A 57,671-nucleotide genomic window follows, 5' to 3' on the forward strand; every position below is an offset into this window, starting at 1 on the left:
GTTCAGGACGGCCTGACTAAACAGGCCAAAGCGCTGCAAAGCTCAGCGTCGACGCTCTTTAATCAGCGCCTGAACGAAGCTTTTCTGCAACGGCACATAGCGCTATGGATGAGCCTGCTGGTGCTGCTGCTCAGCCTGTTAATTATTTTCTGAGGTATTTTTCAGTAACCATTTTACCAGGCACCGCTAACCACCAGCACCACCGCGGAAGAAATAAAGGCGAGCATGACATTAAGCACCACACCTTCACGGGTCATTTGCTTGATAGTGACCATGTTCGATGCAAAGACAATCGAATTGGGCGCCGTCGCCACCGGCAGACAAAAGGCACAGGTGCAGGCTACCACCGCAGGTATCATTAAGATCTCAAGCGGTAAACCAGCCGCAATGGCGGTAGACGCCAGGATCGGCATCAACAAAGTCGCCGTCGCCGTATTAGAGGTTATCTCGGTCAAGAACGACACCGACAACGACAGCAACAAGACCAGTAACCAGAGCGGTAACACCGTCAGCGCCGACAAAGTATTACCAATAATTTCACTGAGCCCGCTGGCCATAAAACCCGCCGCCAGGCAAATACCGCCAGCAAATAGCAGTAGCACACCCCAGGGAATACTTACCGCACGTTCCCAGGTTAACAAACGCCCACCTTTACCATTAGGCACCAGGAACATCGCCACGGCCCCGGCCAGAGCTACCGGCGCATCGCCCATCATGGGTAAATTGAACCAGTTCATCCAGCCACCGAAAGGTTCACCACGGGTCACCCACAGCGCAACCACAGTACCAAACACCATCAACGCGCGTTTTTCATGCACCGTGAAAGCGCCCACTTCTTTGAGTTCGATAGGTTTTTCCAGTTTCAGCCCCCGGGTTAACCATAGTGCCATGAGTGGCAGACCAATTAAGGTAATGGGCAGTCCATATTGCATCCAGCGCAGAAAACCAAATTCCTCGCCGCTATAGGTTTCATAAACGGAGGCAAAAATAAGATTCGGTGGTGTACCTATAAGCGTAGCGACCCCACCCAGCGAAGCGGCATAGGCAAGGCCCAGTAAAAGCGCGATCTGGAATCTGTGATTGCCCGTTGCTGCGGCTATCGCGGTTGCTACCGGCAACAATGCCAGCACTGAAGCCGTATTCGATATCCACATCGACAAAAAAGCTACCGCCAGCATAAAAGCAAATACAATCAGACGGCCATTGCTGCCACCAATACGGCCCACCAGGCCCAGCGCCAGTCGTTCATGTACACCCGAGGCTTCAATGCCCCGCGCCAGCATAAAAGCCCCCATAAAGAGCACTATGACGTGGTTACCAATCGAAAGAGTGGCTTCCTGGTACTCCAGCACCCCACCCAGAGGCAACAGTACAAAAGGCAGAAAAGAGGTTGCTGGTATGGGAATGGCTTCACTGATCCACCACCAGGCCACCCACACCGTTACGCCCAGTGTCCAGGCCGCTGGTTGCGGCATGCCGAAATAAAAGGCGAACCCATAACTTAAAACCGCGACCACAGGGCCGAGCATCTGATGCGTTGTTTTAGTCATTATATCCCTATTTTTCTTATGCTTTTATCCCCGCAGTATAAACGATAACGATGAGATAACGACGGGGTCAGGGCTAAACCCTCGGGGTCAGGGCTAAAATTCACCATCCGTAGGTGGTGAATTTTAGCCCTGACCCCATGGGTTTTTCCAGCCCTGACCCCGTTTTCCTCCACTTCACCCGGCTAGTTTCTCTCACAAATTTGCAACATTCATCATATAAATACACAATGGAGGGCTGGCTTATTAAGAGCTGGCGGATAAATGCCTCCCGGTAAAAATGCGTGAACCTTGCATATCCATGCAAGTCTGATTATCGTGAAGGGCTCACTTCGGAGAAATAACTATGACCTTATATCAAGCCAACACACGTGCCAACGACGTACGTGACAATTGCGGTTTTGGCCTGATTGCTCAGCTTGACGGCGAACCAAGCCATCGACTGGTACGCCGGGCTATTGGAGCCCTGGACCGAATGACCCACCGTGGTGCTATTGGCGCTGATGGTAAAACCGGTGACGGCTGCGGCATTCAGATGCAGCTGCCGGATTCGTTCTTTCGCGCGATCGCTGAAGAGAACAATTGGAACCTGGGGCGCAAATACGCCATTGGGCAAATATTCCTTAGCCATGATCCGGAACGCCAGGCGCAACAGCGTGAAATTATCGAGCAGGAGCTAACCCAGGAAACCTTAAGCCTGGTCGGTTGGCGGCTCACCCCGAACGATCCCAGTGTGCTGGGTAAAGTCGCGGCGGAAACACAGCCTCATTTAGAACAGGTGTTTGTCAGTGCACAACCTGGCTGGCGTAAAAAAGATCTGGAGCGGCGCCTGTATATGGCGCGCCGTCGCATTGAGAAACGCTTAGCTGAACACGATGATTTTTATATCGTTTCTTTATCCTGCCTGGTGATTGTCTATAAAGGCCTGATGATGCCGGCTGATCTACCGGGTTTTTATCCGGATCTGGCAGATATTCGTATGCAAACGGCAATCTGCGTCTTTCATCAGCGTTTTTCTACCAATACACAACCGCGCTGGCCGCTGGCGCAACCGTTCCGTTTTCTGGCTCACAATGGCGAAATCAATACCATTCAGGGCAACCGACAGTGGGCACTGGCGCGTAGTTATAAAATAAATTCGCCGTTGCTACCCGACTTAAAAGACGCACAGCCTTTTGTCAGTGCCACAGGTTCAGACTCAGCGGGTCTGGATAATATGCTGGATATGCTGCTGGCCGGTGGTATGGATTTATTCCGCGCCATGCGTTTGCTGATCCCGCCTGCCTGGCAGGGCAATCCCACCATGGATGACGATCTGCGCGCTTTCTACGAATTTAATTCTATGCACATGGAGCCCTGGGACGGACCTGCCGGGGTGGTGATGACCAACGGCCGCCATGTGGCCTGCAGTCTGGACCGTAATGGTTTGCGCCCGGCCCGTTATGTATTAACCCGGGATCGTACTATCACTGTGGCATCTGAAGTGGGCACCTGGGACTACGGTTCTGATGAAGTGCTGGAAAAGGGGCGTCTGGGACCTGGCGAAATGCTGGCCGTGGATACTTATAACGGTACCCTTTGGCGCAGCAATGAAATTGATGACGATTTAAAAAGCCGTCACCCCTACCGGGAGTGGCTGGATAAACATATCCGTCGCCTGACGCCGTTTGAAGACTACAGCGACACTGAAATTGGCGATCGCCTGTTTGATGACGCCACTATGGCGATTTATCACAAACAGTTTTTCTACAGCAATGAAGAAATCGAACAGGTCATTCGGGTGCTGGCTAAAGATGCCCAGGAAGCAACAGGCTCTATGGGCGACGACACCCCCATCGCGGTGCTTTCGACCCAGCCACGGCTGCTGTATGACTATTTTCGTCAGCAGTTCGCCCAGGTCACCAACCCGGCCATCGATCCTATTCGTGAACGCCACGTGATGTCACTGGCAACCTGCATTGGCCGCGAACAGAATCTGTTTAATGAGACCTCAGGCTACGCTGACCGTGTGTTATTTGAATCACCGGTATTGATGTACACGGATTTGGACCAGCTCAAGGAATTTGACGATACCCACTACCCCTGGCGCAATTTTGATTTGCACTATGATCCCACCCAGCAGTCGCTGGCAGAGGCCCTGAATGCCTTATGCAACCGGGTCGAAAATGCAGTGCGGGACGACAAAATAGCTATTGTCATTCTCAGCGACCGTGAGATTAAAAAAGGCCTGCTACCTATCCCTGCCGCCATGGCCACAGGTGCGGTGCAGACCCGCCTGGTGCATCAGCAACTGCGCTGCGATTCCAACATAGTAGTGGAAACCGCCTCAGCCCGTGACTCGCACCACTTCGCGGTATTACTGGGACTGGGCGCTACGGCGATCTACCCCTTTCTGGCGTACGAGACAGTAGAACAACTGGTGGCTAAAGAACGCCTGCCCTTAACCGCTCATCAGGCGGTGCTGAATTATCGTAATGGCATTAATAAAGGTCTGCTTAAAATTATGTCTAAAATGGGTATCTCGACGGTATCCAGTTATCGCGCAGCCGGGCTGTTTGAAGTAGTAGGCATTGCCCGCGACGTGCATGAAGAATGTTTCCCGACCTGCAATCTGCGTCTGGCCGGTGCTACCTACGAAGATTTTGCTAAGGATATTCAGCAACTGCACAAACTGGCCTGGCTGGTGCGCAAGCAGGTACCGCATGGCGGCCTGCTCAAATACGTACACGGAGGCGAATACCACGCCTATAACCCGGATGTTGTCACTAGCCTGCAACAAGCGGTGGAAACCCGTGATGTAGCAGCGTATCAGCGTTACTGCGACCATGTTAATAAACGCCCGGTAGCCACCTTGCGTGATCTGTGGCAGCTTAATTACCCGCAGGAACTGCAGGCAGTGGACGTCGAGGACGCGCCGCATTTATTCAAGCGCTTTGACACCGCAGCCATGTCGATTGGTGCCTTAAGCCCGGAAGCTCATGAGTCGTTAGCCATTGCTATGAACCGACTAGGCGGCCATTCCAATTCCGGTGAAGGCGGCGAAGATCCGGCGCGCTTTGGCAATGAACGCAACTCGCGCATTAAACAGGTAGCGTCCGGTCGTTTTGGTGTCACGCCGCATTATTTGATCAATGCGGATATCATTCAGATTAAAGTCGCTCAGGGCGCTAAGCCCGGCGAAGGCGGTCAGTTGCCTGGCGAAAAAGTCACTGCAGAAATTGCCAAACTGCGTTTTTCAGTGCCTGGGGTGACCTTAATTTCACCGCCACCGCACCATGATATTTATTCGATTGAAGATCTGGCCCAGCTTATTTTTGACTTAAAGCAAATCAATCCGTCTGCGTTGATCTCAGTGAAGCTGGTTTCAGCACCCGGCATAGGCACCATAGCCACAGGCGTGGCCAAAGCTTATGCGGATTTGATTACAGTGTCCGGCTATGACGGTGGCACCGGGGCCAGCCCGCTGACCTCGGTTAAATACGCCGGTTCGCCCTGGGAACTGGGTCTGGCTGAAGTTCACGAAGCGCTGGTGGTCAACGGCCTGCGCCATAAAGTACGGCTACAGGTGGACGGTGGTCTGAAAACCGGCTTGGATGTGATTAAAGCCGCTATTCTGGGCGCTGAAAGTTTTGGTTTTGGCACTGCGCCTATGGTGGCTTTAGGCTGCAAATACCTGCGTATCTGCCACCTGAATAACTGCGCAACAGGCGTGGCCACTCAGGATCAGACCCTGCGCCAACAGTATTTCAGCGGCTTGCCGGAAAAAGTAGAAAACTACTTCCACCTGCTGGCTGATGAAGTGCGCGACTACCTGCAAAAGCTAGGTGTCGAGAAACTGGTCGACTTAATTGGCCGTACCGATCTGCTGACCTCGATTGACAACATTGCCACCGAACGCCAGCAACGGCTGGACCTGGGTGCTATTTTAGGCGCCGCGGCTATTCAGTCAGATAAGTCCCTGCACTGTACGGAGAAAAACCCGCCGCATGATCAGGGCAAATTGAATAAAACACTAATGGAAAGCTGCGCCGACAGAGTCGAACATAAACGCGGTGGCGAATTTAATTTCAGTATTCGTAACGACGACCGCTCGGTAGGCGCCAGCTTGTCCGGCCTGATTGCCCGTTACCATGGCAACCAGGGCATGGCAGGCAAACCTATAGTGATTAATTTTGAGGGCACTGCAGGCCAGAGTTTTGGTGTCTGGAACGCTGGCGGACTGCGCCTCAATCTGGTCGGCGATGCCAACGACTATGTCGGTAAAGGCATGGCCGGTGGGCGTATTAGCCTGCGCCCTGCTCAGGGTGTCGCTTTTCAGTCTCACGAAGCCATTATCATGGGCAACACCTGCCTTTATGGTGCCACTGGTGGTCGTTTATATGCGGCAGGTTGTGCCGGTGAGCGTTTCGCGGTGCGCAACGGGGGTGCTATTGCGGTGGTTGAAGGCATTGGCGATCACGGTTGCGAATACATGACCGGCGGTGTTGTGGTGGTGTTAGGCCAGACTGGCATTAACTTTGGTGCCGGCATGACCGGGGGTCTGGCCTATGTGCTGGACGAAGATGGTGATTTTGAGCAACGCCTGAACCCGGAACTGACCGAAGCCCTGGATGTAGATAAAGCTATTCTGGCTGAACATCTGCGCGGTTTTATCCACGACCACCAGGAAGCCACGGGCAGTCAACGGGCCCTGCATATACTGACCCACTTTGACGACTACCTGCCCCGCTTCCGTCTGGTGAAACCTAAGGCCAGTGATATTTCGACTTTAATCGGCCGCCGTGCTCAATCAGCGGACGAATTACGCATACAGGTGATGTAATGACGCGCAATATATACCAGTTTGTAGATGTACGCCGCGTTGACCCGCCTAAGCGCCCGTTAACCGAGCGACGCATCGAATTTGTAGAAATTCAGCACCCGATGGAGCAGTCCCAGGTCAGTGGCCAGGCAGACCGTTGCATCGACTGTGGCAATCCGTATTGCGAATGGAAATGCCCGGTGCATAACTATATCCCTCAGTGGCTGGAACTTGCTGCTGAAGGTCGCATTATTGAAGCGGCCGAGCTGTCGCACCAGACCAACAGCCTGCCTGAGGTCTGTGGCCGGGTTTGTCCGCAGGATCGCCTCTGTGAAGGCGCCTGTACATTGAATGATGATTTTGGTGCTGTGACCATAGGTGCCATTGAAAAATACATCAATGACAAAGCCTTTGAAATGGGCTGGCGCCCGGACTTAAGTGCCGTGCAGCCCACTGGTAAAAAAGTCGCTGTCATAGGCGCCGGTCCTGCCGGTCTGGCCTGTGCCGATGTGCTTACCCGCCAGGGCGTGGCGGTGGTGGTTTATGATCGCCATCCGGAAATCGGCGGCTTATTAACCTTTGGCATTCCATCATTTAAGCTGGAAAAAAGCGTGATGACCCAGCGCCGTGAAATCTTTACTGAAATGGGCATGCAATTTGAGCTCAATACAGAAGTCGGTCGTGACGTGGAGTTTGATCAGTTAGTCAGTGACTATGATGCCGTCTTTATGGCACTAGGTACTTACAAAGCCGTCGATGGCGGTTTGCCCGGGCTCGATTCCACTGGTGTCTACCCTGCCCTTAAATACCTGATTGGCAATACCAGTTCGATCATGCAATGGGAGATGCCCGACTACCCTAAAATCGACCTCGCTGAACAGCGTGTGGTGGTACTGGGTGGTGGGGATACGGCGATGGACTGTGTACGTACGGCTATTCGCCAGCAAGCCACCTCGGTGGTCTGTGCTTACCGACGTGACGCGGAAAACATGCCAGGGTCCCGCAAAGAAGTACAGAATGCGAGAGAAGAAGGGGTGCAGTTTGAATACAATCTGCAACCCACAGAGATTCTGCGTGATGAGAAAAACCAGGTCACGGCGGTGCGCTTTACCCGCACTGAACTGGGCCCGCCGGATGAAGCGGGACGGCGCCGCCCACAGGCGGTCGCCGGCTCGGAATTTGAAATGCCTGCCGATGCGGTAATTCTGGCCTTTGGTTACCAGGCCGAACCACCACAATGGCTGCAAAAACATAAAGTCGACATGAATGAATGGCACCTGATCAGCGCCCATGAAGACAGCGAGTGCGCAATGCAGACTTCGAACCCTAAGATATTCGCCGGTGGCGATATGGTGTTAGGTGCAGATCTGGTGGTCACGGCTATTGCTCAGGGACGTAAAGCCGCCGACGGCATCATGGATTACCTGGAACTTTGATCCCGGTCATAACAAGGGATCGCGGACTGACATAGAATTATCTCAAAGCGTACATGATGAGGTGATTTATGAGTCTATGGCAGGAGTTCTTCCGCGATCCGGTTATCTTCTTTTCGTTTACCGGTTTAGCCATTGTGGTGGGCATGTGTATTTTCTATGCCATTTATTTCTATGTGAAAATGATTAAGTCTGAAAAAAATTGAAACCTGGAATAAATAATAGTTTTGCTCAACTTTTGAAAGGATTATGATTGAGTTAGTGTCTAAAAAAGATACTAACTCTAACTATTATATTCAATTTAAAGGACTAAAAATGCGTAAAATATGCCTCACAGGTATCTCCGCCTTATTGTTTTTATTCCCTTCTTTAGCCGCTGCTTCAGATAACCTGAACCAATGGTATGCTGGGGCCAATGTAAGTCAGATTGACTACGATGAGAGCGGTTTTGATTCTTTCAACCCCATTACCCTGAACGCAGTAGTTGGCCGTAATATAACCCCTTACTACGGCTTTGAAGCCAGAGCTGGTTTCGGCGTTAACGATGACTCTGTGAGCGACGTTTTTGAAGGGTACAACATAAGCTTAGACCTCTCAGTTGATTACATCCTTGGCGTCTACGCGCGCGGCAACCTGCCGGTAAACGAGCGGTTTTCAGTCTATGGACTACTGGGTGTTTCACAAGCAAAAATAACCGCGAAAGCCTCTGTTTCCGGAACGGGTCAATCAGCAAGTGGAAGTTTCAGCGAGAGTGAAACTGATATTTCTTATGGAGTCGGTGCCAGCTTCTCGGTTAACGAAAGAGTGTCTCTGCAGCTGGAATATCTTAATGTGGTAAGTCCTTCTGAATTTGATATAAGCGCTTTATCGCTGGGCTTCTCTTACCGGTTTTGATGTAATCGGTCTGTAGGCCTAAGCTTAATTACCCCAATGCCGGACAGCCAGCATTGGGGTGTTAATAGCAGACTTTGCTAATGCGGTTCCACCCTGCCGTTTTGTCGAACGAAGGGTTCTTATCAAGTCCCCTCTCTCCGCCACATACAAAAAACCCCGCTTGCGCGGGGTTGATTGAAAATAATGTTTGGAGACAATGTCCGCAGCGCTTTGCGCTGCTGAGAGAGGGATTGACTCGGCCCATCCATGGGCCTCGCCCCTTCGGGGTCGCTCCACGTTGTGGAGCGGTCCAAAACGGCTGTCCTGCCGTTTTGTGACATCGTGCCTCCCTGCCGCTCGCCCTGCGGGCGTTACCTACGGTAACGTCCCAAACGGCGTCCTGCCGTTTGGTCGAACGAAGGGTTCTTATCAAGTCCCCTCTCTCCGCCACATACAAAAAACCCCGCTTGCGCGGGGTTGATTGAAAATGATGTTTGGAGACAATGTCCGCAGCGCTTTGCGCTGCTGAGAAAGGGATTGACTCGGCCCCTCCATGGGCCTCGCCCCTTCGGGGTCGCTCCACGTTGTGGAGTGGTCCAAAACGGCTGTCCTGCCGTTTTGTGACATCGTGCCTCCCTGCCGCTCGCCCTGCGGGCGTTACCTACGGTAACGTCCCAAACGGCGTCCTGCCGTTTGGTCGAACGAAGGGCTCTTATCAAGTCCCCTCTCGCCAACAAACAAAAAGAAAGGCCCCACGCTTTCGCGCGGGGCCTTTCTTTTTGTTTGGCGGAGAGAGAGGGATTCGAACCCTCGATACGTTGCCGTATACACACTTTCCAGGCGTGCGCCTTCAGCCGCTCGGCCACCTCTCCATAAGCCGCGTATGGTAGGGAATTCAGTGGCTTTAATCAAGAAAAATCAGTATTAAACGGGCTTTTCGGTGCTATTTTAACCAGTTGACTATTTTCTCACTGCTCCGACGAATAGGGGCGGCGCCGAGGAATACGAGCAGGAAAGCGATGGGCCAGGCTATGTAGAAGGCTCGCCACCACAAAGCGATAAAGTTCTCCACCCAGCCGACGTTGACAAAAGTGATAAGCCCGGTCATTAAAAATGACATATACACTGACATCAATAGTGGAAAAATAAGCTTTTTTATTAGGTTAGAGATCGCCGTACCCTTCTTTGTAGCTTGGGAAAATAAAATGAAAACCGGTTTCACGTAAACGGGTGTTATTGCAGCGCTTACTGCCACGAGGCCCTACTTCGGAGCTTTCGGCCAAGTCCTGAGTATCGAGCCCTAAATGCTGGGCTAACCAGAGTACGAAGTCGCGTTGTTTCACGGGTTCGTTGTCGCTGGCTAAATACAAATCGTCGAGTGACAGCTGCATGTCATAACGTCCAATCAGGTGCGAGAGAACACTGGCGACATCGCGGGAATGGATACGGTTGGTCCAGCTGGGTCGTAAGGTAATGTCACCACTGTATAGACTGGCTACCATGCGTTCGCGGCCTGGGCCGTAAATACCACTTAATCGCACTATCAAAGGCTGACAGGCGCTTTCGCGTAACAGTTGTTCAGCTTCTAATAAGCGCTTGCCGGTGAATTTTTCAGGTTCGGTGGGCGACTCTTCATCCACTTCTTCGCCTTCTTTCTGGCCGTAAACGCTGGTACTCGAAACGAAAACGACCAGTGGTTTATAATCATCCGGTTGTTCGGCGAGGCTTTCTTTTAACGCGCGCAACGGCTGCACGTAACCCTCTTCATAACCCTGGTCACTGAATTGCGTGGGGGTTAAGGTCAACACTATCACTTCAGGGGTGCGCTGTAACAACGCGTCCCAGTTGGCTTTAACTTTAGCGTCACCAGCTACCACTGGCCAGTCGCCGTGGTGTTTATCCGGGTTGCGCCTGACGCCAAGAACACTGAAGTCCTGCTGTTGCAATAAAGGTTGTAACTGAGAGGCGATATCGCCGGCCCCCATCAATAACGCAACTTTAGCCATAGTGGTTCCTTATTTGAAACTTATTATTTTAGGTTTCGAGCAAACTCCAGCATACGATTCAACGGCTTCATAGCTTCTTTACCCAGTTCAGGGTCGACATGAATTTCATGTACTTTGCCACCGGTGCTGAGGGCGTTCTCAATGGCTTCTAAGCCGTTCATTGCCATCCATGGACAATGTGCACAGCTACGGCACGTTGCGCCGTTACCGCCGGTTGGAGCTTCAATGAAGGTCTTCTCCGGAGCCTGTTGCTGCATCTTATAAAAAATACCTTTGTCTGTAGCCACTATAAACATCGAATTAGGCAGGGTCTGGCTAGCCTTGATCAGTTGCGACGTGGAGCCTACAGCATCTGCCAAATCCACCACAGCAGCGGGTGATTCAGGATGCACTAAAACCGCGGCTTCTGGATATTGCTCTTTAAGCGCTATCAAAGCCTGCGACTTAAATTCGTCATGCACCACACAGGCGCCCTGCCACATGACCATCTCGGCACCGGTCTGCTTAGCAATATAACCGCCAAGGTGTTTGTCCGGGCCCCATAAAATTTTCTTACCCTGACTATCCAGGTGCTCGACCAGCTCCAGCGCCATGCTGGAAGTCACCACCCAGTCAGCGCGGGCTTTCACTGCGGCAGAAGTGTTTGCGTAGACAACTACGGTATGGTCCGGGTGTGCGTCACAGAACTCACTGAATTTATCTGCCGGACAACCTAAATCCAGCGAGCAGGTCGCTTCCAGCGTAGGCATGAGCACGCGTTTTTGCGGCGTCAGAATTTTGGCTGTTTCGCCCATAAATTTAACGCCGGCAACGATTAACGTTTGCGCTTCGTGCTCCGCACCGAAGCGGGCCATCTCCAGCGAGTCAGAAACGCAGCCGCCGGTCTCTTCCGCCAGCGCCTGAATATCGGGATCGGTATAATAGTGAGCCACCAGCACAGCATTTTCCCGTTCAAGCAGAGTCTTGATACGGCTGATATGCTGAGCTTTCTGCGCATCCGTTAATGGCTTGGGTTTCGCCGGAAAACTATAATTCAGGTCATCCAGAGTCTGTACTTCTATCATAGTGCCTTCGCTTTGCTTGCGTGATACGCATAAATTCAGGTTACCCATTCATTATACGTAAATTTGCTATAACGATCACTTGGGGGCGGATCTTTATTTTTTCAAGGTTGAAAAAATGCTGAGGGGCACAAACAAAAAAGCGCCGGCAGGTGCCAGCGCTTTCAAAATAAGTGGTGGGTCGTGCTGGATTCGAACCAGCGACCAATTGATTAAAAGTCAACTGCTCTACCAACTGAGCTAACGACCCACACAAAAGGTGGTAGCTACAAGGAAGAAAGTGGTGGGTCGTGCTGGATTCGAACCAGCGACCAATTGATTAAAAGTCAACTGCTCTACCAACTGAGCTAACGACCCACATTGTTCCTGTGCAACGGCGGCATAGTTTACTAAAATCGCGCCTGCTTGCAACTATAAATAGTAAAAAAATTGCTGTTCGCTTATTTTTGCAACGAATCGGCTGTTTTTAGTACTTAATTTAACTTTATATTAACCAGCGGGCCGCTTCTGACTTACAAATCTTCTAAACGGGATCTGGCCAGCGTAGCCTCGGTGCTGTCCGGATATTCATTAAGCACCTGCTCAAAACGGCTCTCGGCTCGGCCATCGTCGCCTTCGTTCTGTGCGATAATGCCTAGTTTTAACAGACAGTCTGCCCGTTTACCGGAATCACGATGATTATTTACTACTTCTTCAAAATGCTGACGCGCCTGAGAGTAGTCGTTCCGTGCATAGAGTAGCTGACCTAACCAGTAATGAGCATTACCTAAATACTCAGAATCAGGAAAGGTATCGATAAACGCACGAAATTCAGGAATAGCCTGCTCATACTGACGATCTTCAAGTACCAGCGCTATTGCTCTGTCATAAGCCTGGTTTTCACTGAGATCATCGGAATAAGCCATAGATAATTGAGTATCACCCTCTGTAGACAGGGTGGGAGCGGCAGCAGCGCGTTCGCTACGCACTTCGCTTACCCGGCGTTCGATTTCCTGGTACAGGTCGCGTTGACGCTCCAGTACCTGTTCAAGCTGATGGGCGTGTTCTTCGGTAACACCGCGTAACTCACTGACTTCACGCTGTAATGCGCCTAATTGCTGCATCATACGAGCCTGGGATTGACCACGAGACTCCAGCAGACGCTCCAGGCGTTCAATTCGATTTTCCAGTGAGTCCTGCGCGTGAGCAGCACTGATAACGGGTGCGGGGCTTTGGGCCAAGGCTACGCCAGTAAAGGCGAGCGCTATTAATACACTGGTTATTCTCATGCTGTTTAATCCAACTTAGATCAAGATCAAAGTCGCCGGTACCAGCCTGAGACTGATACCGGCGTGAAGCCCGATTAGTATACTAAAACCGCACGGCGGTTTTGTGCCCAGGCGTTTTCATTGCTTTCACGTACCAGTGGCTTTTCTTCGCCATAAGAAACGCTTGAGATTTGTGAAGATAACACGCCCAGATTTTGCAGGTAGTCTCTTACAGAGTTCGCACGACGCTCACCCAGAGCAATGTTGTACTCTGGTGTACCGCGCTCATCAGTATGGCCTTCAATCACCACGTTGACTGATGGGTTGCTGACCAGGTAATCCGCGTGAGCAGCCAGCATCTCTGAGTATTCACCGTCAATAGTGGAGTCATCAAAGGCAAAGCTAACCGTATGTTCCTGACGTAACTCGGCATAGCGCTCCTGACGCTGTTCTTCAGGAGTCTGAGCACGGTCAGCAGCACCTGTTTCCACGCCACGGCGTTGTTCTTCACGAGCCTGTTCGCGGGTTTCACGTTCCGCTTCTGTCTCAGCAGTCGTGTCTTGAGTCGAGCTACATGCTGCCAATGCTAATACTGGCAGGATGAAAGCGAAACTTTTTAATAGTTTTGTAATTTGCATTCCGATTTCCTTTTATACTTTCAATGTAACACTTAAAGCAAAGTGCTGACTTATTTTACGACTTACAAAAACGGTGACCATGCTGGAGCCTTAACTTCGCCTTCACGGGAAGGCAGCCGAGCCCGGAAACGTCCGTCTACAGATACTAACGCCAGTACTTGTTGATTACGATAGGTTGTACTATAAATAATCATACTTCCGTTAGGTGCCAGGCTAGGAGATTCATCCAGGCGTGTTTCCGTTAGAACCTGAAAATTACGACCCGATGGAAAATCCTGCTTAGCGATATGATAACGACCGTTGCTACGGTTTACCATAATTAAATTGCGTCCATCCGGGGTAACCGAAGCTCCCAGATTAGACTCTCCGTTAAAGGTCAGGCGACTAATATCATTTGAAGCTATATCAACCTGATACACCTGTGCTCGCCCTCCTCTCTCTGATGTGAAAACCAGTTTATTTCCATCTGGTGTCCAGCTCGGTTCGGTATCTATCCGCCAATGATTGGTTATCCGACGCAGGTTTTCCGTTTCTACATCAATTACATAAATATCAGGTGCGCCGTCTTTAGACAAGACCATAGCAATTTTCGAACCATCTGGCGACCAGGCTGGTGAGCCGTTAATTCCCGCGAAAGACGTTAACCGCGTACGCTCCGTGCTGTAAATATCCTGTATAAATATTTCAGCCGTGCGGTTCTCAAAACTCACATAGGCAAGTTTGGTACCATCCGGCGACCAGCTGGGTGACATTAAAGGTTCTGGTGAGCGTAGGAGTACGCGTTCATTGTATCCATCATAATCTGCCACAATCAGCTGGTACGGCAGGTCCGCATCATGATCTACATAGACATAAGCAATGCGTGTCATAAAGGCGCCCGGTTCACCCGTCAGGGCTTCATACACGACATCGGAAACCCGGTGCGCATACTGGCGAAACTGACCGTCGTTTACCACTGACGAGCGACCTTCAATGATGTGATCATTACTGGCAACCAGCTGACCTTCGCGTAACGATTGCGCTTCGCCACCTGTGATCTGACCACGGAGCACATCGATTAATTCATAACTGACCTGGTAACGACCTATTGAGTACTCACTAACACGACCAATCAGTACCGCTTCCACACCCAGTTGTGACCATTGCGCATAGTCAATTTCCGCATCTCGGGAAGGTGTGCCTGGCATGTCATCAATGGAAATCGGATTAAAACGACCACTACGCATTAAATCAGCGGTGATAATTTCAGTCAGGTCCCCTGGTTTTGCACCGGGACCTTCCCATTCAAAAGGCACAACCGCTATCGGCCGGGCACTGTCGATACCTTCAGTAATGACAATTTCCAAGGCAGCTTCGGCCTTGCTGGCGATCAGCAAGAATAGCGAACTGAACACCACGACCAGGGTTAAGCTTAATTGTTTCATTGGAGTATTATCACCTCTGTATTAAAATTCCGGTTCAATGCGTAACCGAACCTGGCTCATCTGCTCATACACGGCCGGGTCTTCAGACACTGGTAAAGTACCAGCACGTAAAGCCGCCGCGCGACCTGCTTCGCAAACCGCTCTGTCACCCTCACCGATCTGCACGTTGGTTACAAACCCCGTACGTGACAGACTTATCAATAACACACAGGATTGATTGCGCATTGACGAATCAACGATTAAGTTGCGTTGAATTGCTTGACGAATCAAGGCCTGATAGCGTTCAACTTCGGTTTGCACTCGTTGCGAACGGGCCTGTTCGCGACGTGCCCGTTCCTGCGCTAATTCTTCTTCTAACTGTTGCTCGCGTTCAGCACGTTCGCGGGCTTCAGCTTCGCGCCGTTCCTGTTCCTGGCGCTGACGTTCCTCTTCCTCACGACGCCGCTCTTCCTCTTCCCGACGGCGTTGTTCTTCTTCCTGGCGTCTTTGCTCAGCGGCTTCTTCTTCCTGTCGGCGTCGTTCTGCCGCCGCTTCGGTTTCACGTTCAGCCTGCTCGGCTTCTTCGCGTATGCGCTGCTGTCGGGCCTCGGCTTCCGCCTGTTCCTGCTCGCGCTGCTCTCGTTCGCGTTGAGCCTGCTGTTGCTCTTGCTGCCGACGTTGCTCAGCTTCCTGCGCACGGCGTTCTAATTCAGCTACCCGTTCTTCTTCCGCCCGCCGCGCATCTTCCTCGCGCTGGCGAATTCGCTGCGCCTGCGCTTCAACCTGAGAGGCATCTACTGCAGAGGCACGCACAATCTCGACCTCTCCGGCAACCTCAACAGGCCGATCTGAATCCGAGTCAAACTCAAAGCTGATCAAAAAAATCAAAGCAATGGCCAGATGAATGGCAATCGCTTTAATAATAGGTATTTTGATACCTGTTTTTATGTTCGGTTCCTGACTGGCCACGTTAAGACTCCGGAGATCTCGTCATCAGGCCTACAGAAGGAACGCCTGCCCGTTGTAACAATACCATGAGTTGCACAACCTCGTTATAAGGCACTGCACCGTCTCCTTTTACTACTACCGGCGTATTCGGCTCATTCTGCAAATGGGCCGCCACCAAAGTAGCTAAGTCCACAGCTGACATGGCTTCATCCGGGTCATCACCCTGATTCAGGTAGTAGCGCCCTTCCGCATCAATAGACGCAATCAGCGGTGGTCTGTCATCTTCATCCAGCGCTTCCGCCTGAGCACGGGGCAAATCGACATCCACCCCCTGCGTAATCAGCGGTGCGGTAATCATAAAAATGATCAGTAGTACCAGCATGACATCGATATATGGCACGACGTTAATCTCCGCCATCGGACGACGCTTGCGTCTCTTCGGCATCACCCCTTCCATCAGGCTACTCCCTCTCCGGCTTTAACCTGCTCATTTGCATTCGCAGTACCGGAGGTCAGCGTCTGACGCTGCAAAATACCGGAAAACTCTTCCATAAAGTTAATGTAGTTGTTGTCCAGTAGTTCAACTTTATAACTGTACCGGTTAAAAGCGATAACCGCAGGAATAGCAGCAAACAGACCCAGTGCGGTAGCAATCAATGCCTCGGCAATGTCTGGAGCGACTACAGCCAGCGTTGCCTGCTGCACACCACTTAAGGAGATAAAGGCATTCATAATGCCCCATACCGTACCAAACAGGCCGATATAGGGACTGATAGAACCTACAGTCGCTAACACCGTCAGGTGGGTTTCCAGTCTGTCCAGTTCCCGTGAGTGCGCAACCCGCATCGCACGCTGTGCACCGGCAACTACTATAGGGCCATCTGCATTCGGGTTTGCACGTAACCGTGCAAATTCACGAAAGCCCGCATGAAAAATACGTTCCATGCCGGTCAGGTTGGCACCTTTAGCAGACAGCTCTTTATACAAACGGGCCAAATCAACCCCAGACCAGAAACGATCTTCAAATTTCAGCGACTGCTCCTGACTTAGCTTCAACACTTTTTTGCGCTGGAAAATAATAGCCCAGGATCCTATCGACATCAGTACCAGCAAAACCATCACCGCCTGTACTAATAAACTGGCCTGAAGAAAGAGACTCCAAAACGACAATTCAGCTTCCACGTGCTATTACCTCTGCAATTGGTGCCGGTATCGCAACCGGCTTCATTTCTTGAATACTGACACAGGCGGCTTTGACTTCCGCCGTGCATAAAAGTTGCCCGGCCTGATTACGAATAGTTTGCCAGAATGACATCGACGCTTTACGTTGTTGCGTAACTTCACAGGTAACGGTCAGCAAATCATTAAAGCGAGCCGGTGATTTTAAATCTAACACTACATGACGCACCACAAAAGCAGTACCGGCATGCAGCCAGCCATCCTGTTCCACACCCAGGTAACGCAACCATTCCGTACGCGCTCGCTCAAAAAACTTTAAGTAGTTGGCATAATATACAATGCCACCAGCATCGGTGTCTTCGTAGTAGACCCGTACCGGAAAAGAGAATTCACTCACCATCACCTCTGGATTACCTGCAGCCGCTACTATAACGCAAGGCTTTACACAATTTAAAGCGGCTTTTTTAACTGTTAAATGGAATGTAAAAACAGAGTAAACATGTCAATTTTGTAAATAAACACCTGAAATATGCAGTGTTCATTTTTTACGCAGACATTTATTAATCCATGCTTTTTTACATTAAAATAAATAAATCAATTAAAAACAGAGGGTTAACATAAAAACCCATTGTTTAGTGGTGGTTTGAAAATATCTACAAATATCCAACGGATTAATTTAATTAATGCGACTTCCCATAAAATCTCGTTTGAAAGTAAACTCATCAGACCTATAATAGCGCTTGTGTTTAGGGACTGGTGTACAGACCGCCCGAAAGCCGGAATTTATTAAGGATCTGTTGTCGCACTTCCTTATTATTTCCCTGGATTGTAATTCCTCCTTGTTGTTGTTTTGCCCACTCTTCTGAGTGGGCTTTTTTTTGCCTGCTAGATGGTGAAAAAGACGGGGTCAGAGCTAAAAATAACCACTAAAGATGGGGTCAAAGATGGGGTCAGAGCTAAAATTCACCACCCTACCTCCCCGAAGAAAAGTGGTGAAAAAGACGGGATCAGAGCTAAAAATAACCACTGCGGATAATCTCGACTAGCTCCCCATGCCCCATATTTATTAGCTTACAACACTTTTCAACGCTTTTTCTAAATGGTGAATTTTAGCTCTGACCCCATTTGGTTTTTTGGGTTTAAGTGGTGAGTTTTAGCTCTGACCCCGGGTTTGCTTGACCCCGGGTTTGCTTAATCTTTACTTAATCCGAAGTGGCGGTAGGCGTGGTTGGTGGCGACTCGGCCTCGGGGAGTGCGCTGGATGAAACCCTGTTGGATGAGAAAGGGTTCTAATACATCTTCAATGGTGTCTTTCTCTTCGCCGATAGCGGCAGCGAGGTTGTCCAGACCAACTGGCCCGCCCATGAACTTTTCCATGATGGCCAGCATGAGCTTGCGGTCCATGTAATCAAAACCGGCTTTATCTACATCTACCATATCCAGCGCCAGCGAGGCGACTTCGACGGTAATATTGCCATCGGCGCGCACTTCCGCATAATCGCGTACCCGGCGTAACAGACGGTTTGCTATTCGTGGTGTGCCACGGGAACGGGCAGCGACTTCATAGGCGCCTTCTTCGCTCATCTGCAGATTCAGAAAGTCAGCCGAACGTTTCACAATAGTGGTTAATTCACTGACTGAATAGAATTCCAGCCGCTGCACTATGCCAAAACGATCGCGCAAGGGCGAGGTCAAAGCGCCGGCGCGAGTGGTGGCACCAACCAGAGTGAAAGGCGGTAAATCAAGTTTAATAGAACGTGCAGCAGGACCTTCGCCGATCATAATATCCAGCTGATAGTCCTCCATGGCGGGATAAAGGATTTCTTCCACTACAGGGCTTAAGCGATGAATTTCATCGATAAAAAGCACATCATTTTCTTCCAGATTAGTCAGTAAAGCAGCCAGATCGCCGGCTTTTTCCAGCACCGGCCCGGAAGTAGTTTTAATGCTGACATCCATCTCGTTGGCAATAATGTTCGCCAAAGTGGTTTTTCCTAAACCCGGGGGACCAAAAATAAGCACGTGATCAAGCGCATCCTCGCGAGCGCGAGCGGCTTCTATATAAATGCTCATCTGCTCTACCACATGTTTCTGTCCGGTATAGTCAGCAAGCATTTTGGGCCGGATAGCGCGGTCAATGACTTCATCTTCCTTGCTGGCCGTGGCCTGTATCATGCGGTCTGCTTCAATCATTTTTTGCCACTTTTACTGAGTAAGGGGTTACACCATAGTTTTAAGAGCATGCCGAATAATGGCTTCAGAGTCCATCTCTGGGGTTGCTACTTTATGCACCGCTTTTTCTGCCTGGGCTGGTTTATAACCCAGTGCCAGCAGTGCGCTCAAAGCATCGTCTCTTGGACTCGCTACAGCTGGCACAGGACTGTCACCGAGCGCATTACCCGGCAATCCGGTATCCGGATTATCCTGACCGAAGTCTTTCAGTCGATCACGCATTTCAACCACCAGTCGTTCGGCGGTTTTCTTGCCCACCCCTGGTATTTTAACCAGCGTGCTGATATCACCTTGCTGTACGGAAGAGACAAACTGCGATGCCGACATACCGGACATAATAGCCAGTGCCATTTTAGGCCCCACACCCTGAGCTTTAATGAGCTGACGAAACAAAGCCCGCTCATGCAACTGATTAAAGCCGTATAGCAGCTGTGCGTCTTCACGCACTACAAAGTGGGTCCACAGGGTGGCTGGCTGGCCAACCGCGGGAAGCTCAAAAAAACAGGTCATAGGTAACTGAATCTCATAACCTACCCCGCCAACGTCAATCAGCAGATCCGGGGCCTGTTTCGCAATAATGCTACCTGAAATACGACCTATCACATTGTTACCTTTTTAATAAAATACGAACTATTAACGCAGTCGGCGGCGCACTGTCTTGCGAGCTGCACCGGCCATGCTAACCATGCTTTGCCGGGTATGGCAGTGACAAATAGCCACCGCCAGAGCATCAGCGGCATCTGCCTGCGGTGTGGCGGGCAGCTTTAAAATTTGCACCACCATATGCTGTACCTGGGTTTTATCCGCGCCACCGCCGCCAACAACCGCCTGCTTGATCTGTCGTGCAGAATACTCAGCCACCAGCAGGTCCTGTCGTGCGGCAGCTACGATTGCAGCGCCCCGGGCCTGGCCTAACTTTAGCGCTGAATCCGGGTTTTTCGCCATAAACACCTGTTCAATGGCAAATTCGTCGGGTTGAAACTGGGCAATTAATTCGCTCACGCCATCATGGATACGACGCAGACGACTGGCAAGAGGCACTTCTTCGTTATTGCCCACCACACGGATGCAACCACTGCCAAGATAGGTCAGGGTGCGGCCCTGCTGTTGCACAATGCCATAACCGGTAATACGTGACCCTGGGTCAATACCCAGTATGATGCTCATTCCTGCCAGGCACTGTCAGGGATATCGGCGTTATGATAGACATCCTGTACATCATCAAGATCTTCTAACGCGTCTATTAAACGGATACAGCTGCGCCCAGTGTCTTCATCCAGCTCGGCTTTGGTTGCTGGCACCTGTGTTACTTCAGCGTCGTCGGCTGTTAGCCCTAATGCCTGCAAGGCGTCTTTGACTGCACCAAAATTCTCAGGCGTAGTAAAGACATCAATAGCGCCGTCGGCATAGGTCAAAATATCTTCAGCACCACCTTCGAGGGCGGCTTCCATAACCTTATCTTCGCTCTGACCTGGGGCAAAACTGATAACCCCGCGCTTACTGAATAAATAAGCCACCGAACCGTCGGTACCCAGATTGCCACCGCTTTTACTAAACGCGTGGCGTACTTCTGATACGGTGCGATTCCTATTATCGGTCATGCACTGCACCATCACCGCCACGCCACCGGGCCCGTAACCTTCATAGGTGATTTCTTCAACGTTATCACCGTCGAGCTCTCCGGCACCGCGTTTAGTGGCGGTATCAATGGTATCGCGCTTCATATTATTCGACAGCGCTTTGTCTATAGCGGCACGCAGGCGCGGGTTAGTTTCCGCATCGGCTCCGCCTTCCCGCGCGGCAACGGTAATTTCACGGATAAGTTTGTTAAATACCTTACCGCGCTTCGCGTCCTGAGCCGCTTTCCGGTGTTTAATGTTGGCCCATTTAGAATGACCTGCCATTATTAAACCTCCTTATCTCTTAACCTTTTAGCCTTTCTCTTTCAGTGCCTTCACGGCTATGCCCAGCTCATCAAGCGCCTGAGTATTGGCGTAGCCCGGAGCATCGGTCAGCACACAGGCTGCCGTGGTAGTTTTCGGGAAGGCAATCACATCACGAATGGACTGCGCACCCACCATCAACATGACCAGGCGATCCAGACCAAAAGCCAGGCCAGCATGCGGTGGTGTGCCATATTTCAAAGCTTCCAGCAGGAAACCAAATTTCTCGTTGGCTTCTTCATCACTGATGCCCAGAATACGGAACACTGCAGACTGCAGGGCACTGTCATGAATACGCACCGAACCACCGCCGACTTCACAGCCATTAAGCACCATGTCATAGGCATTAGATATCGCCGCTTCCGGATTGGCTTCCAGCTCGTCGGCTGTAACACCTACCGGCGCAGTGAACGGATGATGCAGGGCAAATAAGCCTTCATCGGTAGCTTCAAACATTGGGAAATCAACCACCCACAATGGACGCCAGCCGTTTTCGTTCAGTTCAAGATCTTCACCCAGCTTAAGGCGCAGCGCACCCAAGGCTTCAGTCACTACAATGGCGGAGTCCGCACCAAAGAAAAGAATATCGCCGTCTTCTGCAGCTACCCGCTCTAATAAAGGAGTCAGTGCCTCGTCTGGTAAGAACTTCAGAATAGGTGACTGCAGGCCATCACGGCCCTGGGCTATATCGTTCACTTTCAGCCAGGCCAGACCTTTTGCACCATAAATTTCGACGAACTTGGCGTAGTCGTCAATATTTTTACGGCTCAGTTTAGCAGCACCGCCGGGGACTTTAATCGCCGCTACGCGACCTTTGGCATCATTAGCAGGGCCGGCAAAAACTTTAAATTCAACGTCTTTTAAAATATCAGCCACATCGACCAGTTCCAGCGGATTACGTAAATCCGGTTTGTCGCTACCATAACGGCTCATGGCTTCACTGTATGGCATACTGGGGAAATCGCCCAGATCCACATTCAGCAGCTCCTGAAACAGCTCACGGACCAGTTTTTCAGTAACTTCGCGCACCTGTTCGGCGCTCATAAATGAGGTTTCAATATCAATCTGGGTAAATTCTGGCTGGCGATCAGCGCGCAAGTCTTCATCACGAAAACACTTCACGATCTGATAATAACGGTCAAAACCTGACATCATCAGCAATTGCTTAAACAACTGCGGTGACTGGGGCAGTGCGAAGAACTTACCCTTGTGGGTACGGCTGGGCACCAGGTAGTCACGAGCTCCCTCAGGAGTGGCCCGGGTGAGCATCGGAGTTTCAATATCAAGAAAGTCCTGACCATCCAGGAAACGACGCACAAAGCTGGTGACTTTGGCACGAAAACGAATTTTGTCATTCATGACTGGGCGACGCAGGTCCAGGTAACGAAAACGCAGCCGTTGTTCTTCGCTGACTTCACTATTGAAATCAATAGGCAGGGCATTGGAGCGGTTCAGAATAGTCAACTGCTGCGCCAGCACTTCGATTTTTCCGGTCTTCATATCGCTGTTGATCTGACCCTCGGGTCTGGCCAGCACCTTGCCTTCGATCTGAATGCAGAATTCCTGACGCAGGCTGTCGGCTTTATCAATAGCCGCACTCTGTTCAGGGTCAAATACGACCTGCACTATGCCGTCACGATCGCGCATATCAATGAAAATCACCCCGCCTAAGTCGCGGCGACGGTTGACCCAGCCCGCTAAGGTTACAGTTTCTCCGACCAGGGTTTCATTGACTTGTCCACAATAATGACTGCGCATGCTCTCTAATTCCTGTTTGTTGTGCTTGCAAAGCCGCCCAAAACAAAGCAGGTGGAAAGCACCTGAGGCGACCAGTTAACGTAAGGCGCCATAGTATATCGGACTGACAGCTAATGTCATCTTTCCGGCGTCATCGAAGCGGCCAGCTGAACATCATTTTTGCCTTCCCGTTTGACCTGATACATCGCCTTATCTGCCAGGCGCAATAAAACATCGGCCTGATCCGCGTCATCCGGATACATTGCGATGCCAATGCTTACGGTCACTTCGGCGGTAACGCCATCCAGATCATAGGGTTCAGTCACTTCGGCGATCAGTTTTCCGGCCACGGCCAGGGCTTGTTCGACATCATCCAGCTCCGTCAGAACAACGACAAATTCATCACCACCAAAACGGCTGACAGTGTCGTTTTTACGCAGTGCTCCTTGCAGCCGCTGCGCGATTTCAACCAACAAGCGATCGCCCGCATCATGCCCCTCCCGGTCATTTACTTCTTTAAAGCCATCTAAATCAAGGAACATGACAGCAAACCTGAGTTTATGCCGATGATGCAAATGCACCGCCTGCTGCAACCGATCTGTTAACAAACTACGATTGGGCAACTGCGTCAAATCATCATGTTTTGCCAGATATTTTATTTTCTCCTCGACCTCTTTGCGGCGCTCAATTTCACGTCGCAAACGGCTATTCCAGACAAGGAATACCAGAATGACAAAAAATACCGCAATACCAGCGCGAAGTGACCACTTACGTACCTGCTCTGCACTAATTCCCTCATCAAACTGATAATCGAACCAACGCTCGTTAATAGCGGAGCGTTCAGCTTCGGTAATAGTCTCTATCGCCCTGTTAAGTACAGGAACCAATTGCGGCCAGTCTGAGCGCACTCCAAACGTCACCTGATCCCCAGGTTCGTCGCGTAGTAAAGATATCGCTATATTTCCGGTGCGCTGCTCGCGAATACGCTCGATCAAAAGCGGTAGACTATCAATATAACCATCAGCCGCCCCTTCCAGCACAACGGTCAGTCCCTCTTCCGGCGTATCTACCGCAACCACATCAATATCTTCCACCTGCTTCAGTTGCGCCATCAGGCTATAACTGGCCACCATAGCAATACGATAACCACTTAATTCACTGAGTGAATCTACCGACAAAGCCGCATTTTCACGGGAAGCTATAGCCCAGGGGGTTTCCCAATAAACATCACTAAAGTTGACATATTCACGGCGTTCTTCAGTATCACTTAAAAAAGGCAATACATCTATTTCGCGGTCACGTAATGCATCCAGGCAGCGTTGCCAGTCTCCACAAGGCTTCCAATCGATTAGCAACGGTGTTCGCTGTTCTATTAAACGCATAATGTCAGAGTCCAGACCCACTACACGCCCTTGTTCATCCTGCATAATAATCGGGGCGGAATCCGCTGGCAGGCCAACTCGTAAGGCACCTAGTCCTTCTAACCATTGCCGCTCGCCACTTTGCAGGACAACACGACGCGGCAGGTAAGGGTAATACTGCAGGTTTTCGTCGCCCACCCAACGCTCTTCAATACGCACTTTCTGCTGCCAGGGAATCATCGCAAAACCATCTTCAATACGTTCCGCCAGCGCAGCATCTCCCATAGTCGCAACGTATACGGGCAGTGGCAGCTGAGGCGTAGCAAAAGTCCGCAAATTATCGATAACACTGCTGCTTTGCCGTTTCCGCGCAGTTATCAAAGCAGGACCTACAAACCCCTGAATCTGTCGTTCAAGAATCGCCTCTTCAACATCTTGCAAACTGTTAAAAGGAAGAATGCTTATTTGCGGTGCAAGCTGTTGTAAAATATCACGTTGACGCTGATGCGAGGCCACCATGCCCAAGGTAACTGAATCTGCCAGTTCACTCAGTCTCTCTGCCGAAGTTTGTTCTGGATCTGCATATACCAGCAAAGGTGTATTGTAATATTCAATGACAGAGGTTAATCCAAACTCATCCATGCCCATTTCAGTAGCTGCCAGCATAACGTCGGATTCTCCGTCCTTCACATTCAGGTAGCCTAAGCGGTTGTTCATGGGCACAAACTGAATTGGGATGTCTGTCACTTCAGACCAGGCTCGCCATAGATCGATCAGAAGCCCCTCCGGCTCCCCTTCGTTGTTAGTCGCCGACAAGGGCCAGGCATCATCAGGGGCGCTCAGTCGAAGCACAGAGTCATCTTTCAGATCCCGAGCGACCATACCTTTTTTAAGAGCCTCAGTTTCCATCAACGGCAGGCGGCTCAATCTGTCCAATAAATCTTCGCGCGCCGGCTGCAAAGCTACTGTAATACGGTTCTCGCCAGCTTCTACGCGTCGATAAATAGGGTATTGCCGCATAAGTTGGGAGACATTCGCAAAGCGAGGGTCGAGATATTCATTAAACAAAAAAACCCGGATCTGGTTGTTCAACGCCGCGTCAAAAAGCGCATGCACATTGTCATAAGTACGCAGGCGAAGATTCGGATAGTGTAGTTCCAGCCAGCGCTGGTCAGGAGAGTCAGCAACCACACCGATAACCCAGGCAGTCGCTTGATCTGGCGTGGGAAATAAAGGCACACTTTGATGCAGCCACAGATAATACTTATATTCGGCAAGAGTCGGCCCGGTGGCTAATGAGTTGGTCAGCCCGGCAGTCACACCGCCGTAAACATCCGCTTCACCTTGCGCTACCAGCGCTAACGCCTGCTCATGAGACTGAAATATGAACTCGACATCAATATCTTCCGCTTCGCCAAAGGCGCGCCAGAGATCCACCAGAAAACCATTGGCTTCATGCTCTATACTACCGGCATAGGCTAGCGGTGGCTGCTGATCATTCAACACCACTTTTAATACCGCCGCATCCGTGGCTTCAGATATAGCATGCCGGTCACTGTTTGCCTGTACTGCCAGACTCATCACCAGCAAAGTACAAAGCAGCAATCCGGGCAACAGTTTTTGCATCATTAAAACTCAACTGGTTGCGCTGCGAGGCTTCGGTTACAATTCTACTATGAATCCAGTACCTAAGCGATGTTGAATTAAAATGACTGTGCCGCGCGACGCAATTTACGCTCAGCCTTATTCTGAATTGGGTGACTTTGCCTTTGATGAGAAAGTAGCTGAAGTTTTTCCGGATATGATCAACAGATCAGTACCAGGCTATGCAACCATGGTACATACTATTGGTCGCCTGGCCGGTCGCTTCGCTCAGCCAGACAGCGTTTTATATGACTTAGGTTGCTCGCTGGGTGCTTCGACTCTGGCACTGAAACAAAATAATAAAGCACCGGGTTGCAGCATTATCGGCATCGACAGTTCAGCAGCCATGGTCGAGCGCTGCCAGGCCCATGTTGATGCTTTTCGTGGCGATACGCCGGTGCATATTGAACAGGGCGATATTTTGCAAACCAAGTACAAGCCCTGCTCCGTCGTTATACTTAACTTCACGCTGCAATTTATTGCGCCGGAAAAACGTCAGCAACTGTTGCAACAAATTAGCGACGCCATGCTGCCTGGCGGACTGTTGGTGTTGTCTGAGAAAGTACGTGAACCTGAAACTGTATGTGACCAGGTGCTGGTTGACTTACATCATGATTTTAAACGCGATAATGGTTATAGTGAGCTGGAAATCAGTCAGAAAAGAGCGGCGCTGGAAAACGTTATGCGGCTGGATACCCTACAGCAACATCAGCAACGCTTGCAGGAAACCGGTTTCAGCCAGGTACAGAACTGGTACCGCTGTTTTAATTTCACCTCCACATTCGCCATTAAATAAATACTGAGGCTATTGTGATCGATTACCACCCTTTTCTTGCTCGCCTGGCCCTTAGTCCTGCACGTCACTGGCTGCGTAGTTTGCCCGCGGATCTGCACCAGTGGCAACAAAGTAACCTGCATGGTGACTTCGCAGATTGGATGAAAGTACTGAAATTATTACCCGATGTTAAAAGCACAGCCTGTGATATCGAAAATAAGGTTCAGTTTGGTCAGGCTAGTGACATCGACAGCGGGCAAAAAGCTCGCCTCGAAGCTCTGCTCAAAAAATTCAAACCCTGGCGCAAAGGCCCGTTTGAGCTTTTTGGCACCCACATTGATACCGAATGGCGCTCCGACTGGAAATGGCAACGGGTATTACCTCACCTGGATGACCTGAGCGGCCGTCAGGTGTTGGATATTGGCTGTGGTAGCGGTTACCACCTGTGGCGTATGAAAGGTGCCGGCGCCGATCTGGTGGTTGGCATTGACCCCAGCCAGCTTTTTGTTGTGCAATTCAAAGCGCTGCAGAAATACGCTCCACCCGATATTGCAAAAGATGTTGAACTACTTCCGATTGGCGTAGATCAGCTACCTGAACTAGGCTGTTTTGACACGGTGTTCAGTATGGGTGTACTTTATCACCGTCGCTCCCCAATAGATTTCCTGCATCAGTGCCGCGCTCAGTTACGATCTGGCGGGCAACTGGTACTTGAAACCCTGGTCGTGGACGGCGACGAACAACAAGTGCTGATGCCTGAAGGCCGTTACGCGCAAATGCGTAACGTCTGGTATTTACCCAGTATTCCCGCTCTGTCATTATGGATGCGGCGCTGCGGCTTTATTGATATAAAAATAGTAGATATAAATGCTACTACCACCGCAGAACAAAGAACAACAGAATGGATGGAGAATAAATCTTTAGAGGATTTTCTTGATCCAAATGATAACAATAAGACTATTGAAGGGTACCAGGCACCAAAACGTGCCGTACTTACCGCTCGACGACCTTAACTGATGATCTGGTATCAGTGTTCTTATGGACGTTCGATATATTTCCAAAGTGAAGGATATCAATTGTGAGCATTTACAGACCGAAAACCACGGTAGAACAGTGGCGCATACTACAGGCCGTTGTCGATCACGGCGGTTACGCTCATGCAGCAGACAAATTAAGTAAAAGTCAGTCATCACTTAACCATGCCGTTGCTAAACTGCAACAGGTTCTGGGTGTGCAGCTGCTTGAGGTACGCGGGCGTAAGGCTTATTTGACGGATATTGGCGAAGTCATGCTGCGCCGGTCACGGCAACTGACGCAGACAATAACTGAGTTGGAACAACTGGCAGACAATCTTCATTTTGGTTGGGAACCAGAAGTCCGGCTGGCTATTGAAATGGCTTGTGACCGCGCTCCGCTGATGCCTGTGTTGCAGAAATTCAATGATGAAAGCCGCGGTAGTCGTCTCATCATTGATGACACTGTCCTTACCGGCACGCTGGAACAGATTCTGGAACAAACTGCAGATGTGGTAATTTCCCACCACCTGCCAAAAGGTATTTTAGGCGAACCTTTCAGCGAATTCAGAATGGAGCTGGTTTGCAAACCAGACCACCCTCTTGCCCAAATGGAACAACCCATAAAACAAGGTGACCTCATGCATCACCTGCAAGTTGTCATTCGCGATACCGCGACTAAACCCTCAGAAACTTCGGGTTGGCTAAAGGCAGAGCAACGCTGGACCGTGAGTCATTTTGATGAGGCCCTGAGACTGATAAAGAGTGGTCTGGGTTTCTGCTGGTTACCGACCTACTTAACCGATCAAGCGGTAGCGAAAGGCGAGTTAACCCGCCTGCAACTCGATGGCAGTTCTCACCGCAGTGGTTTGCTTTACCTGGTATTACCTAAAGGCGAAAAAACAGGACCCTGTGCCCGCTTGCTGGCCGATAAGTTACTTCAGCATCGCTCAGTAGAAAGCATAGATCAGGCTGCAGCCAATGATCAGCCTGCAGCCAATGATAAAGCATCACCGAACAGTAAAACCGCGCATAGCATTGCCTGAGTCCATGATATAAGGCAAAAGCCTGGCTATTTGAGCCAGGCTCTTACCTCGCTTCCCAATTCCGGATGCCGCTTGGCATATTCAATAAAAGCTTTGACATAACCGAGCTTGTTACCGCAGTCGTGGCTTTTACCTTTCATATAATAAGCATTCACCTGTTGTTGTTCGAGTAACATTGCCATGGCGTCGGTCAGTTGTATCTCGTCGCCAGCCCCTACTGGGGTGACTTTCAGCAGTGGCCATAACTCGCGCGTGAAAACATAACGCCCGACTACGGCTAAATCCGATGGAGCACTGTCAACCGATGGTTTTTCCACCAACTGACTGATAGGCGCTTGTTCGCCAGCAGCCAGTTTGGCACCACCTATATCGGCGATACCATAGTTGCTTACCATTTCATGCGGAACTTTCTCAACCATGACCTGGCTCACCTGGTTCTCGCTGAAACTACGTACCATCTCAGCCAGGTTGTCTTTAGTTAGATCAGCAGTCTCCTCATCCAGTAAGACGTCAGGCAAAACCACCGCAAACGGCTCGTCGCCGACCAAAGGTCGTGCGGTTAGAATCGCGTGGCCTAAGCCTTTAGCTACGCCCTGACGTACATGCATAATAGTCACCCCAGGCGGGCAAATAGACTGCACTTCATCAAGTATCTGGCGTTTAACCCGTTTCTCCAGCGTGGCTTCCAATTCAAAACTGGTATCAAAATGGTTCTCAATTGAATTTTTACTGGAATGAGTGACCAGTATAATTTCCGTCAAACCGGCAGCGGCGCATTCATTAACGATATACTGAATCAAAGGTTTATCTACTAACGGCAACATTTCTTTCGGTATTGCTTTAGTAGCGGGTAGCATACGGGTACCAAGACCCGCGACAGGGATTATGACTTTACTAACGGCCATCTTTTGCTTCCTTGTTGTTCGACTTAAACTTCAGATTCTTACTTCTAATTGGCCCAAGTTTACCACCAGCAGAAGCTAAAATGATATGATCGGCCTGTGATTTACGTACCCACAGGAAGTTTATGAAAATTTACTGGAGCGCCCGTCGTATCCCTGAGCTGAAAGCATTTAAAGCCACTGACCGGGCCTTGATCATCCAACTTGCTGCACGTTCAATGCCGCTGCCACGTCGTTTCCTGACCAAGACATTGCAACTCGTTGTACTAATAGCTCTGTTCTGGCAACTGATCAGCGTAGAGAGCTGGTTATGGCGTATTCTGGCATTACTGGCCGCTGGTTTGTTCTATCCGTTACTGTTGCACCCGCTAACACTTAACCTGAGCCGCCCTTACCTGCCCCAGGCAGCCCGGGATTATCGCGCTATGCAAGAGGAGAAGCAGGATTCCGCCGACTGATATTGAGCCAGGCCAGGTCATCACCAATGCGCAGGCTCTCCTGTGCAGTGAGCTTGCCCTGATGAAAACTATAACTTGCATGCGACCATATACCCACAGCTAAGTCCGGCTTACTTTCGACGCTTAGCTTCAAGCTATCCCCCGCGTGTCCCCAGTGAATAGCGCCACTATCACCATCTATCCATACAACAATCAGATCAAATGCGGTTTTTATTTTAGAGTGGCAAAGTTCTGCATTGAGATGCTCAAGAACTTTATGTGGGTATTTCAGCAGGTCTTCATCGCCGCCTGCAGACAGGCGTAGCAAAGGGTTAAATAAGGTTTTTAAGACTAATAAGGAGATCAGAGTCTGGCCAGCTACTGCCTGGGCACTTGCGATCACAGCCATCGCCTGGTTACCTGGCAGCTTATAATAGTCCAGCCAATAATTCTCATGGCTTAGCTCAGATAAATGATGCGATATAACAAACGAGCCAACCGCTAAATCACCTTGGGGTATCAGGTCTTTAGTTAAACGTTGAGTCACGGCCTGATTGTCGAATAATACGTCGATATGGTCATCCAGCTCCCAACGCTCGCGTTCCCAGCTATCTTCCAGGCTCGAGCGGGTCAGACAGTTCTGGATGGCGAGATCAATGGTTTCGAGCTGCCCTACTGGTTTGACTAGATAATCCCAGGCACCCAGACGCACTGCTTCGCGAATATCAGACATTCGTTCAGAACCGGAAATTACTATAACAGGTACCTGACTGCAGTCTTCTACCAGCTTTTGCAGAATCTGCAGACCTGACATCTGCGGCAAATTTAAATCGCACAACACAATATCAGGATCGTCGTTTTGACAGGCTTCTAATCCACTTTCTCCATCCGCTGCCAAGGTCACTTTATAACCACGATTCTGCAAAAAACGGGTCATTAGATCGGCGAAAACATTATCATCTTCTATCAAAAGCACTCGCGTACTTTTCATCGCTGACTCCGCATTAATTACAACTTAGAACTGTAAGCATTGTTCAGCATTGCTGGTTAGTCAATACAGTACTTGTAGGTCGCGCTTAATTAGCTGCCAGGCAAAGGCGTCTTCCCCGCTTTCCCAGCCATCATCGTCCCAATCGTCCCAGTCATCGTCATAGTCCTGGTCCCAGCGGTCTTCACGGGGCGGATCGCCATCATATACCTTATCCTGCCAGTAAGAGAAATAGGTCTCGCGCACAAAAGAATATTCATCCAATGAATTCTCCAGAATGCCTTCTACTTCCTGTAACTGAATTCGCTGTTCCAGTCCCCGCAATGCAAAGCGGGCGACGTTCACGTAAAAATTAAGATACATAGTGGGTGAATAAAGCTCATCCACAAAGTCGCCACCACGGTCTATCACCACAGTCGGGCCAAGGCCGGGCAGCATCACATAAGGACCATCCGGGGTTCCGTAGACCGCTAGCGTCTCGCCAAAGGTCTCCCGATCCTGTTCCAGCCCCATATGGGTGGCTACATCAAAAAAACCTAACAAACCTACCGTGCTGTTGACCACAAAACGGCCCACGCTGACCACCGCCGACTTAGGTTTTCCCTGCAGCAGGTTATTTACTACCGAGGGTGGTTCGGTCAGGTTTTCGGTCATATTATAAATACCCCGACGCACCGGTTGAGGTGTTTTGGAATAAACATTGGCTGCAGGAGTAATGAAAAACGGGTCTAATATATTGCGGTTTAAGCTCCACATCCGGCGGTTGAATTCTTCGAAGGGGTCGCGCTCATCGCCAAATTCAAATTCCTGGCCGGCTTCTTCCTGCTCATTATTGTCTGGGGTACTGGAACACCCCGCGACAAAGAATATCCCTATCAGGCAAAAAATTAACCGCCAGCTTTTCATCAACGCAGCTCACTTATGATTATATTAACCTGCTGCCCCGACTCCCTGGACAGCATACGGGGACGCGCTTCCATAACACCTGGACGCACTTCAATAGTATCTTCGGTGGTCAGACGCGCACTCAAAAGCCAGTTATCTATAGTAGCCAAAGTATGTTCAGGCATCATCGCGTCTTCTTCGCTAAGCGTGACCGTGATCGGAAAGTCACTAACCCGTTGACGGACTACAGCCGCTGGCGCTCGCTCACCATCAGGATCACGAATAAAAACAAATAAATTAGCATTGAACGGCATCTCATTGCGCAGCTCATCGGTTATATCCACAGTCACTGTGACATAGATAAGATCGCCGGACAAACGTTCCTGGGCCTGCTCGAGTGACTGCTCTATAGCTGTGTAACGAGGGTCGCTCTGGTCCAGAAGCGGTAAGGTTATTTCCCAGGCCTGCACAGCCTGCTCATAATCACCCCGTTCAAAGGCAATCACACCTAATAAGCCCAACGCCTCAGCATTCATTGGCTGCACTTCAATCACCCGGCGAATATTACGCGCCGCCTGACCCAGTTCGCTGTCGCTGCCGGACATAATCAACGCCTGCGAATAGGTAATCAGCGTACTGGTACTATCGGGTTCTAGCGATAACGAACGCTCAAAAGCTTCCAGTGCCTCATCCAGCATGCGTAGCTGCATCATCAGGCGCCCGTAGATAGCCCAGATATTACCGTCAGGGCGATCTTCCAGTCGTTGCCGCAGACCTAGCGCGAGTGTCTGCACATCCTCTGTACTGGCGCTCTGGTCACGCTCAACTAGTATCTTTTGACTCAACTCCGGCAATTTCTGCAACGCAGAATCTGCATAGCGCTGTTGTTGCCAGCTATCACCATACAAATACACACCAACGGCAATCAGCACCAATAAAATAATAGGAATCAGAATACCGGCAGGTTTTTCCTGAATAGGTTCTTCATCGTCCGCATTGTCACTGACAAAGCTTTTTTTCAACTCCAGTTCCGCTTGCGCATGTTCCTCTTCAGACAGCGAGCCTTCTTCCATCTCAAGCTTCATTTCGCGCATACGGGCTTCATACAGTTCCCGGTTCGATTCCTGAATCGTATACGCGTGATCTTGTTTGCGCCGCACGAACACCATCAGTGCAACCGCCGCCACGAGTAAAATAACGAGCGCCAGATACCACATCATTCGCGTCGCTCCTTGTCTGATTGCTGTTTTTCTTCTGCCATTAATTCATCCAGGCGCTGTTGCTCGATAGCAGACAGTTGGTCGGGTTCACGGCGCTGCTGACGGACGCGGTAAATAATAGTGCCAATGCCCAGTAGTAATACCAGCCCAGGTCCCCACCAAAGCACCATAGTGGTTGCATTCATCGGCGGTTTGTAATGCACAAAATCGCCATAACGTACGCGCATGAAATCGATAATTTCATCACGGCTGGCACCATCTTTGGTCATCTGATACACCCGCTCACGCAAATCCAGCGCCAGTGGCGCATCGGAATCGGCAATGCTCTGGTTCTGACATTTAGGACAGCGTAGTTCATTAATAAGCTGCCGGAACTGACGTTCCTGTGCTTCAGTTTCAAAGGTATAATTAGCGTTTTCAGCGGCTGCCGGCAAACTAAAACCGCTCAGCAATAAAACGCCCATTATGGTTAATATCTGGCTCATCAGTCGCATTATTTCACCTCCGCCTGACGTTCATCAGGAACTGGCAGCCCCACATCACGACGCGCCTGGTAATACAAAGGCGCCACTTTATCGTCCCACACGCGCTGGTTCATATCCCCGACATGCCGATAAAGCACCACGCCGTCAGCATCCAATACAAAAGTCTCAGGCGCACCATAAACACCTAAATCCAGCGCCAGCATGCCGCTTTGGTCAAACAGATTGATTTGGTACGGGTCACCCAGATCCTGCAACCAATTTACCGCGGCCGCGCGCGAATCATCTTTATAGTTAAGGCCGATAATATAGACGTCTTTCTCACGTAATTTATTTAAAAAGGTATGCTCGGCATAACAAGTCGGGCACCAGGTTGCCCAGACATTAAGCAACATCGGACGACCGCCAACAATGCTCTGGTCATGAGTTCGGTCTGGATTATATAAATCCGGTAACTCAAAGGACGGGATTTCTCGTCCCACCAACACTGATTCAAGCTTGCTCGGGTCGGAAAATAAGCCGCTGTATAAAAAACCAGCCAGGCCAACAAAGCCCAGCAACGGCAATAAAAATATTAAAGTGCGTACACGCTGACTCATACTTTAGCTCCTGTGTTGGCCTTAGCCATCACTTTGCTGCGTCGTCTGCCCAGTCGATAGCGCTTATCACTAATGGAGAGCGCACCGCCAATCGACATCAACAAGGCGCCCGCCCAGATCCAGCGTACAAAAGGTTTAATATGAATACGCACAGCCCAGCTACCATCATCAAGTTTGTCGCCCAGGGCAATATATAAGTCACGGAACAGGCCTACCTGCAAACCAGTTTGAGTCATCACCTGACGCCGTACATGATAAAAACGTTTCTCAGTTTTCATGGTGTCTATATAACGGCCATCTTTAGTCACTTCAAACCAGGCCGCATCGCTTACATAATTGGGCCCTTCCAGCTGCTCTTCGCGCTCAAAACGGAAAGTGTAACCACGCTCAGTGAACGTATCACCTGGCGTCATTCGTACATCCCGTTCTATGTCATAGTTCTGCACCATGCTGATACCTATCACCATCACAGCGAAACCGACATGCCCAAGCACCATACCCCAGTGACTGCGGCCAAGTTTGGTTAGTCCCTGCCATTTATTGTCGCGTTTCGCCACACTTAAATGCAGTTCAGTAATAGCACCCAATAACACCCAGAATGCCAGAATCAGACCAAGGACTGCTAGTCCACTAATGTGGCCGGCGAAAATAGCTGGCAAAGCCCAGCCAAGGGCTACCGAAAGAACCGCCATCAGCAACAGCGACTTCTGCAATTCCGGCCATTTCTGACGTCGCCAGCGCACCATAGGCCCAATACCTAACATCAAGGCAAAAGGCACCGTCAGCCACATAAAGACTTCGTCAAAGAAGGGTTCACCAATAGAAATGGTGCCCAGGCCCAATTCCTGATGAACCAGCGGCAGCAAAGTACCTATCATGACGACCACTGTGGCTGTTACCAGTAAGATATTATTACCCAGCAACATGACTTCACGAGAGAAGAGTTCATAGCGCGAATGACTGACCACTTTACTGGCGCGCAAAGCGTACAGCAGCAAAGAGCCGCCAATAACTACGCCAAGGAACGCAAGCAGGAAAGTTCCCCGGGTGGGATCGGTGGCAAAGGCATGCACCGACACCAATACCCCCGAGCGCACCAGGAAAGTGCCCATCAGGCTTAAACTGAAAGCGGCAATCGCCAGTAGCACAGTCCATGACTTGAAAGTGCCGCGTTTCTCCGAGACCGCCAGCGAGTGAATTAAAGCGGTACCGGCGAGCCATGGCATAAAGCTGGCATTTTCAACCGGATCCCAGAACCACCAGCCACCCCAGCCGAGTTCGTAATACGCCCACCAACTGCCTAAAGCAATGCCTAAAGTCAGGAAGATCCAGGCTGCCAGCGTCCAGGGTCTGGACCAGCGCGCCCAGGAGGCGTCGAGCCGGCCACCCAGCAGAGCTGCAATAGCAAAAGCAAAGGCGACCGAAAACCCGACATAGCCCATGTACAGGAGCGGCGGATGAATAATCATGCCCGGGTCCTGTAACAAAGGATTCAGATCCCGGCCATCGACCGGAATCAGTGGAATGGTGCGATCAAAAGGATTTGAGGTCATCAGCATAAAGAGATAAAAACCGACCCCTATCATGCCCATAACCGCCAGAACCCGAGCTGCAAAGACCAGCGGCAGGCGTTTTGAGAATACCGCCAGCGCGGCCGCCCAGCTTGCCTGTACCAGCATCCATAGCAGGAAAGAGCCCTCGTGCGAGCCCCAGACTGCAGTGATTTTATAAATCAAAGGAAGCTGGGTGTTTGAATTCTGAGCAACGTTCTCAATGCTAAAATCGCTGACCATAAAGCCCCAGACCAGAGCAATAAAGGAGATCAGCGTAAATACAAACATGCCATAGGTCAGCGGACGGGCCATTTCCATTTGGCCACCGTGGCGGCGCTGCACGCCGACCAGGGGAATAATAGTCAGCAATACCGAAAAGGCAAAAGCTATGGAAAGTGAAAAGTGACCGACTTCAGCGATCATATTCACCTCCGTTCTCTTGTTGTTGCCATTCGGACGCTGGGATGTGCTCGATACCTTTCAGCGCTTTTGCCAGCTCAGGTGGCATGTATTCTTCGTCATGCTTAGCCAGTACTTCCGACGCCAGAACCCGATTCGGGGCAATTAATTCCCCCTGCGCGACAATACCCTGCCCTTCGCGAAACAGATCCGGCAAAATGCCGTTGAATTCAACGGTTACCTGCGATGGCCCCTGATCGACAAGGTCAAAGGCAATAGTTAAACCGTCATCAAGCCGGGTCACTGAACCCGGCACGACCAGCCCGCCAATGCGCAAACGTTGACCAATCTGAGGCTTCACCTGTTGGGCACCTTTACCCTCGACTATCTCAGTCGGAGTGTAAAACAAGTCTATGTTCTGAGATAACGCATAAAGCACCAGCGCTGTAGCGGCGGCAATGGACATTAAAATAATACTGACGACGGCCAGGCGTCGTTTACGTCTTGGGTTCATAGTGATACATCTTGTTTAGCGTGTTGAATACGTTGTGCACGGGCTGCCTGTTTAAGCGCTTCTTTGCGCAGTAGCCGACGCGTGAATGCGGTGTGCCAGGTTAGTACCCCTAAACACAAAAAAGTTGCCGCAAATGAAAGCCAGACATAAAAGCCATAGCCTCCCATCAGGATAAATTCCTGCCAACTCTCAAACTGCATTACTTACCTCGCTGCAAAAGTTCAAGTGCCCAGGGCCGGCGGATTTCACGACGCAGAATTTCATTGTTCAGTCGCAAAATAACCAGTGCTGCTGAAATACCTAAAAAGCCCGCCAGGCACATTAGCAAAGGCCAGAGCATTTCATTTGCAATAGCGGGCGCTTCAAGCCGGGTTACCACACGGGTGATAGTAGAGCCCTGATGCAGGGTGTTCCACCAGTATACCGAGTAATGGATTATGGGAATATTAATGACCCCCACCATAGCCAGAATACCGGCGGCTTTAGCGCCGGTACGCTGATCTTCAAAAGCCACATACAGGGCCATGACACCTAAATACAAAAAGAGCAGAATAAGCTGCGAAGTCAGTCGCGCGTCCCATATCCACCAGGTTCCCCACATCGGCTGGCCCCAGATAGCACCGGTAAATAAGGAGATAAAGGTTAACACTGCCCCCACGGGCGCTATCGCCATAATAGCCCATTCGGCAGTGCGGATTTGCCACACCACTGCGATTAAAGCCGCAATCGCCATACCGACATAAAAGCCCATTGACCAGATAGCAGCTGGCACATGGATGAAAATAATGCGGTAGCTCTCGCCCTGTTGGTAATCAGGCGGTGCAAAAGCCAGGCCCCATATTACGCCAACGACCAGACAGGCCAGCCCGGGCCAGACAAACCAGGGTAAAATCTTCTGATTTAAGCGAAAAGTTGCTTCCGGTTTTGCATAGGGGTGTAACCAACGCCACATATTAATTCACACTCACTTGTAAGGCCGCTTTTACTGCCAGCGGCGCTAAACCTAAGGCCAAAACTAAAAATGCGGCCATCAGAGCCAGCGGTCCGGCTGGAGACAATTCATAAGTTGCCGCTTCAATAGCAGCCGTTGCAAAAATCAGCAATGGGATCAGTAACGGCAATAATAACAGGCTTAACAAGGCCCCACCGCGGTTCAGGCTGACCGTTAAAGCAACACCTATTGCACCTACTGCACTTAATACGGGCGTACCCAGTAATAAGGTCAATATTAATACTGGCAGCGCCTGCATCGGCAGGCTTAACAATAATGCCAGCAGAGGCGATACCAGTAATAACGGCAATGCGGTGATAATCCAGTGCACCGTAATTTTTGCCAGTACCGATAGCTCAATCGGACAAGGCAATAGCAACATGTGTTCCAGCGCCCCGTCACGAAAGTCGTCGCGAAACATGCGTTCCAGCCCTAACATGGCAGATAACAAGGCGCTGACCCAAATCACACCAGGTGCGATGCGGCTCAAAATATCAGCTCCTGGCCCAACTGCCAAAGGAAATAAAGTTATCACCACCAGCAAAAAAATTATCGGATTCAAAAATTCGCTGCGTTGACGCCAGGCTACCCGCAAATCGCGACGTATTAACTGGGTAATCACCTGGCCTGAGGAAACTCGTTGTGTCATTACCACTGATACTCCAGTTGCATACGGACAAATGCCTGTCCCGCCCAGTCTAAAGGCTGATGCGAAGTCAGCACAATTGCCCCACCTGCAGCCAGGTGTTCGCCAAAACGCTTATGTAATAGCGCAATGCCGGCAGTATCCAGCGAGGTAAACGGCTCATCCAGAATCCATAAACGGGCGCTTGTCAGCCACAGCCGGGTCAGCGCGATACGCCGTTGCTGTCCTGCCGACAAATGACCTGCCGGTACGTCTTCAAGACCGACCAGGCCCAACTGCGCCAGCAACTCAAAAGGTGGCGCCTGCAATGGGTGACCTTGCACCGCTGCAAAAAACTCAAGATTCTCGATTGCAGTCAGTTCCGGTTTGACCGCCGCTTTGTGGCCAATAAATAACATATCGCGTAAAAATTCACCGCGTACCTGGTCGCAATTTTCAGCACAAAATTTGATCTCGCCCGCTTGTGGCTTTAATAAACCGGCCAGAATGCGCAGTAAAGTGGATTTACCGGCACCATTGGGGCCTTCAATCTGATACAGCTGACCGCTGTCGACAGTCAGATCCAGGCCACTAAACAAGGTGCGCTCACCGCGCACCGACGTCAGTTGCTCTGCCTGTAAAATGCTTTGCATACAGCGTATCCACATCATTGTCTGCCTATGGCTACCAGGTAACCCACAGACAGCGGCTTAAAATGGCCGCTATTTTAACATAGAAACAAGTGCCTGCGCGACTTTACAGCCCCCCTTCCGACAGGCACTATGCAGGGCATGGATAAAATAGTTGCCAGCCTTCGCCACAGCCTTCTGCAACAGCTTTTGCTACCCGCCAAAAGTGCAGAGAAGCTACCCGGCATTAACCCTGAAGCCGCGAAAAGCGGTAGTCAGTCCAGTCATACTCAACTGGCGATGCCGCCGGCACTACGGCAATTAATGGCCTCTCAGCAGTCACCCGCACAGCTTATTCAACTGTTACAGCAAATGCCAAACCAGCATAAACTGTTAGACACGCTGCTCAGCCAACTGCAGTTGCCCGCAAACAAGCTGGCTCAGCCGCAGCAGTTACGCCAGCTGGTCAGTGACTGGTTTGCCACTAATCCCGTGCAACAATTAACCCAGCCACCGGTCAGTAGCCCTGCCAACTGGACGCAAAGCTTAAGCCCCGCATTACTGTTGCTTTTACTGGAGCGATTACAGACTAATCAGCAGGCGCCTCAGGTGCGCCAGCTACTGCAGAACCTTTTTGCCTCTACAACGGCAAGTGCAGCGGCGCCTGGTGCAGCTCCAGGCGGACTTATGCAACAGCTCTTTAGCCAACTGCAGGGCAACTTAAATCAAATACGTTTGAGCCAGGTACAGCTCGCTGACAGCAGTGCTGCACAGCAACCTGATTATTATCTGCTGATGCCTTATGAGAGTGAGCAACAACAGCGGCAACTCGAGCTGCTGTTGCGCAAACGTTACCAGAAAAATGAGCAAGAGAAAGACACTGAGTTCTGGCTGTTCAGCATGCGCCTGCAGCCAGAGCGACTTGGGCCTGTGCTGGTCAAAGGGCGTTGGGATGGCGAGCAGGTGCAGCTGCGCTTTTATACGTCCGGCGACAGCGCCTGTCGCTGGTTGCAAAAACAACTACCCGCGCTTAATGAACGTCTTAAAGCACAAGGCCTGAGTCAGGTAGACAGCGAAGCACATACGGGACGGGTACCAGAAACCCTGGCGCCGCAGCCCGCTGAACTAATGCGGGTGAAAGCATGAAGAACGAAGAAAAAAGCGCTATAGGTTTAAGTTACGATGGGCAAAATGCCCCTACGGTGATTGCCAAAGGCTTTAATCAGTTAGCCGATGAAATTATCGCACTAGCCAAAGAACAAGGCGTATTGGTGCACGAAGATCCGGAACTGGCCAACTTCCTATCCAAACTCGATGTCGGCGACGAAATCCCCCGCGAAATCTACGTCATCATCGCCGAAATCATAGCCTTCGCCACCTGGCTCGATCTCAAAGCCTGAGTTGGTTAAAAAGATGGGGTCTGACCCCATTAGTTTCACCGCATCTTTAACGGCGACTATGGAGAGAGATGAGTAATTCAGCTTCGTTACGGGGCAGTTCACATTCGGCCATGAGCTCTTCCACATCAGCGCCTTTTTCAACGAGCTTGGCAGCGCGTTGATAGAAGCGACTTTCCGGGGTCTGTTCTTCCAGCTGTTGCTGTGACTGCTGCAGACTGTCCTGTAACTCAGATAATCGCGCCTGCTCTTGCCGCAATAACGCAAAACTTTGCTCTACTTCACGCTGACGTTGCTGCAATTCGCTGAACTGCTGCATTATATATTGTTGCTCTTCACTCACTGGCTCAGTAACCCGGCGAGCCTGCTCTGCAGCTGCCCGCTGAGCCGCTTTCTCAGCAGCATCACCGGCGGCTTGCGCAGCTGACTGAGCAATTACTCCAGTCAGCTTAAGTTGTTCCTGACGATGAAGGTACAATGCGATCAATACCACTACCACACCCGCCAGTGCTGCCAGAGACAGGCTTAAACCTAACCAGTGCGATAATATTATTTGCTCCATCTTCAGACTACCTTGTTAAATACGTGAGATTTCATCCCACTCATCGTCAGTCAGCAGCTTATTCAGGTCAACCAGAATTAATAATTCACCTTCACGATTACTGACACCCTGAATAAATTTAGCGCTTTCTTCTGTGCCTACGTTAGGCGCACTGTCGATTTCTGAGGTGCGCAAATAAACCACTTCCGCCACACTGTCTACCAGTATACCAATAACCTGCTGGTCCGCTTCAATGATAACCACACGGCTATTGTCGGTCACTTCCGCGGCAGGCAAACCAAAACGAGTACGGGTATCAATTACGGTGACCACGTTGCCACGCAGATTGATAATTCCGAGCACGTAATCGGGAGCACCGGGAACCGGAGCTATTTCACTGTAACGCAGCACTTCCTGAACCTGCATGACGGCAATACCGTAGGTTTCTTCTTCCAGCTGGAAGGTTACCCACTGCAGAATTTTATCATCGCCATCAGTGGCGGTCTGGTTTTTCAAACTACGGTTGTCTTGTTTAGTGCTCATAATTTACTCCATGCCAGTCAACTACTACTTAGTCCTGACTATTCAACCCCTGTTCCAGCATCTCGACCATGGCATCTACGTCCAGAATAGCGCACATTTTTTCGCGCACTACGCCGGCCAGCCAGGGTCGCTTGCCATTGCTACTTTTTCGCCATTGTACGTCATCTGGCGACAATGATTCTGTGGTTACTAAGCTTTCACACGCCAGCCCCCAGCGACTTTCATTCAACATGATCAGATAACGGTAACCTAAAGCGTCGGCCATTTCCTGATTGTATTTTTCTGGCATCACCCATTGAGCTGTATCGACCACATTCAGCTTTTCTTCACGATTGGTCATAATTCCTAAATACCAGGGCGGCTTGCCAAATATGGTGCTGGGTTCCTTCCACTCATGAATACCGCCCAGGCTTTTCAGCGGAACGGCAAGCTTGAGGCCTGCCACACTGAAAAAGAGTGCCTGGAAATCACCTTCATGGTAATCCCGCATACTATCAGCAACAGGGGGTGGTGGAACTTCAACCAGAGCCTCGGACTCAGCTGCAATCTCGTCAGTCTCTTCGACTTCGTCAATCGTCTCAACTTCAGGTTCCGCTACAACCTCAGCTTCTACCGGTGTCGCCTCAACCTCAACAGGTTGTTCAACCTGAGGTTCGGTTTGCTCTTCGGTTTGCGCAAAGGCCTCGTCTTTAACCGCGCTGGCCTGCTGCAATAACTTCTCTACTTTTGCAGTATCCAGCACAGGGGCCGTTCTAATCTCTGGTTCTTCGGTTTCAAGCAGCAAGGCATCCAGGTATTCATTCATTGCCTTGTCTCGTGAAAAGCTACTCATGAGTTCCCCTTACACCGGCTGGTCTTGCGACAGCAAAGTGCTCAGCAGACCATTATAGGCAAAAACACCCCGTGAATTGGGCGCATAAATAGATGGCGGAGTCTGTGCTGTACTAGCATCACGAAATTTAGTGTCTACAGGTATCATGCCGTTCCATACCAGGTCGCCATGCATAGTGCGTAACTTCTGATACGCCTCTAAAGATGCCCGGGTTCGTTTGTCATACAAAGTGGGCACTATAGTCACCTGATGTTGCAGACTCTTAGAATGCTGAATTAATTTCAATGTACCCATCATGCGATCCAGCCCTTTCAACGCCAGGAACTCGGTCTGTACCGGAATAATAACGCGGGTACTGGCGGCCAGCGCATTGACCATTAACACCCCAAGTACTGGCGGCACGTCAATCAATACGTAGTCATAGTCATTCTGCAGCAATTGAGTTAACCGGCGAATCACCAGCCCCATGCCACTTTGCGTGCCGAGTTTGCGATCCAGAGTGGCCAACGCCATGGTCGCTGGCAATACATCCAGGTTGTCAAAACCACTGGCGCAGATTGTCTGCTGAGCCTGCTCACGGGTAACGTCTTTGCCCGCCAGAAATAAGGCGTACATGCTATTACTGAGATCATCGGTATCGATATTAAAGTAATAAGTTAAAGAAGCATGCGGATCCGTGTCGATCAGCAACACCCGCTTGCCACGCTGCGCGAGCATGCCACCGAGGGTCACTGTGGTGGTGGTTTTACCCACCCCACCTTTTTGATTGGCAATAGCCCAGACAATCACAAGCTGCTCCTACTGATAACCCACCTCACGCATAATGCTTCTGGCCATGTTATTCAGAGCAATGCTCTTTTCCGCGATACCCGTGCTGGCAACGGCCTGAGGCATACCATAAACAACACAGGACTCCTGGTCCTGAGCCCATATTTTTGACCCCTGGGCCTTGAGCAAGCGGGCGCCTTCGCGGCCATCCGCGCCCATACCTGTCAAAATAACGGCCAACGCGCTATTGCCATACACTTTGCTCAGTGAGGCAAAAGTAAGATCGACACTAGGGCGATAGGTAATACGTTCACTTTCATCAGCTTTTATACGCAAACGTACATTGCCTGGCCGTCCATCCGCGAGCATTTGCATGCCGCCAGGTGCCAGATAAGCAACGCCGGCTTTAAGCACATCGCCATCACTGGCTTCGCGCACTTCAATCTTACATAAACCATTAAGACGTTGGGCAAAGGCTTTGGTAAAGGCCGCAGGCATATGCTGCACCAGCACTATCGGGTAAGGAAAATTAGCAGGCAGTTGCGTCAAAATTGTCTGCAAGGCAACAGGGCCCCCGGTCGAGGTTCCGATCGCCAGCACTTTATACTGGCTGTTAACCTGCAGATTAGTACCACTAACCGGCGCTGAATCGGCACTCGAAGTACGGCGAACAGGTGCCGCTGGCGAAGGTCTGGTCGCAGCAGGCTCAGTGCGGGTGACTGAACGTCGTGGCACCGACTTACGGGCAATGCTTATAACCCGCTGCTGCAACACATTAACCGCGTCTTCACGATTACGCGCTATATCTTCAAATTTTTTCGGCAGAAAATCTAAAGCGCCCGCTTCCAGTGCATCCAGCGTTGCCTTGGCACCATCGTGGGTCAGGGAGCTGAACATTAGAATAGGTGTTGGGCATTCCGCCATAATACGACGCACGGCACTGATTCCGTCCAGTACCGGCATTTCTATATCCATGGTAATTACATCAGGCTTGAGCTTTTTTGTTTGCTCTATAGCGGCTTCACCGTCTTCGGCGGTACCAACCACATCCAGCTCGGCTGATGCATTCAGTATTTCACTGACCCGGCGCCGAAAGAAGCTCGAGTCATCTACTACAAGAACACGGATTGTCATTAATTGAATTGCCTTTTAGCGTTTGGCGTAATGCTTTAATAAGCTTGGGATATCCAGAATCAGGGCGATGCCACCATCACTGGTGATAGTCGCGCCAGCCATGCCGGGCGTGCCTTGTAGCATGCTGTCGAGAGGCTTAATAACTACTTCTTCCTGACCAATCAGCCCATCCACCACAAAACCTACCTGGCGAGTGCCAAGCTGAACCACAACCACGTGACCATGATCCGGGCGGCTTTGCCGATCCGCATTTCGCTGCAACCAATGCTGCAGATAAAATAAAGGTATCGCTCGCTCACGCACAATCATAGTGCGCTGCCCGTCTACTGTATTAATAAGTTTCTTGTCCAGGCCAATAATTTCGCTGACCTGAGCCAGTGGTAAAGCAAATGTCTGCTTCGCTACCAGAACCATTAAAGTAGGTAAAATCGCCAGCGTTAACGGCACTTTAATTTCTAAAATAGTGCCTTTACCCATTTCTGAGTCAATACGTATAGAGCCATTGAGCTGGTTGATTTTGGTTTTCACCACATCCATACCCACACCACGACCAGAAACGTCTGATATTTCTGTCTTGGTAGAGAAGCCGGCTGCAAAAATCAGGTTATAGGCTTCTTCATTGCTCATACGGGAGGCAGAATCTTCGTCCAGCACCCCTTTTTCTATGGCAATTTTTTTCAATTTTTCAGCATCCATACCGGCGCCATCATCGGTGATGGTAAGCAGAATATGATCGCCTTCCTGAGAAGCACTTAGTTTAACTACACCAACCCGTGGTTTGCCTGACTTTTCACGCTCGTCCGGCATTTCAATGCCGTGATCGACAGAGTTGCGCACCAGGTGGACCAGGGGATCGGCGAGTGCTTCGACCAGATTTTTATCTAAATCGGTATCTTCACCGGACAATTCCAGGGTGATTTCTTTTTTCAACGTACGGGCAAGATCACGCACCACCCGAGGGAAGCGGCCGAAAACTTTCTTAATCGGCTGCATACGGGTTTTCATCACTGCGCCTTGCAGATCGCCTGTCACTACGTCCAGATTAGCAATGGTTTTACTAAGCTCTTCGTCATCCACATCCTGCTTGCTGTCAATGCTCAGCAAGCGGTTGCGCACCAGTACTAATTCGCCGACCATATTCATGATCTCGTCCAGTCGCTTAGTGTCGACCCGAACTGTAGTTTCGGCTGGAGGTGGAGCAGTCTTCGCCGCTGCCTTAGCAGCTGGCGCTGGCTTGGCCACTTCTGCTTTAGCCGCCGGAGCTTTCGCTGCAGGTTTAGCCGCGCCTTCGTCTGTAGTGGCCTTGAACTGCCCTTTACCATGCATATCGTCGAGCAAGGCTTCAAATTCATCATCTGAAATTTTATCGTCGCCGCCTGATGATGCTTTTTCAGCCGCACTGTTCGCTTCTGCTTTAGCCGGTTTATCCGGCTTGGGTTCTACCGGACCACTACCATGCAGCTCGTCCAGCAAAGCTTCGAATTCGTCATCGGTAATATCGTCGTCAGACTTCGACTGAGCCGCTTTTTCCGTTTTGGCTTTTGCTGCCGGCGCTTTTTTACTGCCATGCAACTCATCCAACAGTGATTCGAATTCATCTTCAGTAATTTCGTCAACACCACCTTCACCACTTACACTTTCATTCTGGCTGGCAGCGGGGGCCTGCGGTGCTGCAACAGGTTCAGCTTCGTCTTCACTGGCAGGTTTGCTCAGTTTTTCCAACAGCTTCAGCAATTCGGGATCAGCTGGCGTGCAATTTTCACGCGCCCGAACCTGAGCGAACTGCTCATTGATAGTATCCAGCGACTGCAGGATTATATCCATCAGCTCTGATGAGACTTTTCGTCCGCCGTTACGCAAGGTATCGAATACGTTTTCCGCGCCATGACAGGTATCCACCAGCTCCGTCAGCGACAGAAATCCAGCGCCCCCCTTCACGGTATGAAAGCCACGGAAGATTGCGTTCAACAAATCACGATTATCTGGATCATTTTCTAATTGAACCAGCTGCTCAGAAAGCAGCTCCAGAATTTCTCCGGCCTCAATTAAAAAGTCCTGTAGAATATCTTCATCTACATCAAAGCTCATTCGCTCGGCGCTCCTAGAATCCTAAACTCGATAGCAGGTCATCCACATCATCCTGGCCAGTAACTACGTCATTACGTGAGTCCGGGTCGATAATGGGGCCTTCCGCTCCTGTGGGCTGCTCTTTTGCGGCTTTCGCCGGGCTGCCTTTACGCTCTGCACGGGCTTTTTCCTGATCGCCAAACACCGTTAACAGCTCAATCAAACTTTCTTCGACTTCCTGTACCAGTTCTATGACCCGACGGATCACCTGACCAGTCAAATCCTGAAAATCCTGCGCCATTAACACTTCAGTCAACAACATATGCAGATTTTCACTGTTGCCACGAGCCTGCCCAAAGAAGTTATCGAGCTGATGACACATTTTCTTGAATTCTTTTAATTCAATGTCACGGCTCATTAACTTATCCCAGACTGGGCGGATATTATCAATTTCACGTCCCAGACTTTCCGCCAGCGGCAGGCTGGCCTCTACTGCATCCATGGTTCGGTTAGCAGCATCTTCAGTACGTTCCATGACGTAGTTCAGGCGATTTTTGGCATCCGGCAAGTCATCTGAAGTCATTTTTTCCAGCCGTGGATCGAGCTGAAAATCAGATAACGAATCATGCAACTGACGGGTAAGTTTGCCAACAGACATGAACAAGTCATCGCTGCTCTCATCTTTTAAACCAAGGAAAAGCGCGTTCGCTTCTTCCTGCTTATCAGCTTCGAGTAAGATTACCAGCTCACGTGCCTGTTCAAGGCTAATTGCCGGCCCAACTTCGCTTTTCATAGGCTGGTCCTTGCTTTGATTACCCAAGACGTTCAAACACTTTGTCCAGTTTTTCTTTCAACGTGGCCGCCGTAAAAGGTTTTACTATATATCCGTTTACACCCGCTTGAGCTGCCTCAATGATCTGTTCACGTTTCGCCTCCGCCGTCACCATAAGCACAGGAATCTCTTTCATGCTGTCGTCGGCCCGAATAGCCCGCAACAGATCAATCCCCTGCATACCAGGCATGTTCCAGTCAGTTACAACAAAATCAAAATCACCATTCTGCAGCATCGGCAGCGCGGTAGTACCGTCATCTGCTTCTTCTATATTCTGGAAACCAAGATCACGTAACAGATTCTTGATAATACGTCGCATCGTAGAAAAGTCGTCTACGACCAGGATTTTCATACTTTTATCCAAAGTACCCTCCACTGAGGCAATTGATTTATAAAAGGTTAATTATTATATCAGCCAGTCCAGTCTTGCATACGCGATTTTAGTCGTAGCATGGCCTGGCTGTGTATCTGACTTACCCGAGATTCGCTGACACTTAATACTTCACCAATTTCTTTTAAGTTCAGTTCTTCATCGTAATATAAAGACAATACCAGCGCTTCACGTTCTGGCAAAGTCCGAATTGAAGCTGATAAAGAGCGCTGGAACGCATCCTGCTCTATATCATTAAAAGGGCCATCAAAAGAAGCGTCCTGCTTATCAGAAAGCAAAGCGTCTTCCGTTACCCCTAAATCTTCGATGCCAATCATACGCCCTGAGCGCACGTCATTCAAAATATGATGATAATCATCGAGTTCCATATTCAGTTTTTCGGCAACTTCCAAATCCCGTGCATCGCGGCCAGTCTCACTTTCAACTTCACGAATAGCGGTCGCAATCAGGCGGCTATTTTTATGCACTGAACGAGGTGCCCAGTCGCCACGCCGGATTTCATCCAGCATGGCACCGCGAATACGGATCCCGGCAAAGGTTTCAAAACTGGCCCCTTTGCTATGATCAAAATTACCTGATGCCTCCAACAGGCCTATCATGCCTGCCTGAATCAGGTCATCGACCTGCACACTGGCGGGTAAACGGGCCACCATATGGTGCGCTATACGTTTCACCAGATTGGTATGTTGTTCAACAATCTGGGTCCGGTCGTCGCGAGATATCGCGTAGGCAGCTGCTTTACTCATTGGCCACCCCTTTATAGGTTGTCGGCTGTTGTACTAATTGCTCAATAAAAAATTCTAAATGACCGCCTGGCTGACCACTGACCGGCCACCTGGCCGCCCGGTGGGCCAGCGCTTTAAATGCCAGTGAAGAAGGCGATCTGGGAAAGGCTTCTATCACCAGTTGCTGACGCCTCACGCCTTTGCGCAGGTTTTCGTCATAAGGCACTATAGCGGCCAGCTCCAGCGCTACATCAAGGAAGCGGTCGGTCACTTTAGTCAGCTTGTTGAATAAAACCTGCCCTTCACGCATGGTTCGCACCATGTTGGCAATGACTTTAAAACGGAACACCTGATGCTCCCGGCTGAGTACCTTGACCAGTGCGTAAGCATCAGTAATCGACGTAGGCTCGTCACAGACCACCAGAACCACATCCTGAGCAGCACGGGAAAAACTAAGAACCATATCCGATATGCCTGCCGCAGTGTCGATGATTAAGACATCGAAATCTTCCTGCATGGAGCTGAAGGCGCGAATCAGGCCAGCGTGTTCTGCAGGGCTTAATTCAACCATATTGCGGGTGCCTGAGGTGGCTGGCACTATTTTTATGCCCGCCGGGCCTTCTACCAGAATATCATCTAAGTCGCACTGTCCAGCCAGCACATGAGACAGATTCCGGCGCACTCGTAGCCCCAACATGACATCTACATTGGCCAGCCCCAAATCAGCGTCCAGAACTAATACTCGCTGCCCTTGCTGAGCCATGCCCACGGCCATATTCAGAGAAACATTGGTTTTACCCACGCCTCCTTTGCCGCCGGTGACCGCAATCACCTTGACCATGCTCTGCTTCATCATTTTGCGTAAACCGCTTGCTTGATCTATCACGATAGTTATCTCTTCTTATTACTGCTGTGACAGCTGCGAACTCGCTTCCGCATTAAAGCGGTAGCTCTCGGGCTTAGTCTTTGCTGCCATAGCTGCAGCCTGTTCTATCAGATAACGCGCATCAGCTACCTTGATATCTTCAGGAACCTGCTGGCCATCCGTCAGATAACTGATCGGCAGGCTGTTATGAATCGCGGTACTTAATACTTCACCCAGGCTCAGACATTCATCCAGCTTGGTGAAAATACAGCCATTCAACGGAATCTTTTTAAACTGGCGCACAATTTCATTCTGCACCGGAGCCTGGGCTGTCGAGGAAAGCACCAGGTAAGGCCGGATACGCAGTCGTGAGTTTTCCATCAAGGTCGACAACTGCTCACTTAAACGTAAGTCTCGCTGGCCCATTCCTGCGGTATCTATCAGCACCAGGCGGCGCTGACGTAGCTGTAATAACACCGCATTTAGTTCGTCGGCGTCTTTGGCTACTTTAATCGGGCAACCGATAATCCGGGCATAGGTTTGTAGTTGCTCACTGGCGGCAATCCGGAAGGTGTCCGTAGTGACCATAGCGACACTGTCCGGCCCATGCATCTGCGCGTAACGCGCGGCTAATTTAGCAACCGTAGTCGTTTTACCTACGCCAGTCGGTCCCACCAGAGCGACAATGCCGCCCTGCTGTAAAATATCATTTCGGGTCGTCGCTATCTGGCCCTGCAATAAATCGATGGTTTGCTTCCAGGCTTCATCTTCACTTAAGCCTTCCGGAATAAAACAGGACAACTGATCCGATACCTGCTCGGTAAGACCAAGTTCAGTCAGCTTCTTTATCAACATAGCGCGGGTCGGTTCTCGGCGCTCCATATCCTGCCACATAAGCCCTGATACCTGCTGTTCCAGCAAGTTACGAATGGCAGACATATCCGATTTCATAGAGCTGATGGTGGCGTCCTGAGTACTCAGGCGCTGCTGCAAAACATCCTGCTCTGCGCCTCGCGGAGAAGGTCGCTGTGAAGATTCCCTCGATTCTCTGGGCGCTGCAAAACCAGCATAGTGTTCGTCATGCTGCTGGTTATGTTGTGCTTCCTGACTGGGGTCCAGGGGGTCATACGCAGGCTTAGCTTTTTCTTCCCGGCTACGGCGAGGTGGCACAGGATCAGGTTCTCCCTGCTGGCGTGCTAATAAAGCCTGCAGGGAGTCAGCAATAGCTTCCTGCTTTTCAGGACCACCACGGACTACCTGTTGACCTGAGTCAGATGCAGAGTTACGGCGTTTAGGTTCAGGTGCCTCCTGATCAAAGGCGGCCATTATTTCGACCCCCCCGCTGACTCGTTTGTTAGACATGATCACCGCGTCAGGGCCAAGAACTTCTTTAACTTCAGCCAATGCTGAGCGCATATCTGTGCCAAAAAAACGTTTTATTTTCACCTTTCCCCCTGACGAATTGACTACTGACCGATTGAGCTGACAATTCGAATTTGTTTATCATCCGGGACTTCCTGATACGACAGCACGTGCATGCCCGGAATGGTATTGCGCACAAAGCGCGATAATGTAGTACGCAGTACACCTGAAGTTAAAAGCACCGACGGTTGCCCGTTCATTTCCTGATGCTGATGCGCATCATGCAGTGACTGCTGAATTTTTTCCGCCATGCCTGGCTCAATACCCGCACTTTCATTTCCTGCTGCCTGCATAGACTGATGCAACATCTGTTCCAGTTCCGGCGCCAAGGTTATGACAGGTAACTCTTCCATGCCGCCAGCAGCTTCCTGAACAATCAAGCGACGCAGAGCAATACGGCTGGCTGCGGTTAACACATCAGTGTCCTGACTCTTACCGCCATATTCGACCAGCGTTTGCGCTATGGTACGAAAATCACGCACCGGAACGCCTTCGTCCAGCAGGTTCTGTAATACTTTAACCACGTTGCCTAACGTCATCACGTCCGGCACCAGCCCTTCAACCAGCTTCGGATGCTGTTTAGCCAGCATATCCAGCAGCTGCTGGCCTTCTTCATGACCCATCAGATGAGAAGAATTGTTGGTTAAAATCTGGCTCAAATGAGTGGCAATCACAGTGGCCGCGTCCACCACGGTATAACCCAGTGTCTGCGCATGTTCGCGCTCTTCAGCGCGGATCCAGGTTGCCTCCAGGCCAAAAGCCGGGTCTTTGGTTTTTTCACCTTTCAGCTCGCCAAATACCTGGCCTGGGTTAATCGCAAGTTCCCACTCCGGGCGTATTTCAGCTTCACCGAAGGTCACTCCCATTAGAGTAATTCGATAATGGTTAGGCCCTAAGTCGAGGTTGTCACGAATGTGCACCGCTGGTACCAGAAAACCTAATTCCTGCGAGAGCTTCTTGCGCACGCCTTTAATACGCGCCAACAACTCGCCGCCCTGTGATTTATCCACCATTGGAATTAAGCGGTATCCGACTTCAAGCCCAATGGTGTCAACCTGATGAACATCATCCCAGCCAATCTCTTTTTGCTCATGAGTTTTGGATTCAGTAACCGCTCTTTCCTGTTCAACCAGCTCACCGGCTACCTCGTCTTTCATAGTGCGGGCGCGCAGGTAAGCCATACCACCGATCAACGCAGCCATGGTCAGGAAGGCAAAGTGCGGCATGCCGGGGACTATGCCCATCAGGAATAAAATGCCCGCTACTATGGTCAGCACCCGTGGGTTGCTCATCAGCTGCAGGTTCACCTGCTCGCTCATATCTTTGTCAGCATTTTCCCGGGTAATTACGATAGCAGTAGCGACTGACAACAACAGTGAAGGTATTTGAGCGACCAGGCCATCACCTATGGTCAGCAGCGTATAAACTTCAACTGCATTGCCGAAACTCAGACCATGCTGCACCATACCAATCAGAAAACCGCCAATCAGATTGATCAGCAGGATCAGAATGCCGGCAACAGCATCCCCTTTGACGAATTTACTGGCACCGTCCATGGAACCGTAAAAGTCAGCTTCCCGGGTGACATCAGAACGCCGTGTCTTGGCTTCCTCCTGGGAAATCAGACCGGAATTTAAATCGGCATCAATGGCCATTTGCTTCCCTGGCATAGCATCCAGGGTAAAGCGTGCTGTTACTTCAGAAATACGGCCAGCACCTTTGGTGATAACCACGAAGTTGATAATAATAAGAATGGCAAATACGACCAGGCCGACCGTATAGTTACCGCCAATAACCACGCTACCAAAAGACTCGATCACGCTACCGGCAGCATCCGGACCTTCGTGCCCGTTCAGCAGAACCACCCGGGTTGAGGCGATATTCAGACTCAAGCGCAATAAAGTCGCTATTAGCAATATGGTTGGAAATGCCGCGAAATCCAGAGGTCGCCGGGTGTAAACCGCCACCAGCAAGACCACCATCGAAAGCGTGATATTAAACGAGAATAAAGTATCCAGCAGCATCGGGGGCATCGGTAGTATCACCATCGCCAGCACCGCCAGAACAAATAACGGCGTACCAACCCCTTTTACGTGCTGCTTATTATTCTGAAAAAAAGTATTCAGTGCGCCAAACTGTTGCTGCATCCTGATAAAAAACCTTTCAACTGCTCAAGGCAGATTAAAAACAGACAGGAAGTGTCAAGAAAGTGTCAACGTCCCCCACAAGTAAAGGCTACTATACAAAATTCAGGCCACTTTATTTATGGCGCCTGCAACTCGCATAAAAGAGGCTGCCAGCGCGCATTTATAAAGGGGTTTATATAATCAGTCTGTTGCTCCTGAAAGGTCTGGTAACGCGTTTCCAGGGTAGGCAAGCCTAGCTGCAAATGCAAATAAAGTGTAAAAACTGCCAAACTTCCGGCACCCATAATCAGGCTAGCCACCAGCAGTTCGATCAAACTCATACCTGAGACTAAAAATCGCATACCATTACTCCGCCTCTGCCACATACCAGTAGGCTCCACACGTACCCTCCGCTACGTGCAACCGGCGCTGACGCGAAAAACCACTGGGTTGCTCGTGTATTTCTATCGACCAGCATGCAGTGCCGCTTGTTTGTCCGGGAGCCAGGTGCTGACAGGTTACGGGCAGAACCTCATACTGCAGAGACGTGCCCGGCAAATCATGCTGACCACTTACCTGCGTAGCGCTCGCACCCAGTACAATGGTCTGTTCTGCCAATTCATCAAATAACTGACGCATCTGCAGACTACGTTGCAGGGCTTTTCCGTCCAAAGCGGCTAAGGCTTGTAATTGCTGCTGATTATTGTTCAGTGCCCATAAAGTCAGCAGACTCATTTGCAGCAGCAACACCACCATAGCAATCAACGATGCGCCACTGTTACCCCGCGTACCCGCCTTCATGGTTCAAGCACCACCGGTGCCGCAAGTAAATAACGCCACTCCCAGTTACGCCCTCCATAAGTCGCCGAGAGCCTCAACATAGCCTGCTGCTGCGGCAACGACTGAATAACAAACTGGTTTAGCTGAAATCCATTTACATCATGCAACGCAATCCACCCGCTATCCTCACAGCCACGGTCCTGTGGTCGCCACTGCAATGTACCCTGCCGTAAACGTACGCCGTGCTCAGCATATAACACGCAGTCCTCCTGCCAGTGCCAGCGCCAGTGACCACTTTCGCCAGAGCGCTCCAGATCCCGCGCCAGCCAGAAAGCCAACTGATAGAAAAGCTGGGCTTGAGTATGTAACTGCTGCTGACGGTTTGCCTGGCCCCAGATCCCCGTCAGTAAACCCAGCCAGGCAACTAACAATACAGCGCTTATTAAGAGCACCAGAATAAGCTCCAACAGAGAGAATCCTTTTGCCCGGCTAGCTGTCACAGTGTGCTACCCCATGCAATGCCGTGCCCCACTGGCACCAACGGATGCGCCCAAGCGAACTTATAATCAAGCCAGAGACTTCCGCATGACTGGCTTTTACAATCGCAACCTGACCAGCACTGAAAGCTGCGAAGCCCCGCCCAGCCGTGAACTGAACAGGAGTATTACGGCCGTAATTGTGTTTAAACTGAAAACCATGCTCAAGCAAAAAAGCACTGGGTTGGCACTTGTCGATAGCCTCATCGGCAAATCCAGTACATAAATAATCACGATCAATACGTAACACAACATCTCGTTCGCTGGTAATGGCTAATTGCCGGGCATGCTGAAACTCAGCTAAGGTAAGTAACGAATAATGACGTAGCTTTTGATTGTTCCAACTATTGCTCAGCATCGGGTAGGTCAAAGCGCCAGCCACCCCTAGCAAAAAGATTGCAATTGTCAGTTCGATTAAAGAAAAACCGGCACTAAAACGCATAAAGCCCCCGTTTTAAAAACAAGGGCTTTAGTATGGCTACTATTTCAGCAGGCTAGGGGCAATTACGTAATCACGGACAAATCATCAGACCTGAGTTACGCGTAACTCCGGTGGGATTGAAAAAGTCACATTTTCTTCCCGTCCCTGCAACTCTTCAACTTCGCTGCTACCCCAGTCGCGAAGCTGCTGCACCACCTCCTGCACCAGTACATCCGGGGCTGACGCGCCAGCAGTTACTCCAACACTGGAAACGTCTTTAAACCACTCATGGTTCATGCAACGCGCATCGTCAATTAAATAAGCGGTAGTGCCCATCTTCTCCGCCAGTTCACGCAGTCGGTTTGAATTAGAACTGTTACGCGCGCCTACTACGAGCAGAATATCCACATCCGCCGCCATTTCGCGCACCGCATCCTGGCGGTTCTGAGTGGCATAACAAATATCGTCTTTTCGTGGCCCCTGAATAGCCGGGAAGCGCAGACGAAGTGCGTCAATAACATCAGCCGTGTCATCAACCGAGAGAGTGGTCTGACTCATATAATGCAGATTTTGCACGTCTTTAACCTGAAGTTTGCCGACATCCGCAACCGACTCAACCAGATAAATGCCGCCGTCGTTATTCAGGTACTGACCCATAGTGCCTTCTACTTCAGGGTGGCCCGCATGACCGATTAAAATACATTCATGTCCGCGTCGGCTGGCGCGAGTGACTTCCATATGTACCTTAGTTACCAGCGGACAGGTAGCGTCAAAAACTTTAAGTCCACGATCAGTAGCCGCCTGACGTACTGCCTTCGAAACCCCGTGGGCGCTAAAGATAACAATGCTGTCGTCAGGCACCTGATGTAGTTCTTCGACGAAGACCGCCCCCCGTTCACGCAACCCTTCCACTACATACTTATTGTGCACCACTTCATGACGCACATAGATAGGTGGCGAGAACATAGCCAGGGCCTGTTCTACGATAGTGATCGCGCGATCCACGCCAGCGCAGAATCCACGAGGATTAGCCAGAACTACTTTCATGCGTCCTCCACACTAAGAATTTCCACCGCAAAAACAACCGCTTGTCCGGCCAACGGGTGATTAAAATCAATAGTTACTTCGTTGCCTTCAACTTTACGCACTATGCCCGGCACTTCACGACCATCCGGTTGGGTAAAGGCAATAATAGCACCCGGTTCTGCGGGGGTTTCATCCGAAAACTTATGCTTATCTATGTGATAAATATTCTCTGGCAAAGGTTGGCCAAAAGCTTCCTCTGGCTGCAGAGTAAATTCACGCTCATCGCCAGCTTTAAGACCATGCAGATGTTTTTCAAAGTTTTCCGTTAGATTACCATCACCCATACGAAAACGCGCAGGCTTACCATGCACCTTAGAGCTGTCAGCCGCCGAACCATCTTCCAGTTTAATGGAAAAATGCATAGTTACACGACTGTTGTCACCTATTACTGCCAGTTCACTCATCTAATTACCTTTTATTGGGGTCAGAGCTAAAATTCACCACTTCAAATCACCACACAACATTGGGGTCAGAGCTAAAACTCACCACCACAAAAAAGCTAAAGAGCAGCAATGGCAGTGGGTTTAGAGCTAAAACACAGTATTCAAAAATGGTTAGTTTTAGCTCTGACCCCATTATTTTTTACATTCAGGGGTGGTTAATTTTAGCTCTGACCCCGTTTTTTCACCGTTTTTCAGGTTTTACGGTTTGTGATGCCGTCCCAGATCATGAGTGCGGCGCCAATTACTATGGCTGAGTCGGCTACGTTAAAGGCGGGCCAGTGGTGGGTTTGCTCCCCCAGGCGCAGATACACATCCAGAAAGTCGACTACAAAACCATGTTGCAAACGGTCCAGCACATTGCCTATAGCGCCACCAATGATCAAATTAAATGACCAGTTCAAACGCCATTCGTCTTTCGTTTGCTTGCGCAGCCAGAATATCAGTAAACCTGATACAGCTATTGCCAACAACGTGAAAAACCAGCGTTGCCAACCTCCCGCATCGCTTAAGAAACTAAAAGCGGCACCATAGTTCCGTGCGTGCACAATATCGAAAAACGGCAATACATTAATACGTTCATACAAACTCAGACTCGCCAGAATCCACTGTTTGCTGATTTGATCCAATATTATTACCAGCACCGGAACCCATAATAAGTGCCAGCCGCTGGCCTGCCAGCGTGCTGGTTTCGTTGCCGACATTAGGCAAAGCTCCGTTGTTCACCGTCACCGTCAACATTAGTTACACAGCGCTGACAAAGGTCAGGATGCTCATTAATGCTGCCGACTTCAGGACGATGGTGCCAGCAACGGGCACATTTTGTATGCGCCGTTTTAACTACTGCTACTTTGAGCCCTTCCAGTTCCGTATCACGCACATCGCTGCCTGCGTCAGCCAGCGGTTTAATGCTGGTTTGCGAGGTTAATAGCACGAAACGTAACTCGTCCTGCAACGCATTAAGCGCTGGCTGCAAATCTTCTGCAGCATAAAGCGTGATTTCAGCTTGTAAGGAACCACCTATCACTTCGTCGCGGCGTGCCTGCTCTAACGCCCGGTTTACTTCGCTACGGACCGTCAACAGAGTCTGCCAGGTGCTATCTTCAATCTGGCCTTTATCCAGCCCTTGTGGCCAGTCCTGATACCATTCCGCCGTGAATACATATTTATCACGTCCGCCTTCAACGGCTGGCAGGGTTTCCCAGATTTCCTGCGCGGTAAAGCTGGTAATAGGCGCCATCCAGCGTACTAAAGCTTCTGCAATGTGCCACAAAGCGGTCTGGCACGAACGCTGAGCGATACTGTCTTTTTTCGCGGTGTACTGACGATCTTTAATAATATCCAGATAGAAACTACCCAGTTCAATTGAGCAAAAATGCATGAGTTTCTGCACTACGCTGAGGAACTGATAATTATCATAAGCGTTGACCAGCTCATCCTGCAGGGCTTTTGCCCGGCTGACTATCCAACGGTCCAGTTCGACCATCTCTGCTGCAGGTACGGCATGCTGAGCTGGCTCAAAACCATTCAGGTTGGACAGTAAAAAGCGCGAGGTATTACGAATACGACGATAGGCATCCGCAGAGCGCTTCAGGATTTCATCCGACACTGTCATTTCCGCGGTGTAATCCGTTGAAGCAACCCACAGACGCAG

At 50.4% G+C, this 57,671-nt stretch carries 60 protein-coding genes and 3 tRNA genes (2 of these 63 cut by a window edge); 11 read left to right on the top strand and 52 right to left on the bottom strand.

Translation table 11 applies throughout. From position 1 onward, the window contains the following. Window positions 1-153, top strand: partial view of a complex I subunit 5 family protein gene (locus tag CWE09_RS06300; RefSeq protein ID WP_126803136.1) — the final stretch only. 1,581 nt of this gene lie to the left of the window's left edge; 153 of the gene's 1,734 nt are visible here — the last part of the coding sequence; its start codon lies off the left edge, out of view; its stop codon occupies window positions 151-153. A gap of 20 nt (window positions 154-173) precedes the next feature. Here the strand turns inward: CWE09_RS06300 and CWE09_RS06305 are convergent, their stop codons facing one another. Continuing rightward, the gene (locus CWE09_RS06305; protein ID WP_241974309.1) at window positions 174-1,550 is read right to left on the bottom strand and encodes an SLC13 family permease; all 1,377 of its coding nucleotides are present in this window, start codon (window positions 1,548-1,550) and stop codon (window positions 174-176) included. 343 nt (window positions 1,551-1,893) lie between these two features. On the opposite strand from CWE09_RS06305, the gene gltB reads away from it, so the two are divergent. From gltB to CWE09_RS06325, 4 genes are all read left to right on the top strand, one after another. Further along, window positions 1,894-6,369, top strand: coding sequence for a glutamate synthase large subunit (gltB, locus tag CWE09_RS06310; RefSeq protein WP_126803137.1), 4,476 nt, complete (start codon window positions 1,894-1,896; stop codon window positions 6,367-6,369). Next, window positions 6,369-7,784 carry an FAD-dependent oxidoreductase gene (locus CWE09_RS06315; RefSeq protein WP_126803138.1) on the top strand — a complete coding sequence of 472 codons (1,416 nt, stop codon included), beginning with the start codon at window positions 6,369-6,371 and terminating at the stop codon, window positions 7,782-7,784. The genes gltB and CWE09_RS06315 overlap by 1 nt, the downstream gene beginning before the upstream one ends. Window positions 7,785-7,852: 68 nt before the next feature. Beyond that, entirely contained in the window at window positions 7,853-7,987 is a 135-nt protein-coding gene (locus tag CWE09_RS06320) for a DUF3149 domain-containing protein (protein ID WP_126803139.1), read from the top strand. 109 nt (window positions 7,988-8,096) lie between these two features. Beyond that, the gene (locus CWE09_RS06325) at window positions 8,097-8,675 is read left to right on the top strand and encodes a porin family protein (protein WP_157982824.1); all 579 of its coding nucleotides are present in this window, start codon (window positions 8,097-8,099) and stop codon (window positions 8,673-8,675) included. Window positions 8,676-9,438: 763 nt separating this feature from the next. On the opposite strand, the gene CWE09_RS06330 is transcribed toward CWE09_RS06325, so the two are convergent. The 19 genes from CWE09_RS06330 to CWE09_RS06420 form a co-directional block, all read right to left on the bottom strand. Continuing rightward, window positions 9,439-9,526: transfer RNA gene (locus tag CWE09_RS06330), tRNA-Ser, on the bottom strand. A 71-nt stretch (window positions 9,527-9,597) separates the two neighbouring features. Then, window positions 9,598-9,909 carry a DUF2798 domain-containing protein gene (locus CWE09_RS14380; protein WP_476692302.1) on the bottom strand — a complete coding sequence of 104 codons (312 nt, stop codon included), beginning with the start codon at window positions 9,907-9,909 and terminating at the stop codon, window positions 9,598-9,600. After that, a complete protein-coding gene (locus CWE09_RS06340) occupies window positions 9,818-10,660 on the bottom strand; it encodes a sugar nucleotide-binding protein (protein ID WP_126803141.1) in 843 nt (280 codons plus the stop codon). Before CWE09_RS06340 ends, CWE09_RS14380 begins: the two co-directional genes overlap by 92 nt. 23 nt (window positions 10,661-10,683) lie before the next feature. Then, window positions 10,684-11,724, bottom strand: coding sequence for a quinolinate synthase NadA (gene nadA, locus CWE09_RS06345; protein ID WP_126803926.1), 1,041 nt, complete (start codon window positions 11,722-11,724; stop codon window positions 10,684-10,686). Window positions 11,725-11,895: 171 nt separating this feature from the next. Beyond that, window positions 11,896-11,971 (bottom strand) — tRNA-Lys (locus CWE09_RS06350). 31 nt (window positions 11,972-12,002) lie between these two features. Next, window positions 12,003-12,078: transfer RNA gene (locus tag CWE09_RS06355), tRNA-Lys, on the bottom strand. 155 nt (window positions 12,079-12,233) lie between these two features. Continuing rightward, on the bottom strand, window positions 12,234-12,989 hold the full coding sequence (ybgF, locus tag CWE09_RS06360) for a tol-pal system protein YbgF (RefSeq protein ID WP_126803142.1): 756 nt from the start codon (window positions 12,987-12,989) through the stop codon (window positions 12,234-12,236). A gap of 74 nt (window positions 12,990-13,063) precedes the next feature. After that, entirely contained in the window at window positions 13,064-13,606 is a 543-nt protein-coding gene (gene pal / locus CWE09_RS06365; RefSeq protein WP_126803143.1) for a peptidoglycan-associated lipoprotein Pal, read from the bottom strand. 62 nt (window positions 13,607-13,668) lie between these two features. Then, entirely contained in the window at window positions 13,669-15,030 is a 1,362-nt protein-coding gene (tolB, locus tag CWE09_RS06370) for a Tol-Pal system beta propeller repeat protein TolB (protein ID WP_126803144.1), read from the bottom strand. Window positions 15,031-15,051: 21 nt separating this feature from the next. Continuing rightward, entirely contained in the window at window positions 15,052-15,978 is a 927-nt protein-coding gene (tolA, locus tag CWE09_RS06375) for a cell envelope integrity protein TolA (protein WP_241974310.1), read from the bottom strand. Between the two features lies 1 nt (window position 15,979). Next, window positions 15,980-16,402, bottom strand: coding sequence for a protein TolR (gene tolR / locus CWE09_RS06380; protein ID WP_126803145.1), 423 nt, complete (start codon window positions 16,400-16,402; stop codon window positions 15,980-15,982). A gap of 11 nt (window positions 16,403-16,413) precedes the next feature. Next, complete coding sequence (gene tolQ, locus CWE09_RS06385; RefSeq protein ID WP_126803146.1) at window positions 16,414-17,139, bottom strand: protein TolQ; 726 nt, start codon at window positions 17,137-17,139, stop codon at window positions 16,414-16,416. Beyond that, a complete protein-coding gene (ybgC, locus tag CWE09_RS06390) occupies window positions 17,129-17,536 on the bottom strand; it encodes a tol-pal system-associated acyl-CoA thioesterase (RefSeq protein WP_198679730.1) in 408 nt (135 codons plus the stop codon). The genes tolQ and ybgC overlap by 11 nt, the downstream gene beginning before the upstream one ends. A 791-nt stretch (window positions 17,537-18,327) precedes the next feature. Further along, window positions 18,328-19,329 carry a Holliday junction branch migration DNA helicase RuvB gene (gene ruvB, locus CWE09_RS06395; protein ID WP_126803148.1) on the bottom strand — a complete coding sequence of 334 codons (1,002 nt, stop codon included), beginning with the start codon at window positions 19,327-19,329 and terminating at the stop codon, window positions 18,328-18,330. Window positions 19,330-19,356: 27 nt separating this feature from the next. After that, complete coding sequence (gene ruvA / locus CWE09_RS06400) at window positions 19,357-19,971, bottom strand: Holliday junction branch migration protein RuvA (protein WP_126803149.1); 615 nt, start codon at window positions 19,969-19,971, stop codon at window positions 19,357-19,359. A 30-nt stretch (window positions 19,972-20,001) separates the two neighbouring features. Next, a complete protein-coding gene (gene ruvC / locus CWE09_RS06405; protein WP_126803150.1) occupies window positions 20,002-20,535 on the bottom strand; it encodes a crossover junction endodeoxyribonuclease RuvC in 534 nt (177 codons plus the stop codon). Then, window positions 20,532-21,272 carry a YebC/PmpR family DNA-binding transcriptional regulator gene (locus CWE09_RS06410; protein ID WP_126803151.1) on the bottom strand — a complete coding sequence of 247 codons (741 nt, stop codon included), beginning with the start codon at window positions 21,270-21,272 and terminating at the stop codon, window positions 20,532-20,534. The genes ruvC and CWE09_RS06410 overlap by 4 nt, the downstream gene beginning before the upstream one ends. Window positions 21,273-21,299: 27 nt before the next feature. After that, window positions 21,300-23,069, bottom strand: a complete 1,770-nt coding sequence (aspS, locus tag CWE09_RS06415; RefSeq protein WP_126803152.1) for an aspartate--tRNA ligase — start codon at window positions 23,067-23,069, stop codon at window positions 21,300-21,302. A gap of 116 nt (window positions 23,070-23,185) precedes the next feature. After that, window positions 23,186-26,038 carry a diguanylate cyclase domain-containing protein gene (locus tag CWE09_RS06420; RefSeq protein ID WP_126803153.1) on the bottom strand — a complete coding sequence of 951 codons (2,853 nt, stop codon included), beginning with the start codon at window positions 26,036-26,038 and terminating at the stop codon, window positions 23,186-23,188. Window positions 26,039-26,117: 79 nt separating this feature from the next. On the opposite strand from CWE09_RS06420, the gene cmoA reads away from it, so the two are divergent. The 3 genes from cmoA (at window position 26,118) to CWE09_RS06435 (ending at window position 28,887) form a co-directional block, all read left to right on the top strand. Continuing rightward, entirely contained in the window at window positions 26,118-26,849 is a 732-nt protein-coding gene (cmoA, locus tag CWE09_RS06425) for a carboxy-S-adenosyl-L-methionine synthase CmoA (protein ID WP_126803154.1), read from the top strand. A 14-nt stretch (window positions 26,850-26,863) separates the two neighbouring features. After that, window positions 26,864-27,841, top strand: a complete 978-nt coding sequence (gene cmoB, locus CWE09_RS06430; protein WP_420807989.1) for a tRNA 5-methoxyuridine(34)/uridine 5-oxyacetic acid(34) synthase CmoB — start codon at window positions 26,864-26,866, stop codon at window positions 27,839-27,841. Window positions 27,842-27,912: 71 nt separating this feature from the next. Continuing rightward, window positions 27,913-28,887, top strand: a complete 975-nt coding sequence (locus CWE09_RS06435) for a LysR family transcriptional regulator (RefSeq protein ID WP_420807995.1) — start codon at window positions 27,913-27,915, stop codon at window positions 28,885-28,887. Window positions 28,888-28,913: 26 nt separating this feature from the next. Here CWE09_RS06435 and galU read toward each other — a convergent pair whose 3' ends face one another. After that, window positions 28,914-29,792 (bottom strand): UTP--glucose-1-phosphate uridylyltransferase GalU, encoded by an 879-nt coding sequence (gene galU, locus CWE09_RS06440; RefSeq protein WP_126803157.1) that lies wholly within the window; start codon window positions 29,790-29,792, stop codon window positions 28,914-28,916. A 122-nt stretch (window positions 29,793-29,914) separates the two neighbouring features. On the opposite strand from galU, the gene CWE09_RS06445 reads away from it, so the two are divergent. Further along, complete coding sequence (locus CWE09_RS06445; protein ID WP_126803158.1) at window positions 29,915-30,247, top strand: DUF6170 family protein; 333 nt, start codon at window positions 29,915-29,917, stop codon at window positions 30,245-30,247. On the opposite strand, the gene CWE09_RS06450 is transcribed toward CWE09_RS06445, so the two are convergent. The 11 genes from CWE09_RS06450 to ccmA are packed head-to-tail and all read right to left on the bottom strand — an operon-like array spanning window position 30,213 to window position 39,135. Continuing rightward, on the bottom strand, window positions 30,213-31,217 hold the full coding sequence (locus tag CWE09_RS06450; protein ID WP_126803159.1) for a response regulator: 1,005 nt from the start codon (window positions 31,215-31,217) through the stop codon (window positions 30,213-30,215). The two genes, CWE09_RS06445 and CWE09_RS06450, sit on opposite strands and share 35 nt — an antisense overlap. A 60-nt stretch (window positions 31,218-31,277) precedes the next feature. Beyond that, a complete protein-coding gene (locus tag CWE09_RS06455) occupies window positions 31,278-32,120 on the bottom strand; it encodes an MlaA family lipoprotein (protein WP_126803160.1) in 843 nt (280 codons plus the stop codon). Next, entirely contained in the window at window positions 32,120-33,319 is a 1,200-nt protein-coding gene (gene ccmI / locus CWE09_RS06460; RefSeq protein ID WP_126803161.1) for a c-type cytochrome biogenesis protein CcmI, read from the bottom strand. The genes CWE09_RS06455 and ccmI overlap by 1 nt, the downstream gene beginning before the upstream one ends. Then, window positions 33,316-33,813: a cytochrome c-type biogenesis protein gene (locus CWE09_RS06465; RefSeq protein WP_241974311.1), complete on the bottom strand. Its 498-nt coding sequence runs from the start codon at window positions 33,811-33,813 to the stop codon at window positions 33,316-33,318. The genes ccmI and CWE09_RS06465 overlap by 4 nt, the downstream gene beginning before the upstream one ends. Further along, window positions 33,813-34,400 (bottom strand): DsbE family thiol:disulfide interchange protein, encoded by a 588-nt coding sequence (locus CWE09_RS06470; RefSeq protein WP_126803162.1) that lies wholly within the window; start codon window positions 34,398-34,400, stop codon window positions 33,813-33,815. The genes CWE09_RS06465 and CWE09_RS06470 overlap by 1 nt, the downstream gene beginning before the upstream one ends. Next, entirely contained in the window at window positions 34,397-36,376 is a 1,980-nt protein-coding gene (locus CWE09_RS06475; protein WP_126803163.1) for a heme lyase CcmF/NrfE family subunit, read from the bottom strand. The genes CWE09_RS06470 and CWE09_RS06475 overlap by 4 nt, the downstream gene beginning before the upstream one ends. Continuing rightward, complete coding sequence (ccmE, locus tag CWE09_RS06480) at window positions 36,366-36,866, bottom strand: cytochrome c maturation protein CcmE (RefSeq protein ID WP_126803164.1); 501 nt, start codon at window positions 36,864-36,866, stop codon at window positions 36,366-36,368. The genes CWE09_RS06475 and ccmE overlap by 11 nt, the downstream gene beginning before the upstream one ends. Continuing rightward, window positions 36,863-37,066 carry a heme exporter protein CcmD gene (gene ccmD, locus CWE09_RS06485; RefSeq protein WP_126803165.1) on the bottom strand — a complete coding sequence of 68 codons (204 nt, stop codon included), beginning with the start codon at window positions 37,064-37,066 and terminating at the stop codon, window positions 36,863-36,865. Before ccmD ends, ccmE begins: the two co-directional genes overlap by 4 nt. Continuing rightward, window positions 37,066-37,818 carry a heme ABC transporter permease gene (locus CWE09_RS06490; RefSeq protein WP_126803166.1) on the bottom strand — a complete coding sequence of 251 codons (753 nt, stop codon included), beginning with the start codon at window positions 37,816-37,818 and terminating at the stop codon, window positions 37,066-37,068. Before CWE09_RS06490 ends, ccmD begins: the two co-directional genes overlap by 1 nt. A gap of 1 nt (window position 37,819) precedes the next feature. After that, complete coding sequence (ccmB, locus tag CWE09_RS06495; protein ID WP_126803167.1) at window positions 37,820-38,506, bottom strand: heme exporter protein CcmB; 687 nt, start codon at window positions 38,504-38,506, stop codon at window positions 37,820-37,822. After that, complete coding sequence (gene ccmA, locus CWE09_RS06500; RefSeq protein WP_126803168.1) at window positions 38,506-39,135, bottom strand: cytochrome c biogenesis heme-transporting ATPase CcmA; 630 nt, start codon at window positions 39,133-39,135, stop codon at window positions 38,506-38,508. Before ccmA ends, ccmB begins: the two co-directional genes overlap by 1 nt. Window positions 39,136-39,273: 138 nt before the next feature. Between ccmA and fliK the strand changes: the two genes are divergently transcribed. Both fliK and CWE09_RS06510 read left to right on the top strand, forming a co-directional pair. Further along, window positions 39,274-40,257 carry a flagellar hook-length control protein FliK gene (gene fliK, locus CWE09_RS06505; protein WP_157982825.1) on the top strand — a complete coding sequence of 328 codons (984 nt, stop codon included), beginning with the start codon at window positions 39,274-39,276 and terminating at the stop codon, window positions 40,255-40,257. Then, window positions 40,254-40,511, top strand: coding sequence for an EscU/YscU/HrcU family type III secretion system export apparatus switch protein (locus CWE09_RS06510; protein WP_126803170.1), 258 nt, complete (start codon window positions 40,254-40,256; stop codon window positions 40,509-40,511). The genes fliK and CWE09_RS06510 overlap by 4 nt, the downstream gene beginning before the upstream one ends. 46 nt (window positions 40,512-40,557) lie before the next feature. Here CWE09_RS06510 and CWE09_RS14255 read toward each other — a convergent pair whose 3' ends face one another. From CWE09_RS14255 to ileS, 20 genes are all read right to left on the bottom strand, one after another. After that, window positions 40,558-41,070 (bottom strand): DUF2802 domain-containing protein, encoded by a 513-nt coding sequence (locus CWE09_RS14255; protein ID WP_241974312.1) that lies wholly within the window; start codon window positions 41,068-41,070, stop codon window positions 40,558-40,560. Between the two features lie 15 nt (window positions 41,071-41,085). Beyond that, complete coding sequence (locus tag CWE09_RS06520; RefSeq protein WP_126803171.1) at window positions 41,086-41,592, bottom strand: chemotaxis protein CheW; 507 nt, start codon at window positions 41,590-41,592, stop codon at window positions 41,086-41,088. A 28-nt stretch (window positions 41,593-41,620) separates the two neighbouring features. After that, window positions 41,621-42,424, bottom strand: coding sequence for a chemotaxis protein CheW (locus CWE09_RS06525; RefSeq protein ID WP_126803172.1), 804 nt, complete (start codon window positions 42,422-42,424; stop codon window positions 41,621-41,623). Window positions 42,425-42,433: 9 nt separating this feature from the next. Then, complete coding sequence (locus CWE09_RS06530; protein WP_126803173.1) at window positions 42,434-43,213, bottom strand: ParA family protein; 780 nt, start codon at window positions 43,211-43,213, stop codon at window positions 42,434-42,436. 9 nt (window positions 43,214-43,222) lie between these two features. Next, the gene (locus CWE09_RS06535; protein WP_126803174.1) at window positions 43,223-44,326 is read right to left on the bottom strand and encodes a protein-glutamate methylesterase/protein-glutamine glutaminase; all 1,104 of its coding nucleotides are present in this window, start codon (window positions 44,324-44,326) and stop codon (window positions 43,223-43,225) included. 15 nt (window positions 44,327-44,341) lie between these two features. Continuing rightward, complete coding sequence (locus CWE09_RS06540; RefSeq protein WP_126803175.1) at window positions 44,342-46,414, bottom strand: chemotaxis protein CheA; 2,073 nt, start codon at window positions 46,412-46,414, stop codon at window positions 44,342-44,344. Between the two features lie 13 nt (window positions 46,415-46,427). Continuing rightward, window positions 46,428-47,186, bottom strand: coding sequence for a protein phosphatase CheZ (locus CWE09_RS06545; protein WP_126803176.1), 759 nt, complete (start codon window positions 47,184-47,186; stop codon window positions 46,428-46,430). A gap of 19 nt (window positions 47,187-47,205) precedes the next feature. Further along, entirely contained in the window at window positions 47,206-47,589 is a 384-nt protein-coding gene (cheY, locus tag CWE09_RS06550; RefSeq protein ID WP_126803177.1) for a chemotaxis response regulator CheY, read from the bottom strand. A 47-nt stretch (window positions 47,590-47,636) separates the two neighbouring features. Then, window positions 47,637-48,362: an RNA polymerase sigma factor FliA gene (locus CWE09_RS06555; protein WP_126803178.1), complete on the bottom strand. Its 726-nt coding sequence runs from the start codon at window positions 48,360-48,362 to the stop codon at window positions 47,637-47,639. Next, on the bottom strand, window positions 48,355-49,197 hold the full coding sequence (locus CWE09_RS06560) for a MinD/ParA family protein (RefSeq protein WP_198679731.1): 843 nt from the start codon (window positions 49,195-49,197) through the stop codon (window positions 48,355-48,357). The genes CWE09_RS06555 and CWE09_RS06560 overlap by 8 nt, the downstream gene beginning before the upstream one ends. 48 nt (window positions 49,198-49,245) lie before the next feature. Further along, window positions 49,246-50,652, bottom strand: coding sequence for a flagellar biosynthesis GTPase FlhF (flhF, locus tag CWE09_RS06565; RefSeq protein ID WP_126803179.1), 1,407 nt, complete (start codon window positions 50,650-50,652; stop codon window positions 49,246-49,248). A gap of 20 nt (window positions 50,653-50,672) precedes the next feature. Next, window positions 50,673-52,775 carry a flagellar biosynthesis protein FlhA gene (flhA, locus tag CWE09_RS06570; protein WP_126803180.1) on the bottom strand — a complete coding sequence of 701 codons (2,103 nt, stop codon included), beginning with the start codon at window positions 52,773-52,775 and terminating at the stop codon, window positions 50,673-50,675. A gap of 116 nt (window positions 52,776-52,891) precedes the next feature. Beyond that, a complete protein-coding gene (locus tag CWE09_RS06575; protein WP_126803181.1) occupies window positions 52,892-53,116 on the bottom strand; it encodes a prepilin-type N-terminal cleavage/methylation domain-containing protein in 225 nt (74 codons plus the stop codon). Between the two features lie 4 nt (window positions 53,117-53,120). Next, complete coding sequence (locus CWE09_RS06580; protein ID WP_126803182.1) at window positions 53,121-53,555, bottom strand: hypothetical protein; 435 nt, start codon at window positions 53,553-53,555, stop codon at window positions 53,121-53,123. Continuing rightward, on the bottom strand, window positions 53,552-54,034 hold the full coding sequence (locus tag CWE09_RS06585) for a prepilin-type N-terminal cleavage/methylation domain-containing protein (RefSeq protein ID WP_126803183.1): 483 nt from the start codon (window positions 54,032-54,034) through the stop codon (window positions 53,552-53,554). The genes CWE09_RS06580 and CWE09_RS06585 overlap by 4 nt, the downstream gene beginning before the upstream one ends. Further along, window positions 54,024-54,512, bottom strand: a complete 489-nt coding sequence (locus CWE09_RS06590) for a prepilin-type N-terminal cleavage/methylation domain-containing protein (RefSeq protein WP_126803184.1) — start codon at window positions 54,510-54,512, stop codon at window positions 54,024-54,026. Before CWE09_RS06590 ends, CWE09_RS06585 begins: the two co-directional genes overlap by 11 nt. A gap of 84 nt (window positions 54,513-54,596) precedes the next feature. Then, window positions 54,597-55,538: a 4-hydroxy-3-methylbut-2-enyl diphosphate reductase gene (ispH, locus tag CWE09_RS06595; RefSeq protein ID WP_126803185.1), complete on the bottom strand. Its 942-nt coding sequence runs from the start codon at window positions 55,536-55,538 to the stop codon at window positions 54,597-54,599. After that, window positions 55,535-55,981, bottom strand: coding sequence for an FKBP-type peptidyl-prolyl cis-trans isomerase (gene fkpB / locus CWE09_RS06600; protein WP_126803186.1), 447 nt, complete (start codon window positions 55,979-55,981; stop codon window positions 55,535-55,537). The genes ispH and fkpB overlap by 4 nt, the downstream gene beginning before the upstream one ends. A 230-nt stretch (window positions 55,982-56,211) precedes the next feature. Next, a complete protein-coding gene (gene lspA, locus CWE09_RS06605) occupies window positions 56,212-56,721 on the bottom strand; it encodes a signal peptidase II (protein WP_126803187.1) in 510 nt (169 codons plus the stop codon). Further along, on the bottom strand, window positions 56,721-57,671 hold the final stretch of the coding sequence (ileS, locus tag CWE09_RS06610; protein WP_126803188.1) for an isoleucine--tRNA ligase. 1,884 nt of this gene lie beyond the right edge of the window; the window shows 951 of its 2,835 coding nt (coding positions 1,885-2,835); the start codon falls outside the window, past its right edge; the stop codon is at window positions 56,721-56,723. Before ileS ends, lspA begins: the two co-directional genes overlap by 1 nt.

The organism is Aliidiomarina minuta, assembly GCF_003987145.1.
GTDB lineage: Bacteria > Pseudomonadota > Gammaproteobacteria > Enterobacterales > Alteromonadaceae > Aliidiomarina > Aliidiomarina minuta.

Coding starts and splice junctions, on each gene's coding strand:
- CWE09_RS06305 (WP_241974309.1), bottom strand. CDS start 1,550: ATGACTAAAACAACGCATCAGATGCTCGGCCCTGTGGTCGCGGTTTTA.
- gltB (WP_126803137.1), top strand. CDS start 1,894: ATGACCTTATATCAAGCCAACACACGTGCCAACGACGTACGTGACAAT.
- CWE09_RS06315 (WP_126803138.1), top strand. CDS start 6,369: ATGACGCGCAATATATACCAGTTTGTAGATGTACGCCGCGTTGACCCG.
- CWE09_RS06320 (WP_126803139.1), top strand. CDS start 7,853: ATGAGTCTATGGCAGGAGTTCTTCCGCGATCCGGTTATCTTCTTTTCG.
- CWE09_RS06325 (WP_157982824.1), top strand. CDS start 8,097: ATGCGTAAAATATGCCTCACAGGTATCTCCGCCTTATTGTTTTTATTC.
- CWE09_RS06340 (WP_126803141.1), bottom strand. CDS start 10,660: ATGGCTAAAGTTGCGTTATTGATGGGGGCCGGCGATATCGCCTCTCAG.
- nadA (WP_126803926.1), bottom strand. CDS start 11,724: ATGATAGAAGTACAGACTCTGGATGACCTGAATTATAGTTTTCCGGCG.
- ybgF (WP_126803142.1), bottom strand. CDS start 12,989: ATGAGAATAACCAGTGTATTAATAGCGCTCGCCTTTACTGGCGTAGCC.
- pal (WP_126803143.1), bottom strand. CDS start 13,606: ATGCAAATTACAAAACTATTAAAAAGTTTCGCTTTCATCCTGCCAGTA.
- tolB (WP_126803144.1), bottom strand. CDS start 15,030: ATGAAACAATTAAGCTTAACCCTGGTCGTGGTGTTCAGTTCGCTATTC.
- tolR (WP_126803145.1), bottom strand. CDS start 16,402: ATGCCGAAGAGACGCAAGCGTCGTCCGATGGCGGAGATTAACGTCGTG.
- ybgC (WP_198679730.1), bottom strand. CDS start 17,536: ATGGTGAGTGAATTCTCTTTTCCGGTACGGGTCTACTACGAAGACACC.
- ruvB (WP_126803148.1), bottom strand. CDS start 19,329: ATGATTGAAGCAGACCGCATGATACAGGCCACGGCCAGCAAGGAAGAT.
- ruvC (WP_126803150.1), bottom strand. CDS start 20,535: ATGAGCATCATACTGGGTATTGACCCAGGGTCACGTATTACCGGTTAT.
- CWE09_RS06410 (WP_126803151.1), bottom strand. CDS start 21,272: ATGGCAGGTCATTCTAAATGGGCCAACATTAAACACCGGAAAGCGGCT.
- aspS (WP_126803152.1), bottom strand. CDS start 23,069: ATGCGCAGTCATTATTGTGGACAAGTCAATGAAACCCTGGTCGGAGAA.
- CWE09_RS06420 (WP_126803153.1), bottom strand. CDS start 26,038: ATGATGCAAAAACTGTTGCCCGGATTGCTGCTTTGTACTTTGCTGGTG.
- cmoA (WP_126803154.1), top strand. CDS start 26,118: ATGACTGTGCCGCGCGACGCAATTTACGCTCAGCCTTATTCTGAATTG.
- galU (WP_126803157.1), bottom strand. CDS start 29,792: ATGGCCGTTAGTAAAGTCATAATCCCTGTCGCGGGTCTTGGTACCCGT.
- CWE09_RS06445 (WP_126803158.1), top strand. CDS start 29,915: ATGAAAATTTACTGGAGCGCCCGTCGTATCCCTGAGCTGAAAGCATTT.
- CWE09_RS06450 (WP_126803159.1), bottom strand. CDS start 31,217: ATGAAAAGTACGCGAGTGCTTTTGATAGAAGATGATAATGTTTTCGCC.
- CWE09_RS06455 (WP_126803160.1), bottom strand. CDS start 32,120: ATGAAAAGCTGGCGGTTAATTTTTTGCCTGATAGGGATATTCTTTGTC.
- ccmI (WP_126803161.1), bottom strand. CDS start 33,319: ATGATGTGGTATCTGGCGCTCGTTATTTTACTCGTGGCGGCGGTTGCA.
- CWE09_RS06465 (WP_241974311.1), bottom strand. CDS start 33,813: ATGCGACTGATGAGCCAGATATTAACCATAATGGGCGTTTTATTGCTG.
- CWE09_RS06470 (WP_126803162.1), bottom strand. CDS start 34,400: ATGAGTCAGCGTGTACGCACTTTAATATTTTTATTGCCGTTGCTGGGC.
- CWE09_RS06475 (WP_126803163.1), bottom strand. CDS start 36,376: ATGATCGCTGAAGTCGGTCACTTTTCACTTTCCATAGCTTTTGCCTTT.
- ccmE (WP_126803164.1), bottom strand. CDS start 36,866: ATGAACCCAAGACGTAAACGACGCCTGGCCGTCGTCAGTATTATTTTA.
- ccmD (WP_126803165.1), bottom strand. CDS start 37,066: ATGCAGTTTGAGAGTTGGCAGGAATTTATCCTGATGGGAGGCTATGGC.
- CWE09_RS06490 (WP_126803166.1), bottom strand. CDS start 37,818: ATGTGGCGTTGGTTACACCCCTATGCAAAACCGGAAGCAACTTTTCGC.
- ccmB (WP_126803167.1), bottom strand. CDS start 38,506: ATGACACAACGAGTTTCCTCAGGCCAGGTGATTACCCAGTTAATACGT.
- ccmA (WP_126803168.1), bottom strand. CDS start 39,135: ATGCAAAGCATTTTACAGGCAGAGCAACTGACGTCGGTGCGCGGTGAG.
- fliK (WP_157982825.1), top strand. CDS start 39,274: ATGGATAAAATAGTTGCCAGCCTTCGCCACAGCCTTCTGCAACAGCTT.
- CWE09_RS06510 (WP_126803170.1), top strand. CDS start 40,254: ATGAAGAACGAAGAAAAAAGCGCTATAGGTTTAAGTTACGATGGGCAA.
- CWE09_RS14255 (WP_241974312.1), bottom strand. CDS start 41,070: ATGGAGCAAATAATATTATCGCACTGGTTAGGTTTAAGCCTGTCTCTG.
- CWE09_RS06520 (WP_126803171.1), bottom strand. CDS start 41,592: ATGAGCACTAAACAAGACAACCGTAGTTTGAAAAACCAGACCGCCACT.
- CWE09_RS06525 (WP_126803172.1), bottom strand. CDS start 42,424: ATGAGTAGCTTTTCACGAGACAAGGCAATGAATGAATACCTGGATGCC.
- CWE09_RS06535 (WP_126803174.1), bottom strand. CDS start 44,326: ATGACAATCCGTGTTCTTGTAGTAGATGACTCGAGCTTCTTTCGGCGC.
- CWE09_RS06540 (WP_126803175.1), bottom strand. CDS start 46,414: ATGAGCTTTGATGTAGATGAAGATATTCTACAGGACTTTTTAATTGAG.
- CWE09_RS06545 (WP_126803176.1), bottom strand. CDS start 47,186: ATGAAAAGCGAAGTTGGGCCGGCAATTAGCCTTGAACAGGCACGTGAG.
- CWE09_RS06555 (WP_126803178.1), bottom strand. CDS start 48,362: ATGAGTAAAGCAGCTGCCTACGCGATATCTCGCGACGACCGGACCCAG.
- CWE09_RS06560 (WP_198679731.1), bottom strand. CDS start 49,197: ATGATGAAGCAGAGCATGGTCAAGGTGATTGCGGTCACCGGCGGCAAA.
- flhA (WP_126803180.1), bottom strand. CDS start 52,775: ATGCAGCAACAGTTTGGCGCACTGAATACTTTTTTTCAGAATAATAAG.
- CWE09_RS06575 (WP_126803181.1), bottom strand. CDS start 53,116: ATGCGATTTTTAGTCTCAGGTATGAGTTTGATCGAACTGCTGGTGGCT.
- CWE09_RS06580 (WP_126803182.1), bottom strand. CDS start 53,555: ATGAAGGCGGGTACGCGGGGTAACAGTGGCGCATCGTTGATTGCTATG.
- CWE09_RS06590 (WP_126803184.1), bottom strand. CDS start 54,512: ATGCGTTTTAGTGCCGGTTTTTCTTTAATCGAACTGACAATTGCAATC.
- ispH (WP_126803185.1), bottom strand. CDS start 55,538: ATGAAAGTAGTTCTGGCTAATCCTCGTGGATTCTGCGCTGGCGTGGAT.
- fkpB (WP_126803186.1), bottom strand. CDS start 55,981: ATGAGTGAACTGGCAGTAATAGGTGACAACAGTCGTGTAACTATGCAT.
- lspA (WP_126803187.1), bottom strand. CDS start 56,721: ATGTCGGCAACGAAACCAGCACGCTGGCAGGCCAGCGGCTGGCACTTA.